Annotated in this window: 53 protein-coding genes, 7 tRNA genes and 2 pseudogenes (2 of these 62 only partly in view); 19 read left to right on the top strand and 43 right to left on the bottom strand. The window is 40.3% G+C overall.

Features of this window, described 5'->3' with window-relative positions; translation table 11 throughout:
- The 3 genes from uvrC to ND6B_RS05035 all read right to left on the bottom strand — a co-directional run.
- Positions 1-1417 carry the 5' portion of an excinuclease ABC subunit UvrC gene (uvrC, locus tag ND6B_RS05025; protein WP_033103908.1) on the bottom strand. The gene continues 407 nt to the left of window position 1, outside the view, so only the first 1417 of its 1824 coding nucleotides appear in the window; the start codon lies at positions 1415-1417; its stop codon lies beyond the left edge, outside the window.
- A 9-nt stretch (positions 1418-1426) separates the two neighbouring features.
- Positions 1427-2077, bottom strand: coding sequence for a UvrY/SirA/GacA family response regulator transcription factor (uvrY, locus tag ND6B_RS05030; RefSeq protein ID WP_016899482.1), 651 nt, complete (start codon positions 2075-2077; stop codon positions 1427-1429).
- Positions 2078-2244: 167 nt separating this feature from the next.
- Positions 2245-3396: a dicarboxylate/amino acid:cation symporter gene (locus tag ND6B_RS05035; protein WP_016899481.1), complete on the bottom strand. Its 1152-nt coding sequence runs from the start codon at positions 3394-3396 to the stop codon at positions 2245-2247.
- Between the two features lie 377 nt (positions 3397-3773).
- Here ND6B_RS05035 and cysK point away from each other — a divergent pair, with 377 nt between their 5' ends.
- Entirely contained in the window at positions 3774-4742 is a 969-nt protein-coding gene (gene cysK, locus ND6B_RS05040) for a cysteine synthase A (protein ID WP_033103907.1), read from the top strand.
- Between the two features lie 145 nt (positions 4743-4887).
- The gene (locus tag ND6B_RS05045; RefSeq protein WP_013464590.1) at positions 4888-5337 is read left to right on the top strand and encodes a hypothetical protein; all 450 of its coding nucleotides are present in this window, start codon (positions 4888-4890) and stop codon (positions 5335-5337) included.
- A gap of 126 nt (positions 5338-5463) precedes the next feature.
- Here ND6B_RS05045 and ND6B_RS05050 read toward each other — a convergent pair whose 3' ends face one another.
- The 8 genes from ND6B_RS05050 to ND6B_RS05085 form a co-directional block, all read right to left on the bottom strand.
- A complete protein-coding gene (locus ND6B_RS05050) occupies positions 5464-7740 on the bottom strand; it encodes an acyl-CoA dehydrogenase (protein WP_033103906.1) in 2277 nt (758 codons plus the stop codon).
- Between the two features lie 213 nt (positions 7741-7953).
- A complete protein-coding gene (locus ND6B_RS05055) occupies positions 7954-8742 on the bottom strand; it encodes a putative porin (protein ID WP_013464588.1) in 789 nt (262 codons plus the stop codon).
- Between the two features lie 208 nt (positions 8743-8950).
- Positions 8951-9325 carry a PH domain-containing protein gene (locus ND6B_RS05060; protein ID WP_013464587.1) on the bottom strand — a complete coding sequence of 125 codons (375 nt, stop codon included), beginning with the start codon at positions 9323-9325 and terminating at the stop codon, positions 8951-8953.
- On the bottom strand, positions 9325-10233 hold the full coding sequence (locus tag ND6B_RS05065) for an ABC transporter ATP-binding protein (protein WP_033103905.1): 909 nt from the start codon (positions 10231-10233) through the stop codon (positions 9325-9327). The genes ND6B_RS05060 and ND6B_RS05065 overlap by 1 nt, the downstream gene beginning before the upstream one ends.
- Positions 10230-11057 carry an ABC transporter permease gene (locus tag ND6B_RS05070; protein WP_033103904.1) on the bottom strand — a complete coding sequence of 276 codons (828 nt, stop codon included), beginning with the start codon at positions 11055-11057 and terminating at the stop codon, positions 10230-10232. The genes ND6B_RS05065 and ND6B_RS05070 overlap by 4 nt, the downstream gene beginning before the upstream one ends.
- 142 nt (positions 11058-11199) lie before the next feature.
- Positions 11200-12378, bottom strand: a complete 1179-nt coding sequence (locus ND6B_RS05075) for a cystathionine beta-lyase (protein ID WP_033103903.1) — start codon at positions 12376-12378, stop codon at positions 11200-11202.
- Positions 12379-12381: 3 nt separating this feature from the next.
- Positions 12382-13308: an NAD(+) diphosphatase gene (nudC, locus tag ND6B_RS05080; RefSeq protein ID WP_013464583.1), complete on the bottom strand. Its 927-nt coding sequence runs from the start codon at positions 13306-13308 to the stop codon at positions 12382-12384.
- A gap of 187 nt (positions 13309-13495) precedes the next feature.
- The gene (locus ND6B_RS05085; protein WP_033103902.1) at positions 13496-13990 is read right to left on the bottom strand and encodes a LabA-like NYN domain-containing protein; all 495 of its coding nucleotides are present in this window, start codon (positions 13988-13990) and stop codon (positions 13496-13498) included.
- Positions 13991-14129: 139 nt separating this feature from the next.
- Here ND6B_RS05085 and ND6B_RS05090 point away from each other — a divergent pair, with 139 nt between their 5' ends.
- Positions 14130-14753, top strand: coding sequence for a hypothetical protein (locus ND6B_RS05090; RefSeq protein WP_033103901.1), 624 nt, complete (start codon positions 14130-14132; stop codon positions 14751-14753).
- Positions 14753-15499, top strand: coding sequence for a DUF3307 domain-containing protein (locus ND6B_RS05095; protein WP_028835330.1), 747 nt, complete (start codon positions 14753-14755; stop codon positions 15497-15499). Before ND6B_RS05090 ends, ND6B_RS05095 begins: the two co-directional genes overlap by 1 nt.
- Positions 15500-15568: 69 nt before the next feature.
- On the opposite strand, the gene ND6B_RS05100 is transcribed toward ND6B_RS05095, so the two are convergent.
- Both ND6B_RS05100 and ND6B_RS05105 read right to left on the bottom strand, forming a co-directional pair.
- Positions 15569-16966: a DEAD/DEAH box helicase gene (locus ND6B_RS05100; RefSeq protein ID WP_033103900.1), complete on the bottom strand. Its 1398-nt coding sequence runs from the start codon at positions 16964-16966 to the stop codon at positions 15569-15571.
- Positions 16967-17137: 171 nt separating this feature from the next.
- Positions 17138-17977 carry an isopenicillin N synthase family dioxygenase gene (locus ND6B_RS05105; protein ID WP_013464577.1) on the bottom strand — a complete coding sequence of 280 codons (840 nt, stop codon included), beginning with the start codon at positions 17975-17977 and terminating at the stop codon, positions 17138-17140.
- Positions 17978-18402: 425 nt separating this feature from the next.
- Here ND6B_RS05105 and ND6B_RS05110 point away from each other — a divergent pair, with 425 nt between their 5' ends.
- Entirely contained in the window at positions 18403-19605 is a 1203-nt protein-coding gene (locus ND6B_RS05110; RefSeq protein WP_033103899.1) for a bifunctional alpha/beta hydrolase/OsmC family protein, read from the top strand.
- A 70-nt stretch (positions 19606-19675) separates the two neighbouring features.
- On the opposite strand, the gene ND6B_RS05115 is transcribed toward ND6B_RS05110, so the two are convergent.
- Positions 19676-20422, bottom strand: coding sequence for a hypothetical protein (locus ND6B_RS05115; RefSeq protein ID WP_033103924.1), 747 nt, complete (start codon positions 20420-20422; stop codon positions 19676-19678).
- A 129-nt stretch (positions 20423-20551) separates the two neighbouring features.
- Here ND6B_RS05115 and ND6B_RS05120 point away from each other — a divergent pair, with 129 nt between their 5' ends.
- Positions 20552-20875 (top strand): hypothetical protein, encoded by a 324-nt coding sequence (locus ND6B_RS05120; protein ID WP_008111621.1) that lies wholly within the window; start codon positions 20552-20554, stop codon positions 20873-20875.
- A 221-nt stretch (positions 20876-21096) separates the two neighbouring features.
- Here the strand turns inward: ND6B_RS05120 and ND6B_RS05125 are convergent, their stop codons facing one another.
- The 4 genes from ND6B_RS05125 to aspS all read right to left on the bottom strand — a co-directional run bounded on the left by ND6B_RS05125 (position 21097) and on the right by aspS (position 25194).
- Positions 21097-22257 carry a lipase family protein gene (locus ND6B_RS05125; protein WP_235420529.1) on the bottom strand — a complete coding sequence of 387 codons (1161 nt, stop codon included), beginning with the start codon at positions 22255-22257 and terminating at the stop codon, positions 21097-21099.
- A gap of 13 nt (positions 22258-22270) precedes the next feature.
- Positions 22271-22792 (bottom strand): DUF6795 domain-containing protein, encoded by a 522-nt coding sequence (locus ND6B_RS05130; protein ID WP_024601630.1) that lies wholly within the window; start codon positions 22790-22792, stop codon positions 22271-22273.
- 403 nt (positions 22793-23195) lie between these two features.
- A complete protein-coding gene (locus ND6B_RS20510) occupies positions 23196-23324 on the bottom strand; it encodes a hypothetical protein (RefSeq protein ID WP_268746949.1) in 129 nt (42 codons plus the stop codon).
- Positions 23325-23415: 91 nt separating this feature from the next.
- Positions 23416-25194 carry an aspartate--tRNA ligase gene (gene aspS, locus ND6B_RS05135; protein WP_016899478.1) on the bottom strand — a complete coding sequence of 593 codons (1779 nt, stop codon included), beginning with the start codon at positions 25192-25194 and terminating at the stop codon, positions 23416-23418.
- 237 nt (positions 25195-25431) lie between these two features.
- Here aspS and ND6B_RS05140 point away from each other — a divergent pair, with 237 nt between their 5' ends.
- Together ND6B_RS05140 and ND6B_RS05145 are read left to right on the top strand one after the other, a co-directional pair.
- Complete coding sequence (locus tag ND6B_RS05140) at positions 25432-26280, top strand: DUF72 domain-containing protein (RefSeq protein ID WP_029609926.1); 849 nt, start codon at positions 25432-25434, stop codon at positions 26278-26280.
- Positions 26281-26307: 27 nt separating this feature from the next.
- Positions 26308-26805, top strand: coding sequence for a M48 metallopeptidase family protein (locus ND6B_RS05145; RefSeq protein ID WP_016899476.1), 498 nt, complete (start codon positions 26308-26310; stop codon positions 26803-26805).
- 212 nt (positions 26806-27017) lie between these two features.
- Here the strand turns inward: ND6B_RS05145 and ND6B_RS05150 are convergent, their stop codons facing one another.
- Positions 27018-27701, bottom strand: coding sequence for a DUF3334 family protein (locus ND6B_RS05150; protein WP_008111638.1), 684 nt, complete (start codon positions 27699-27701; stop codon positions 27018-27020).
- A 116-nt stretch (positions 27702-27817) separates the two neighbouring features.
- Between ND6B_RS05150 and cmoA the strand changes: the two genes are divergently transcribed.
- The 5 genes from cmoA to ND6B_RS05175 all read left to right on the top strand — a co-directional run bounded on the left by cmoA (position 27818) and on the right by ND6B_RS05175 (position 32170).
- Positions 27818-28543 (top strand): carboxy-S-adenosyl-L-methionine synthase CmoA, encoded by a 726-nt coding sequence (gene cmoA, locus ND6B_RS05155; RefSeq protein ID WP_016899475.1) that lies wholly within the window; start codon positions 27818-27820, stop codon positions 28541-28543.
- Between the two features lie 15 nt (positions 28544-28558).
- Positions 28559-29527, top strand: a complete 969-nt coding sequence (gene cmoB, locus ND6B_RS05160) for a tRNA 5-methoxyuridine(34)/uridine 5-oxyacetic acid(34) synthase CmoB (RefSeq protein WP_016899474.1) — start codon at positions 28559-28561, stop codon at positions 29525-29527.
- 195 nt (positions 29528-29722) lie between these two features.
- Positions 29723-30775, top strand: a complete 1053-nt coding sequence (gene purM / locus ND6B_RS05165) for a phosphoribosylformylglycinamidine cyclo-ligase (protein ID WP_016899473.1) — start codon at positions 29723-29725, stop codon at positions 30773-30775.
- The gene (purN, locus tag ND6B_RS05170) at positions 30775-31422 is read left to right on the top strand and encodes a phosphoribosylglycinamide formyltransferase (RefSeq protein WP_016899472.1); all 648 of its coding nucleotides are present in this window, start codon (positions 30775-30777) and stop codon (positions 31420-31422) included. The genes purM and purN overlap by 1 nt, the downstream gene beginning before the upstream one ends.
- Positions 31376-32170, top strand: a complete 795-nt coding sequence (locus ND6B_RS05175) for a DUF3108 domain-containing protein (protein ID WP_020476935.1) — start codon at positions 31376-31378, stop codon at positions 32168-32170. Before purN ends, ND6B_RS05175 begins: the two co-directional genes overlap by 47 nt.
- A 116-nt stretch (positions 32171-32286) precedes the next feature.
- Here the strand turns inward: ND6B_RS05175 and ND6B_RS05180 are convergent, their stop codons facing one another.
- Positions 32287-33051 carry a class II glutamine amidotransferase gene (locus ND6B_RS05180; RefSeq protein ID WP_013464565.1) on the bottom strand — a complete coding sequence of 255 codons (765 nt, stop codon included), beginning with the start codon at positions 33049-33051 and terminating at the stop codon, positions 32287-32289.
- Between the two features lie 219 nt (positions 33052-33270).
- Entirely contained in the window at positions 33271-34248 is a 978-nt protein-coding gene (locus tag ND6B_RS05185) for a S66 family peptidase (protein ID WP_200882091.1), read from the bottom strand.
- Between the two features lie 435 nt (positions 34249-34683).
- On the opposite strand from ND6B_RS05185, the gene fadE reads away from it, so the two are divergent.
- Complete coding sequence (gene fadE / locus ND6B_RS05190; protein WP_033103898.1) at positions 34684-37146, top strand: acyl-CoA dehydrogenase FadE; 2463 nt, start codon at positions 34684-34686, stop codon at positions 37144-37146.
- Here the strand turns inward: fadE and ND6B_RS05195 are convergent, their stop codons facing one another.
- Positions 37147-38259, bottom strand: a complete 1113-nt coding sequence (locus ND6B_RS05195) for a DUF6136 family protein (RefSeq protein ID WP_033103897.1) — start codon at positions 38257-38259, stop codon at positions 37147-37149.
- Positions 38256-38846: pseudogene (locus tag ND6B_RS20540) on the bottom strand (ABC transporter ATP-binding protein). Before ND6B_RS20540 ends, ND6B_RS05195 begins: the two are co-directional and overlap by 4 nt.
- A gap of 162 nt (positions 38847-39008) precedes the next feature.
- Between ND6B_RS20540 and ND6B_RS05200 the strand changes: the two are divergent.
- Positions 39009-40952: a S9 family peptidase gene (locus tag ND6B_RS05200; protein WP_013464561.1), complete on the top strand. Its 1944-nt coding sequence runs from the start codon at positions 39009-39011 to the stop codon at positions 40950-40952.
- A gap of 63 nt (positions 40953-41015) precedes the next feature.
- On the opposite strand, the gene ND6B_RS19995 is transcribed toward ND6B_RS05200, so the two are convergent.
- From ND6B_RS19995 to dnaQ, 10 genes are all read right to left on the bottom strand, one after another.
- Positions 41016-41732: a helix-turn-helix domain-containing protein gene (locus ND6B_RS19995; RefSeq protein ID WP_081844672.1), complete on the bottom strand. Its 717-nt coding sequence runs from the start codon at positions 41730-41732 to the stop codon at positions 41016-41018.
- Between the two features lie 247 nt (positions 41733-41979).
- Positions 41980-42056: transfer RNA gene (locus ND6B_RS05205), tRNA-Asp, on the bottom strand.
- Between the two features lie 53 nt (positions 42057-42109).
- Positions 42110-42186: transfer RNA gene (locus ND6B_RS05210), tRNA-Asp, on the bottom strand.
- A gap of 37 nt (positions 42187-42223) precedes the next feature.
- Positions 42224-42300, bottom strand: a tRNA-Asp gene (locus tag ND6B_RS05215).
- A 38-nt stretch (positions 42301-42338) separates the two neighbouring features.
- Positions 42339-42415: transfer RNA gene (locus ND6B_RS05220), tRNA-Asp, on the bottom strand.
- Positions 42416-42446: 31 nt separating this feature from the next.
- Positions 42447-42523: transfer RNA gene (locus ND6B_RS05225), tRNA-Asp, on the bottom strand.
- Positions 42524-42564: 41 nt separating this feature from the next.
- Positions 42565-42641 (bottom strand) — tRNA-Asp (locus tag ND6B_RS05230).
- A gap of 27 nt (positions 42642-42668) precedes the next feature.
- Positions 42669-42745: transfer RNA gene (locus ND6B_RS05235), tRNA-Asp, on the bottom strand.
- 98 nt (positions 42746-42843) lie between these two features.
- The gene (locus ND6B_RS05240; RefSeq protein WP_033103896.1) at positions 42844-44214 is read right to left on the bottom strand and encodes a TIGR03503 family protein; all 1371 of its coding nucleotides are present in this window, start codon (positions 44212-44214) and stop codon (positions 42844-42846) included.
- Between the two features lie 9 nt (positions 44215-44223).
- Positions 44224-44937 (bottom strand): DNA polymerase III subunit epsilon, encoded by a 714-nt coding sequence (dnaQ, locus tag ND6B_RS05245; protein WP_013464558.1) that lies wholly within the window; start codon positions 44935-44937, stop codon positions 44224-44226.
- Between the two features lie 68 nt (positions 44938-45005).
- Between dnaQ and rnhA the strand changes: the two genes are divergently transcribed.
- A complete protein-coding gene (gene rnhA, locus ND6B_RS05250) occupies positions 45006-45470 on the top strand; it encodes a ribonuclease HI (protein ID WP_013464557.1) in 465 nt (154 codons plus the stop codon).
- Positions 45471-45484: 14 nt separating this feature from the next.
- On the opposite strand, the gene ND6B_RS05255 is transcribed toward rnhA, so the two are convergent.
- Complete coding sequence (locus ND6B_RS05255; protein WP_033103895.1) at positions 45485-46246, bottom strand: class I SAM-dependent methyltransferase; 762 nt, start codon at positions 46244-46246, stop codon at positions 45485-45487.
- 53 nt (positions 46247-46299) lie between these two features.
- Here ND6B_RS05255 and gloB point away from each other — a divergent pair, with 53 nt between their 5' ends.
- Entirely contained in the window at positions 46300-47076 is a 777-nt protein-coding gene (gloB, locus tag ND6B_RS05260; protein WP_033103894.1) for a hydroxyacylglutathione hydrolase, read from the top strand.
- 184 nt (positions 47077-47260) lie between these two features.
- Complete coding sequence (locus ND6B_RS05265; RefSeq protein WP_033103893.1) at positions 47261-48838, top strand: lytic transglycosylase; 1578 nt, start codon at positions 47261-47263, stop codon at positions 48836-48838.
- 53 nt (positions 48839-48891) lie between these two features.
- Here ND6B_RS05265 and ND6B_RS19675 read toward each other — a convergent pair.
- Positions 48892-50262, bottom strand: a pseudogene (locus tag ND6B_RS19675) (Gfo/Idh/MocA family protein).
- A gap of 162 nt (positions 50263-50424) precedes the next feature.
- On the opposite strand from ND6B_RS19675, the gene ND6B_RS05270 reads away from it, so the two are divergent.
- Positions 50425-52038: a M28 family metallopeptidase gene (locus tag ND6B_RS05270; RefSeq protein WP_033103892.1), complete on the top strand. Its 1614-nt coding sequence runs from the start codon at positions 50425-50427 to the stop codon at positions 52036-52038.
- A 31-nt stretch (positions 52039-52069) separates the two neighbouring features.
- On the opposite strand, the gene ND6B_RS05275 is transcribed toward ND6B_RS05270, so the two are convergent.
- The 8 genes from ND6B_RS05275 to ND6B_RS05310 form a co-directional block, all read right to left on the bottom strand.
- Positions 52070-53017, bottom strand: a complete 948-nt coding sequence (locus tag ND6B_RS05275) for an EAL-associated domain-containing protein (protein ID WP_033103891.1) — start codon at positions 53015-53017, stop codon at positions 52070-52072.
- A 231-nt stretch (positions 53018-53248) separates the two neighbouring features.
- Complete coding sequence (locus tag ND6B_RS05280; protein WP_013464551.1) at positions 53249-53464, bottom strand: calmodulin; 216 nt, start codon at positions 53462-53464, stop codon at positions 53249-53251.
- Positions 53465-53533: 69 nt separating this feature from the next.
- Positions 53534-53746, bottom strand: a complete 213-nt coding sequence (locus tag ND6B_RS05285; RefSeq protein WP_008467121.1) for a calmodulin — start codon at positions 53744-53746, stop codon at positions 53534-53536.
- Positions 53747-53906: 160 nt separating this feature from the next.
- Positions 53907-54119 carry a calmodulin gene (locus tag ND6B_RS05290; protein WP_008467122.1) on the bottom strand — a complete coding sequence of 71 codons (213 nt, stop codon included), beginning with the start codon at positions 54117-54119 and terminating at the stop codon, positions 53907-53909.
- Positions 54120-54698: 579 nt separating this feature from the next.
- Positions 54699-54914 carry a TIGR02450 family Trp-rich protein gene (locus ND6B_RS05295; protein ID WP_033103890.1) on the bottom strand — a complete coding sequence of 72 codons (216 nt, stop codon included), beginning with the start codon at positions 54912-54914 and terminating at the stop codon, positions 54699-54701.
- Between the two features lie 69 nt (positions 54915-54983).
- Positions 54984-55337, bottom strand: coding sequence for a cupredoxin domain-containing protein (locus tag ND6B_RS05300; RefSeq protein WP_033103889.1), 354 nt, complete (start codon positions 55335-55337; stop codon positions 54984-54986).
- A 22-nt stretch (positions 55338-55359) separates the two neighbouring features.
- Positions 55360-57603, bottom strand: a complete 2244-nt coding sequence (locus ND6B_RS05305; protein WP_033103888.1) for a heavy metal translocating P-type ATPase — start codon at positions 57601-57603, stop codon at positions 55360-55362.
- Positions 57600-57671, bottom strand: the 3' portion of a protein-coding gene (locus ND6B_RS05310) for a MerR family transcriptional regulator (protein WP_033103887.1). Its footprint extends 366 nt past the window's final position; only the last 72 of its 438 coding nucleotides appear in the window; the start codon falls outside the window, past its right edge; its stop codon occupies positions 57600-57602. The genes ND6B_RS05305 and ND6B_RS05310 overlap by 4 nt, the downstream gene beginning before the upstream one ends.

The raw sequence follows: 57671 nt of genomic DNA, 5'->3' as shown, positions 1-57671 counted from the left end.
CTCTACCTAATTGCCCTTTACCACCATCGATAAAAATAACATCGGGAATTTTATCTTCATCAACCAGCTTGTTATAACGTTTGTTTAGTGCAAATTCCATAGCGGCGTAATCATCACCGCCAGTGATGCCCGTCACGTTATAACGACGATATTCTTTATTATTTGGCCCTTGGGAGTCAAATACAACACAGCTGGCCACTGTGTTTTCACCCATGGTGTGACTGATATCAAAACACTCCATGCGATTGATATCATCAAGGCGTAAAGTGGCCTTTAATTGCGCATAACGCTTGTTTATAGAGTCTTGAGTGCTTTGCTTCACCGTAATGCTATTTAATGCATTTTTATTCGCTAACTGTAAGTACTGTGCTCGCTCACCGCGGGCAACCACTTTTAGTGATACTTTACGCTCACTAATTTGAGTTAGTGCTTCGCTGAGCGCATCACTTTCTTCAATTTCAAACGGTAAAATAATTTCTTTGGCAATACGCCCTGTAGCACCTGGCGCTAAATAATACTGGCCTAAAAAAGAGGTTAAAATTTCTTGCTTTTGTGAGTCTTTAGGCACCTTTGGAAAATAAGTTTTACTACCCAGCACTTTATGATCGCGGATCATCAATAAATGAATCCCATTTAAACCGTTTAAATGGGCAAAGCCGACCACATCCATTTCCGCAAAATTGCCAGAGATAGATTGTTGCTCCTGCATTTTACGCAGTAACATAATTTGGTCACGTACTTTAGCTGCGAGTTCAAAATTAAGCTGCTCACTGGCTCTTTCCATTTTAGCGATTAGATCGGCTATTACTTCATGAGATTTACCAGTTAAAAACTTACGGACATAATTAACTTGCTGTGCGTATTCATCTTCAGAAACTTTATTTACACACGGCGCAGAACAACGTTTTAATTGATACTGTAAACAGGGACGACTTCGCGCACGATAATAAGCATCTTCGCATTGACGCACAGGAAAGATCTTTTGCATTAACCGCAAACTTTCTGAAACAGCTCCAGCGCTTGGAAAAGGACCAAAATATTCGCCCTTTACTTTTCTGCTGCCACGATGAAAGGCTAAGCGCGGATGCTTATGATTCGTTAGCAATATATAGGGATACGACTTATCATCACGTAACAAAATATTATAACGTGGCTGATATTTTTTAATCAGATTATTTTCAAGCAGAAGCGCTTCTGTTTCTGTATTAGTAAGCGTGACTTCAATATTAAAAATGTTACTTACTAAAACACGGGTTTTGCTGTCGGTAATATTGCTGCGAAAGTAACTACTTACCCGCTTTTTTAAACTTTTAGCTTTACCGACATAGATAACTTGGTTGTCATTATCGAGCATGCGATAAACGCCAGGTTCACTCGATAATGTTTTTAAAAACTGGGCATGATCAAATTCAGACATATATATCGACTAGTAAGAGATATCTATATCAATCATTTTGTAACGTATGGCTAAATGAGTAAGCTCTACATCGCCCCCTACGTTAAGCTTTTCAAACATACGATAGCGATAACTGTTTACTGTTTTAGAGCTTAAATTTAAGCGCTCAGCAATATCCTGTGCTTTTTCACCTTTGGTGATCATCAGCATAATTTGCAGTTCACGCTCAGACAAACTTTGAAATGGGTTTTCATCAGTTCGCCCAGTAACCTGAGCAAGCGCAATTTGCTGTGCTATTTCTGGCGCAATATAACGTTGCCCTGCATGCACGCAACGTATAGCACGCACCATTTCATCAGATCCTGCCCCCTTGGTTAAAAAACCATGAGCACCAATTTGCATAACCTTGCTCGGAAATGGGTCTTCACAATTAACTGTAAGCACAATAATTTTTACATCGGGACAATAACGGCAAATCTTTTTAGTTGCCTCAAGCCCGCCCATACCAGGCATGTTCATATCCATTAATACTATATTTGGCGCATGTTGACGGCAAAACTGTACAGCCTCTTCGCCTGTTTTAGCTTCACCTATTACTTTAAAACCACGTATGTCATCAAGAATACGTCTGATCCCTGTGCGCACAAGTTCATGGTCATCAACTAAAAGTACGTTAATCAATGGAACACCCTCACTAGCCTAATAAGATGCAAGTTAACAAAATTAATTTTCAACATTAGCATAGATACGACGAAACCATAACTAATATTATGCTTTCGCCGTCGGTCGCTATGACCCAATATTGTCAAAGCGTATTTACCTATCGTAGGTAAATACACCATAGTGATTTAAGCTGAGGCTTTTTCACTAAAACGGTCTACCCACAAAGCAATGATACCGTCGCCAGTTACATTACACGCAGTGCCGAAGCTATCTTGTGCAAGGTACAGCGCAATCATTAGTGCCACTGCACCTTCGTTGAAACCAAGCATACTAGTTAATAAACCTAACGCCGACATTACCGCGCCACCTGGGGCACCTGGTGCAGCAATCATAACCACACCTAGCATCATAATGAATGGCAGCATAGCCATTAGTGAAGGTACTTCCATGCTAGGCGATAAAAACATCACAGCCATAGCACAGGTAACTATTGTAATTGTTGAACCTGATAGATGAATAGTGGCACATAATGGGACTGTAAAGTTAGCTACATCTTCTTTAACATTATTTGCTTTACTTGATTGCAAAGAGACTGGAATGGTTGCCGCGCTCGACATGGTTCCTAATGCAGTAAAGTACGCAGGTAGCATGTTTTTAATTAGCTCAATAGGATTACGCTTAAGTAATAGGCCCGATACAATATAAAGCACACTCAACCATAACCAATGCATCACTAATGCGGCAATGAGTACTACACCAAAGGCCTGTAATGTATCAACAACGGTACCTGCCACGGTCATTTCAGCAAACACACCCGCAATGTAAAAAGGTAATGCTGGGATAATTACTTTAGCAAGTAAACCATCTATAATATCGCGCCCTTGATCAGACACCGTTTTTAATGTGTCTAAACCTAGCTGGCTCATACCAATACCAAATACAAAGGCTGTGACTAAAGCAGTCATTACACCCATTAATGGTGGAATTTCTAAGTCAATAAAGCTACCTACCTCGGTGACGGCTTCAGCTTCAAATGAAATTCCACCGCTTAGGAACGGAATAATCGCTGTGACTAATAAAAACGCTAAGGTACCAGCAATAATTGTTGAGCCGTAAGCAAAACCAACCGTTTTTCCCAGTAAATGCCCTGACCCTTTAGGCAGCCCGGCAATCCCAGAGGCAATAAAAAACAAAATAATCAGTGGAATTGTAAAACTAATAAGCTGGCCAATAAGCTCTTTTACTGTATATAAAAGCTCAACGCCAGTTAAGGGAATATAGAGTCCGACTAAAATACCGGCCACAATACCGGCAATTAATTTTAAGATTAACTTCATGGTGATTACTTTATTGAATTTAGATAATGTGTTTTTATCATGTTTTGAATAGTTTGTGTCAATAAACTGTTCAACCGCAGTTCATTTGCACAATTAACCAACAAAATATAAGTACGTAGTGTTGATTTGTTTAAATAACGACTACATAAACAAAAAATACAGTACAAAGTTAAAAACGAACAAATGGCTTCAAGTTCACCTTTTTAATAACTAAAAAAATAACAGGTTGAGTTTTTAGTTCAATCCGTTATAAGCGGAATTAATATATGTTATAGCCAAAGCTTACTTTAACTTTTTTTATCTCACAGTAAAGTAGGCTTATAAAGTTAACAGGCTAACTGTTAATGTGTTGATCAGATTGTACCTAAAGGAACATTATGTCTACTATTTTTGAAGATAACTCACTAAGCATCGGTAACACACCGTTGGTAAAACTTAACCGTGTTACAGGTGGGAATGTATACGCTAAAGTTGAGTCGCGTAACCCAAGCTTTAGTATTAAATGCCGTATTGGTGCATCGATGATTTGGGAAGCTGAAAAATCAGGTCAACTTACCAAAGATAAAGAGCTTATAGAGCCAACATCAGGTAACACGGGCATTGCACTGGCATTTGTAGCAGCCTCACGCGGCTACAAATTAACGCTTACAATGCCAAACACCATGAGCTTAGAACGTCGTAAGCTATTAAAAGCACTCGGTGCTAATCTTGTACTAACAGACGGTGCTAAAGGTATGAACGGTGCTATTGCTAAGGCCAAAGAAATTCAAGCATCAGCCCCTGAAAAGTTTATTTTATTACAACAATTTGAAAACCCTGCAAACCCTAAAATTCACTTTGAAACAACAGGCCCAGAAATCTTTGATGCACTTGATGGCAAAATCGATTTCTTTGTTGCAGGCGTTGGTACTGGTGGAACTATCACAGGTGTAAGCCGTTATCTTAAAAAAGAAAAAGGCTTAAATGTAAAATCAATCGCTGTAGAGCCAAGCCACTCTCCGGTAATTAGCCAAACACTTGCTGGTGAAGAAGTAAAACCTGGGCCACATAAGATTCAAGGTATTGGTGCAGGCTTTATTCCTGGGAATTTAGACCTATCAATAATTGATGGTGTAGAGAAAGTCTCTAATGAAGAATGTATAGCAATGTGTCACGAGCTAATGAAAAAAGAAGGGATTTTAGTTGGTATTTCATCAGGTGCGGCTGTGGTTGCAGCGAAACGTATTGCTGAACGTCCTGAAAATGCAGATAAAAATATTGTGGTTATTTTGCCAAGTGCAACAGAGCGCTACTTATCAAGCCCGATGTTTGACGAAGAGTTTAGCGAACAAGAGCTTGTGCAATAATCAAGCGATTTGATTAAAAAAGGATGTTTTTTAACATCCTTTTTTATTGCTTTTTTAATAAGTTACTATCTATTTAGTTCACTCCTCTTTACATCTTCTCCATTCCATCACACACTTTATGTATAAGTAATCAACCTGACCAAATATGAAAACAATTTTAACCATTTTTGTGCTCATTTTTAGTATTTTGATCGTTGGCTGTAATGAAAATACTAAACCTAAAGAGCAGTACATTGACAATGATCGTCCAGGCGACACTGCTACTGTGTATTTTGATGCGCTTTATAACCAGCATAACTTGCAAAAAGCCAGCGATTTCGCAACACCTAAATTAGCCCGCATAATGAAATCGTATGGGACGGCAAAACAGTTTGCGCGTAGTCTTATTAATTTACAGTACGATGAAGTTGTGATTGAAATTGATATGTCAAATTCAAGCCTGCGAGAACAGTATGGCAATCAGGCTAAAATAAACATTGTGTTTACCGGTTATTTTAATGGTAAAAAAATCGATGATTTCCGCAGCATCGAAATGCTTAAAATAAAAGGTAAGTGGTACGTAGATAAAATCATCGCCGATCCTTACGGGCGCTGATCAGTCATTCAGAGCCTTAGTAACGATAACCGTATATTCGAGCTTAAAAAATACACAACATAAAAAAAGCCTTAAATCATAAATTTAAGGCTTTTTTATTATCTTCTTTATTATTATAACTCAGCGTTAGATGTCTTCTGGTTTAAAGTTATCAACCGCAATAGCCTGCATTCTTAGCTTATTAGCATGATGCATTGCCTCACCATCAACTTTAGTTACTAACTCATGTTCAAGTGCGTAATCAATCGCTTGTTCAATATCATAGGTGGCAGGCACCTTGCCTTTTCGTTGCCACTGTTTTAACAGCTTAAACTGATTGTGCATATCGTGCATTGCTAAGAAAGCATTTTCCATGACGCCTGTTCCGGCATTTTCATCCACATAACATAAATGGGTAAGTCTATTTCTAAATACCCCTGGTTGAGTCATGTGTTCGCAAATACGCTGGGCAATCGCATCACTTGGTTTGTGATAATGATTACCTAATGGAAAAACAATACGCTTAAGTGTAAAGTTAACCACAGGATTAGAAAAGTTTTTAAAGAAGCCATCAAATGCTTGGCCTATTGCATATAACGATGTCTCTAAAGCATATTTTACAAAAGGCAAATCCGCTTGCTGACGCCCTTCATCTTCAAAACGCTTTAATACCGTGGATGCAATATATAAATGACTTAACACATCGCCTAAACGTGCCGATATCATTTCTTTACGTTTAAGTTCACCACCTAACATCAACATTGCAACATCCGTTGTGAACGCCAATCCTCGGCTCATTCTACCTAATTGTTTATAATAGACGGCCGTCTCTCCACACACAGGCGCTTTAGCAAAGTAGCTGCGAGTTAAACCATGCACCAAGGCCATACTTGCATTACTCAGTGCAAATACAATGTGCTTCATTAACAAGCCATCAAATTGCTCAAGTGCAGCATCATCGTCATCCATTGCTGCAACTTCCATTTCTTTTAACACAAAAGGATGACAACGGGTTGCACCTTGGCCAAATATCATAAGGTTACGGGTAAGAATATTGGCGCCCTCTACGGTAATAGAGACGGGAATACCCATATAACCGTGTGCTAAATAGTTATTAGGCCCAACCTGAATCCCTTTACCTGCATGAATGTCCATTGCATCATTCATTATCGTTCGACCCATTTCTGTCATGTGGTACTTTGCAATAGCAGTTACTACTGACGGGCTTAGCTTTAAATCAATAGCACCAGCTGTCATTAATCGGCATGATTCCAATGCATAAGTTAGTCCACCAATACGTGCCAACCCTTCTTGTACGCCTTCAAATTGCCCAATTGACACGCCAAACTGTTGGCGTACAACTGTATAAGCCGAGGTCATCTTAGCTGCCAAGTGCCCTGTTGCAGTGCTTAATGCCGGTAATGAAATACCACGCCCTGCGCTTAAACACTCTACTAGCATGCGCCAACCGCGCCCTGCCCCTTGCTGGCCACCTATAATCCAATCAAGCGGAATAAATACATCCTTACCGTACGTTGTGCCATTCATAAACGCCATGTTAAGTGGGTAATGACGCTCTCCTGTTTTAACACCTGGGTGATCAGTTGGAATAAGTGCACACGTTATTCCGAGCTCTTTTTCATCGCCTAACAATCCATCTGGATCGTACATTTTAAATGCAAGACCTAACACAGTCGCAACTGGCGCAAGGGTAATGTAACGTTTTGACCAATTTAAACGCAGTCCCAACACTTCCTTACCATCATGCTCGCCTTTGCACACCACGCCTGAATCTGGAATACTGCCAGCATCAGAGCCAGCCTCTGGGCCCGTTAATGCAAAACAAGGTACATCGTCCCCTTTTGCAAGGCTAGGTAACCAACGATTTTGTTGCTCAGTTGTTCCGTAATGCAGTAATAACTCACCAGGACCTAAGCTATTTGGTACCATGACCGTTACGGCGGCCGTTAAACTTTTAGTCGCAATTTTTGACACTATCGTAGAGTTAGCAATAGCAGAGAATTCAAGACCCCCAAATTTTTCAGGGATGATCATTGCAAAAAACCCTTCGGTTTTTAAAAAGTCCCAAACCTCTAAAGGTAAATCTTTGTCTTTTTGTACAATTTTATAGTCATCAAGCATGGCTAATAAAGTTTCAACTTGATTATCTATAAATGCAGTTTCTTTTTCACTTAACTTAGGTCGCGGATAATTATGTAATTTTTGCCAGTCAGGCTCACCACTAAATAACTCGCCATCCCACCAAACATCGCCTGCTTCCATGGCTTCTCGCTCTGTTTGCGATAATGGCGGCAACACCTTTTTAAACATCTTAAAAGTAGGTCGAGTAATTAAATTAAGGCGGATATCTTTAATCGCAAACACCACGACCACCACAACCAGTAATATAATAAATACTGACATGAGCACATTCCTTTTACAGTTATAAAAACATTGATTTAATTATGACCGATCTTAATTTAAATACAATGGGCTGTCAGACGAGTGCCACTAAATGATGAAGTTATTCTATTGCGATTAAAATATAACGATGAGTAAAGTCACTAATTTATTACACACAGCAAAAAGCCCACAAAATGTGGGCTTTTTACTACTTAACTGGTTTTAATTATTTAATTAAAACTGAAAACGCATGTTAGCAAAGTAAGCATCGTTATCTGAGTCATCTGCGTTGTTGCCGTAACCCACTTTTAAACCAATGTTTTTATTGATGAAGTGTTGAGCACCAAAGCTGTAGTTGTCTTCTTTATCGTAAGCTGCAAATACAGAAGTCGCTTTAGAGAAATAGTAGTTTGTTTCTACGTTCCATTGATCATCTGCTTCGTCAAGGCTTACAAATGTACCTTCTACTGTTAAGTAGTTACCTTGTTGTAAATCAACAAAGTATTTAGCAGCTACTGAACGAGAATCAAAATCATCATCTGATTCTACAGTAATACCTACGTAATCTGTATCGTTTAGCATGTGGTTGTATGCTAAAGAAAAGAATGTAACGTTATCACCATCTTTTTGATCAACAAATCTTACTTTTGCAAGTAAGTCAGGGTTGAAGAAGTAACCAGCAGAAAGTGTGTATGACTCGTTGTTAGAGTTGTAATCAGCATTTTGGTAAGACGCACCAACAACAAAATCTTCAACGAAGTATTCACCACCAATAGCAGTCACATCGCCAAAATCGTCATCAGCGTAGCCACCAAATACGTTGCTTTGCTTGTTAATGTATTCGAATTGGTCGTATGGACCTAGTGTGCTCTTTGGAGAGAAGTAGTAAGTAGAGTCCACGCTGATAGTATCGTTGTTATCAGTATCTGTGTAGCCTAAGTTACTGATTGATTGATAGCTATCTGCAGCGTGTGCAGCACTTGATAATAAAAGACCTGAAATAATAATTGCTAACTTTTTCATAATGAAACATCCCTATGTACATTGTTTTTGTACTTTAACTACATTGCTAAAGTGGGGGTATGCTAACGCCGCGAAACTGAACGAAAACTGAATCAAGCAATTGTATTTGTTAGGGAATTTGTAAGAAAGTGTTAGAGTAATTTATGTTAAAGTAATCGCAACAAGCTGTAAACAATTACTTTAATTTTACACCGATTTTTGTTTGTTTCTATAATGAATACTGGCTGATTATCCTATAAACATCATTTATGTTATCACCTGCTTTAAAGTCCTTGCTAATAGGCGTTGGATCTGAACCTACCCATATTTTTAACTCGGCGTCTAAATCAAAGTGCCCCGCACTCTCTTTACTGAATTTAGTAATTTTAGAATAGGCAATACTGATCATTTCCATTTTAGACCCTGTCACGCCTTGCTTATCGATTAAAATAAGTCGCTTATTAGTAAAGATAAACATATCACGGACAACTTTATACGCTTTTTCAACTTGCTCACCTTCAATAAGGGTATTTGCCAACACTTTCTCTAAATCAGCGTCATCCACTTCACTGGCATTACCCATTAAACCACTAAATAGTCCCATTATAGTTTCTCCTGTTTAAATATTTGATTTTCTAATGTATGGCCATTTACTAACTGCCGATACTGCCAATTATGTTGGCGACAAAATTGCAATAGTGCTATATCGAGCGGATCACTGGTTGGTTGATACTCAATCACGTACTCTTTGTGCTGGCTCATATAAACACGACTCACCCCCTCAAGTGCTTGGAGTTGTTGCTCCACATTTTGATACACGTCGCTAAGCATTAAGGTGTAAAAGTGCTTATCGGTGTTCACTGCTTTAGTTTGGTGCTCGCTTAATACGCCTTTATCCAAATGGAGTACTTGGGAACACAGTCGTTCTAATTCAGTTAAATCATGTGAACTTAAAATAAACGTCGCTTGGTCACTTAACTGAGATACCAACTCGCGCACTTCTCTGGCATGAATAGGATCAAGCCCTGCCGTGGCTTCATCTAACATTACAATTTGTGGTGAGCCAATTAATGCTTGCGCTATGGTTACACGCTTGCGCATACCGTGGGATAAATCCCCAGCGCGGTTTTTTGCAATTTCGCTAAGGCCCACTAAATCAAGCACACGAAGTGCCTCTACGTGGCTTTGCTTAGTACTCATGCCTTGTAGCTTGGCATAAAAACTAAGTTGTTTATCTATATTAAAACGCAGATCAAGCTGGGCATCTTGCGGTAATGCACTCACTTTATTAAATAAAGCAGCGCTGCCTGGTTTATGGCCGAGTATTTCAAGCTCTCCCATGCTAGGGGCTATATAGCCGCACAGCAAACTAAATAAAGTAGTTTTTCCTGCGCCATTAGGGCCAACAAGCGCAACGGGAGCACCTTTTTGAATCTCAAAATTCACATTATTAAGAGCCAGTTTTGAGCCGTACGATTTACTTAAATTACGCCCTGTGATTAATGATTTCATAGTGAGCTCCTTGCAAAAACACGTTGCGCAACCACAAGTAGCACCGCTGTTTGCACAAGCGGAATAGCCAATGCACTCAATAGCGGTAAGTTCTGTCCCGCTAATAACTCTATTTGCACACCAGGGAATAAATAATCAAGCACACTTAATGCGGGTATTTGCCACTCCAGCAATCCAACAATAATGCCACCGGCTGTAAAATATAAAATGGCTAACACAATAGATAAGCGAGATGAGCTCGCAAAAGTATTAATCAAACTCATTAACGCAACAAACGGCGCAAAAGTAACAATGAGAATTAAAAATATTGAAACTGCACGGCCAACGCCACCAACAAGTAAGCTCGGATCGCGAAACCCGAGCACCGCCAATGTCGCTACCAATGTAATGCCAACTAAACAGGTTAGTACCGCTAACTGCCCTAAAAATCGACCAAAGAGTATTTCAAAGCGGGTTGAGCGCAGTGATAAAAACCTTAAAGTCCCCCTCTCTCTGTCACCCACAGTTTGATCACTACAAATAAATAAGCTAAAAACAGGAAAACTATACAAAGCAATTAGCCAATACATAGCAAATTCGGCTTCAGGCCAATCAAGTAACTTATTTAATCCAATAGAGCCGGAAATATCACGGGCTATTTGTTCAAAATCGGGGGAGCTGATAATGCCCACTGCCTGCCCTATGGGGTAACGTAAAATAACAAGCCACACTACCGCAAAAGCCGCCAGTGCAATAAGTCCTCGTTTAGTTAAAAACATACGTACAAGCTCAAAACCCGCAATTTGAGTTAAGCGCCCTACGTTTATTGGTAATGGTGTTGCCATTGACTATCCTTAATGACGTTGTTCATGCTTTAAAATAAGCGTTATTTAACAACACTAAGTGTAAACACGTTGAATTGCTAGCAAAAAAAGCCTACTCAGAGGTAGGCTTTGTAACAAATAATGTAATTTAAACAATTAGTAATTATAAATGTTGCTCATAAATAGCTAATGCTTGCTGTAAGTCGGCAATTAAATCTTCAGCATCTTCTAAGCCAATGTGCAAACGAATAACAGGTCCATGCCCCCATCCTGTTTGCGAGCGCAGCCCTTTCATTGATAGGTTTGCCGTTACTAAGCTCTCAAAGCCTCCCCAAGAAAAGCCCATTTTAAAATGCTGCAAGCTATCTAAAAAAGCATCAATGGCCTTTTGGTTACCGGTTTTCATTACAAACGAAAACAAACCATTACTACCGTCAAAATCGCGTTTGAAAAATTCATGCCCAGGACACGTTTCAAATGCTGGGTGGCGAATATGATCAACTAACTCGTGCTGCTCTAACCATTTAGCAACCTCAATAGCCGCTTTTTCATGCTGATTTAATCGCACCGCCATGGTACGCAAACCTCGTAGTGCTAAATACGCATCATCTGCACTGGTGCATTGCCCGAGTAAATAAGAGTGTTCACGAAGTGTTGGCCAATATTTTTTATTCGCTACAGCTACGCCCATCATCACATCTGAATGACCTACAATATATTTGGTTGCCGCTTGAATACTAATATCAACACCATGTTCAAGTGGGCGATAGTGCAAACCATTACCATAAGTGTTATCAAGCACCGTCATCACATTATGATCATTTGCCACTTGCACCATAGCGGGAACATCTTGAATTTCCATGGTAATTGAACCCGGAGATTCTAAAAACAACACTTTGGTATTGTCTTGAATGTACTCTTTTATATCTGCGCCAATCATGGGCGGATAATAGGTCGTAGTAATGCCCAGCCCCGCTAAAATCTTGTCGCAAAAATCACGGGTTGGCTCGTAAACAGTATCCACTATTAAAATATGATCACCGGACTTTAAAAACGATAACAATGTTTGGCTTATCGCTGCCGCGCCACATGGGTATAAGGCACAGCCTTCACCCCCTTCGAGTTCAGTAATTGCCTCTTGCAGGGCAAAATGCGTAGTGGTGCCACGACGGCCATAAAATAACGTTTTATCACCGCGTGTTTTAGCCGCTTCTTTAAGCTCACTCACAGAATCAAACACAATCGTTGAAGCGCGCTGAACTACCGGGTTCACTACCCCATGGGTGTACGCTTTTTTGCGCCCTGATGAGACTAACTGAGTATTTTTATTTTTGCTCGACATGATTCATCCTTCTATCTGAGTACGCCAATATTCAATTAAATAACGCGAAATTGAATCAGCTCTAGGTAGCTTTAAATGCTCCCCTTGATGGTGCCAATCTTTAAATTGCGCAAGTTCTTCGCGAGAAAACCACTTTGCATCTTCAAGTTCATCTTGCTCTGTGCTTATTTCATCACTGCTTGCTGTGGCAATAAAACCTAGCATAATTGACGAAGGAAACGGCCAAGGTTGCGAAGCAATATATTCAGCTTTTTCCACAGTAATACCCGCCTCTTCTTTTACTTCTCGGATCACGGTTTGTTCAAGGGTTTCACCAGGGTCAACAAAGCCTGCAAGCGATGAATACAATCCTTTTGGCCAAGTTGCTTGGCGACCCAATAAGCAGCGTTCAATCCCATCAGAAAATGTTTTAGTTACTACCATAATAACCGCAGGATCGGTACGCGGAAAAGTCTGGTGCAAACACGCAGGATTGTCGCATAATCGAGAGTGACCCGCTTCAACTAAGTGATTTTTGGTACCACAACGGCCACAAAAACTATGAGTGGCATGCCAGTAACATAACCCTCGGGCAAGCGCTGCATTTGAGCCATCTTCAAGTGCCACCTGTGTACCAAACTGGCGAATATCTGCAAACTGGGCGCCATCAATAATCGTTGCTAATAACGACTCGTCGAGTGCGGTTACATCTAGCGCAAATACGGCATTATCCTGCTCATTTGAACCTAAAAAAATAGCCTGCGTTAAATCTAAATGTGCCACCTGTAGGTAAGCCAAATACACCACCTCAGGGCTACTGTTAGCAAATAAGGTGTGATTGCCTTTAACTAAAAGCCATAAGCTGTCTGCTGTTTTTTTTGCGTCTACCCAAGTAGGGTCTTTGCGCGCATTTGAGCCTCTGTCTAATGGCATATTACTGTAGTTAAGCATGTAATTCCTTGATACTAATTGATTCTTAAAATTACCATAATCATCCACTAAACCCAATTTATTACCGCCATAAAAAAAGCCTAAATTAGGCTTAATTAATCTATGCACCCGCTGTATTAAAAATACTCATGTTGAAGGTGGGCATTCTGCTCAAAATTACACCGAACCAACGCAGCGCTTATACTTTTTAAAGTAGTAACTGATTGTCAATTAAATGAAATTGCTCAGCACTTTGCTTAAGTACCTCTGCGGTTAATTTATCAGCACCGTATACATCACACGGAACATTGTATTGATTTTTTAAGTGCCCAAGTAATAACGCAAAGTCACCGTCACCCGAGAGTAAAATAACCTTATCAAGCTGCTTTCCCTGCTCTAGCATATCTATGGTTATACCTACATCCCAATCGCCTTTGGCACTGCCGTCACGGCGTTGAATAAAGGGTTTTAGTTTTACTTCAAAGCCAATAGCGCGCAAAATATTTTGAAACTGATTTTGCTTTTCATCACCTCGGTATATTGCATAAGCAAACGCACATTCAATATCGTATTGTTGCTCTATCATTCGCCAAAAGGCATTGTAATCAAAGTTTTTACCGTAGCTTTCGCGACAGGTGTAATAAATATTTTGTACATCGACAAAAATACCTACACGAGGTTTACTGCTTTGTTGTGAGGTCATTATTATGTCCTAATGAGTAATACTTGCAATTGCGTGTTAAGTAACCTAAATTAGTTACCAAACCCAATGTAACCAAATACGGTTACACTTTAAGATGTAACCAAAATTAGTTACATATAAATAATCTATCTGGATTTATATGATTGGTGTGATCAGCGGCGATATAATTAAATCGCAAAAAATACCTAAACAACAATACGATGCCATGCTTTATCAGCTAGAGCAAAGTTTACGTGCAAATTGCAATAAAACAACATCTTGGGATATTTACCGTGGGGATGCATTTCAGCTGCAAGTAGAAAAAAGTGAACGGTTAGTTACCACCGCTATTCTTATCTATCTACAGCTCAAATCTGCCGGCTATGAATTGCGCCAAAGCATGGCATTGGGACACATAGATAACCCTGGTACGAGTATAAAAACTGCTACAGGCTCTGCATTTACTCTCTCTGGTCATGAGCTAGATAAAATGACAAACCAACGTTTTACATTTGCTATTGCAAAACAACCAGTTGATGAGAGCTTTAAGCTAAACCTAGCGTTTGTCGATGTATTACTGTGTAAAATAACCCAAAAACAAGCAAATGCTTTGTATGTATATTTAACCCATACTAATAACAACCATGCAGCCTTAGCTAATGAGCTCAACACCAGCCGCGAAAACGTTACTAAGCTGCTTAATCTTGCTAACTATCAACTGATAGAGCGATTTATTTTACACACACAACAATGGCTTAAAAGCATACAGCAAGGGCATGACTAATGGAATTTTCACTATTACTCGTTGCACTGATTATTGGCCACTTACTCGCTGATTTTTATTGGCAACCGATGAGCTGGGTAAACGACAGAAACACCCGGCATTTTAAAGCAAAAAAACTTTACTACCATGTATTGGTTCACGGAGTTACCAGCGCTGTCGTTGTTGCACTTTGGGAATATAGCTTTGGCTGGCAACAACTAAGCAGCGTATTACTGGCCACCAGTATTATTATGATCAGCCACTACTTTATTGATATTGCAAAATCGTATTCAAATAAAGGCGTGGTGCCTTTTTTATTAGACCAAATTGCCCATATCACCGTCCTTGTTGTGATAAGCATTTGGCTCACTGATAATCAGCAATTTACTAACAACTTTATGGCGTTATTGTTCAACGAAAAAGTGCTGTGGGTTATAACTGGTTACCTTATTATTTTAAGTCCCAGTGCGGTATTTATAAGAATGATGTTAGAGCGTTTAACTAATCACTTTTCTAGTGATGGTAGCCTCCCTTTAGCAGGACAAAGTATTGGTATGCTCGAACGAGTACTTATGCTGACATTTATTTTATTAGATCAGTTTGCTGGGCTTGGGTTTTTAATTGCCGCCAAATCCGTGTTTAGATTTGGCGACTTAAGTGCCAGCAAAGATAAACAACTCACGGAATATGTGATGCTAGGCACGTTACTGAGTGTTAGCGTTACGCTGTTTGTTGGCCTAGGCATTAATTACTTACTGATAAATTAAAAACAAAAAAGCGCTAACCTTAAAGCTAGCGCTTTTTTTGCAGCTGCGTTTAACTAAACGCAGTGACAATTAGTCGTTATTTGCTGGACGACGACGGCGCTGACCAGTGCCCCCTACCGATTGGCGTTTTGCCCAAGGGTTTTGTGCATTCTCGTCTGTTTTTGCTGCTGGCTTTTTAGAGCCACCACGACGGGGGCCTGTACCATTGCCACCATTGTTAGGCTTTTTGCTATTAGGTTTGCTGCTATCAGATTTAGGCTTATTAAATGGTTGTTTTTTCTTTGGCTTTTTAGCAGGCAGTGGGCGAGCATCGAGGGCGCGCTCAGCAACAGGGTTAGCCGGTTCAAAGCCTTCTTCTTCAGCACGAGGAATTAACTCGCCAATAAAGCGTTCAATACCGTATAAATCCACTGCATCGTCAACCGTTACAAACGAAATGGCATGCCCTAATGCACCCGCACGACCAGTTCGGCCAATACGGTGAACATAATCTTCATATACATTAGGTAAGTCGTAGTTAACTACGTGTGGAAGCTCAACAATATCTAAACCACGGGCAACAATATCGGTTGCCACTAATACGCGCACTTCACCACTTTTAAAGCCTTCCAATGCTTTAACACGTGCGCCCTGAGATTTATTACCATGGATTGCTGCGCCAACAATATCATCGCGTTCCAGTTGCTTAACTAAACGGTTAGCACCGTGTTTAGTACGGCTAAATACCAGTACTTGTTGCCAATTGTTGCTACGTATTAAATGGCTTAATAAGGCCGTTTTACGCGCTTTATCTACTGCGTACACGCATTGAGTCACGCTTTTAGCAGTCGTGTTTTTGGCAGTGACTGAAATTTCAACCGGATCGTTAATTAACCCTTTGGCCAATGCACGAATGTCGTCAGAAAAGGTTGCTGAGAACATTAAGTTTTGACGTTTTTCAGGCATTTTTGCAATTAAGCGTTTAATGTCGTGGATAAAGCCCATGTCTAACATACGGTCGGCTTCATCTAAAACCAGTACTTCAACGCTATCAAATTTAACCGCGTTTTGATTGTGTAAATCAATTAAGCGCCCAGGTGTGGCCACTAAAATATCAACCCCTTTACGCAGGCGCTGCATTTGTGGGTTAATTTTTACACCACCGTAAACCACAAACGAACTCACATCAGAATGCTTAGCGTATTCTTCAACGTTTTCGCTTACTTGCAACGCAAGCTCTCGGGTTGGCGTTAAAATAAGCGCACGTACATGATTACTTTTTGCTTTAGTGCCCGACGATAAACGCTCAATTAGTGGCAAAGTAAAACCAGCGGTTTTACCGGTACCTGTTTGTGCTGCGGCCATTACATCGCGACGCGCAATAATTGCTGGGATAGCTTGAGCCTGAATAGGCGTTGGCGTTTCATAGCCCTTTTCTAAAACCGCATTAACTAAAGACTGTGATAAACCTAAACCATCAAAACTCATATAAACTCTCTATTTCAAATTAGGCCAAAGTGGCCAGTTGCGCGCATTATACCTTTAGTAGCTCAGAATGCATGCCATTATTTACTTTGTGTCAAATCAATACACACAAATACTAAAAAAGCGGCTAAACAGCCGCTTTTTATTTACCTGAGCATTACATATGCTAAAGGATTATTTTACACCTAGCTCACGTAAACGCTCTTGTAAGTAGCTATCTGCTGTGTAGCGTTCAGATAACACCACATCTGGACGAGGATGCAAAAACAAAGGTAATGAAATACGTGATTTGGTTGTTGCTTTACCTGATGGATTAATTACACGGTGAATCGTTGATGGGAAATAGCCACCTGATGCTTCTTGTAGCATGTCACCAATATTAATAATTAAACTACCAAAATCACATGGCACATCTAACCAACCGCCATCGGTTTTTTGTACTTGTAAACCTGGCTCGTTTGACGCTGGTAATACGGTTAATAAGTTAATATCACCGTGCGCAGCAGCACGAATAGCACCTGGCTCTTCATCACCTGTCATTGGCGGGTAATGTAAAATACGCAACAACGTTTGCTCAGACTGGGCAATCATATCTTTTAAATCGATAGAGAACTTAGCACGGACTTCTTCAGGCGCTTCAGCCTGAACCCAGCTTAATAATGTTGCCGCAAATTCATTAGCTAAACGGTAGTACTCACGCACATCAGCTTCTAATTGAGCAGGAACACGGCCTTTAGGATAAACATGAAAGTACTCTTTAATGTCTTTTACTGTATGGCCTTTAGCAACTTCTGATACCGACGGTGGAAAATAGCCATCTTGCGTTTCTTTTGAAAATAAAAACTCATGCTTCTGCTCTGAGTTAAAAAAGTCTTGCCAATTTTTATAAATAGACTCAACTAAAGATTGCGGAATAGGATGGTTTTTTAATACGCCAAAACCAGTATTTCTCAACGATTCAACAAATTGCGCAGCCGCATCGTCCGCTTTATAATCAACTGTGGGTAATTGCATGGTACATTCCAGTAAGTAGGTTGTTAGAAGCCATTTACCAATTCGCTTGAGTAAAGATCCATTAAATTAACTAAATATTACATGCTAACTACGCAAAAAAATTATATCTACTTGTTCTAGATAAGGTTTTTAAACGACGATAAACAACGACTTAATACATTAAATTAATCACAGGTTTATGCAAACTGGTATTACATTCAAATATAGCTTAACTACTTAATTCAAGTAATAAAGGCTGCATTCTTATGCTGTGCGAGGATAGACAAACCCCTTTGAAATTATAAGGACATATGTCCGCACTCAATTGGCAAGCCCTTTCTAGCTTGATCGAGATCAAAATAATGCCAATATTGAATTTTCATCCCACCGTACCAATCTCTTATTTATCAGCACCACACACTTTATCAATTAGTTAAGGTATTCCCATGCGACAAAAAGTCTCTTTTAAAAGCGGTGAATTAGAACTTGCTGGACAACTTGAACAGCCCTCTGGTGAGGTGAAATTTTATGCCTTATTTGCCCACTGTTTTACCTGCTCTAAAGATGTAGCGGCTGCAACACGAATAAGCCGCGCACTCACTCAGCAAGGCATTGCTGTATTACGCTTTGATTTTACAGGGCTTGGTAATAGCGACGGTGACTTTGCCAACAGTAACTTTTCATCAAACATTCAAGACTTAGCGGCTGCTGCCAATCACTTAAGAACACACTTTAAAGCACCTCAGTTATTAATAGGTCACAGCTTAGGTGGTGCTGCGGTGCTTGCAGCAGCAGAGCATATACCCGAAGTGTCAGCTATTACGACTATAGGCGCGCCATCAGATGCCCAGCATGTTACTCATAACTTTGCTGCTCATTTAGATGAAATAAACCAATCGGGTGAAGCAAAAGTGTGTTTAGCTGGGCGTGAGTTTACGATTAAAAAGCAATTTATAGATGACATCGCCAAATACGATAACAGCCATATAGGCAAGCTTAAGCGTGCTTTGTTGGTTATGCACTCTCCTATTGATGCCACCGTGAATATTAGTGAAGCCGAAAAAATTTACGCCGCTGCCAAGCATCCAAAAAGCTTTATAAGTTTAGATAATGCCGATCACTTACTCAGCAATAAAGAAGACGCTAACTACGCAGCAGATGTCATTGCTACGTGGGCTAATCGCTATGTTAAATACGAGAAAACACCCTATAGTGCAAAATTAACTAACGGCAGTGTATTAGTTGAAGAAAAAGATCATCAATTCACTCAGCACGTGAGTACTAAAAACCATACATGGCTTGCTGATGAGCCTACTGATGTTGGTGGTAAAAACTTAGGCCCAGACCCTTATGATCATTTACTCGCTGGGCTTGGAGCGTGTACTGCAATGACACTTCGCATGTATGCAAGTCGCAAAGAGTTACCGCTAGAGCATATAAAAGTAGAGCTTAACCATACCCGCAATTACAACCAAGATTGTGATGATTGCGAAAAAACCGGCAATCTAGAGGCCATTACCCGCAAAATAACCTTACAAGGAGATTTAACTGACGCTCAGCGAAATCGATTACTCGAAATAGCCGATAAATGCCCTGTGCATAAAACGCTACATAATAGCCCTTTGGTGGTGAGTGAATTAGTGGAGTGACTAAAACAAAGATAGCGCAGCTGTGGCTGCGCTATTTTTAGGATTTTAATTTAAAAGCTGACTGTATCGTTTAATTTTCTAAAAACGCCGCTACCTCTTTACTCATTCTATCCACCAGCCATTTAGGCCCGTCATCGTACATATCGTTATGACGTGATTCTGATATCAACGTTTGTGTAACAGGATAAACCGTTAACTCTTGGTCGGTTAAAAGCACGTTCGCATCGGCTGGGTAATCACTACCTCGAAGTGTGAGCACATGTATGTTTTTATTGCGTGGCAATAACATGCGGCGGTGATCGAGCGTAATTAATTGGCTTACTTCACTTGGGTAAATAGCTGTATACAAGGCTGAGATATCTCCACCATTTGAGTGACCAAATAAAGTGAGTTTTGTAAAATCATACTCAGGGTATTTAACACTTAGCTCATTAACTAAAAATTTGAGGGTTACAACACCCCGGTGCCAATTTTCCATACGGGTAGTCAAATAAGGCTGTGCACCATTAAGCGCAGGGTCGCTTTTAAGCTCATGTGCTACCGCAATGCTTAAATAGCCTAGCGCATTAAATAGCTTACTCGCAAAAGTGTATTTATTGTGGCTAATGCCATACCCCGCATTTACAAATACCACTGGGCATTTTACTTGCGCGCTGCACTTAAGGTGGTTAGTTGGTAGGGTAATATTTACAGGTATAGAGCGATTACGACTATCATCAATGATTGCATCGTCTTGGGCATAACTTGATGATGCAAATAGCGTAGTACTTAAAGTAAGCGCACTTAATATTAAACGCTTTTTTATAATTTTTAACATGCATTTCATTGTATTATCTATATATTTTTAACTAGTATTAATTTTTATTATAAAGGTTAGCGCGCGCCTTTGCTAATTTGTGCGATAATAGCGATTATTGTTTTACTATTATCGCAAAAGAATCCATTCATGAAATCATACAGCAGCATTGAACAGCGCATCGATATTTTACAAAGCAGAATTGAAGCCTACCAAGAAGAAATTAAAGTGTTACAAGCCGAGCCGAAAAGTAACAACGAACGCATTATTTTTAAGTTTATTGAAACCGGCAGTACAGGTAAAACCAAAGACTTTGTGAGAGAGCTTGGGATTAAATCACCGCGTGATAGCTTATATTCATCTGGTGATGTAACTAAACTGATTAAAGATGGCGCGGATGATATTTCGCCTGAGCTACTGAGCATAGCCCGTGCACTTGCTAGCGCGCGCAACAAAAATGGCCCTGCTTGCTAATAGTAAATATAATAACGTATTAGCCGTAAGCTCTTGCGGCTAAACTGCAATTGTATTTCATCGATAATAATTGCAGTTAAATTTGCAGTTACTACAGCTTATTGTGCTGATTGGTCTTCGTAACCGAAGCAACAGTAATACATGCAGATGTGTGTGAACTGCTTGCAATTAAAGCTGCCAATCAATACCTGCCTTACTTAACTTCCACACCAAGCACCGTGCTATAAACCTTTGAGTGCTAGTTTTGCCATACTGGTCAAGGTGTTTATCATTAGAGTTAAAGTACTCCTTATAAACTTGTAAGTTAATTCAATGGCCTTAAAGGGTAATCCACAAAATGAGAGAATGTGCCCCAAAATACCTCTTACATCTTCGGCGTTACCTTTTGATATATCAATACTGTCTGCTAACACTTTTGCAATTTTATCGTAAACCGTAAGGGTATTTGAAATATCAGCTTGTATCGCATGTAATCTGCCTGACGCATGTAAATGAGTTATAATTGCTTCGCCAATTGTTCTTGCCCAACGAGTTGTGGGCCTAGCCTGCAAGCGCTTATCATAATCAAGTTTTACTTGTCGTCTTAATCTAGATTCCTTCCCTTTATTGATTGCAGCATAGCTCTTAAAGCAACTAGCAGTATGTAAATACCCTGGTGTTTCTTCCGTCATACTGTGAGCTTTTGGTGTTATCGTCGGTGCACCATGCAATATGTATTCATCCTCGGTATGCACAAAAGGCCATACAGGCACTAGCGGAACTGGGTCACCTGCATGGACACAACGATAGATACCATTATCGGTCGCATAAACGGTTTTTAGTGCAAAGCTTGGATACCCCACTCTAGGTGCACCAAAGGTATATAGTTTTACATTAGCGTTAAAGTGTTTCTTTAACCAGTTCGTAGCTAGATTAGCTAACGCACCTCCTAAGCTATGACCAACAACATGAATATTTAGACCTGTTTTTGATTGCGAAGCGGCTAATTTGAAGTAATCTTCAAGCTGCTGCTTTAATGAATTAAAAGTGTTATTAAATCCAGCATGAACAGGTTGCCCATTAGCGCATGTATTCACACCACAGTGTAAATCAGTAATAACATCACGCTTCTTTTCCGTCCCTCTTAAGGCTATTACAAAGTCACCTTCAAATGGCCCTCGTTTGCCTTTTGCTATACAGCCGAAAGGAGTTGTATGTTTAAATATTCTTTCTAAAACACTGCCACTAATTGCTTGCAAATTATCACTTTCAAAAGAAAACCCTACTGCCAACCTACTATGGTAGAGACTTTTTTGAGTTCCGCCGTTACGGTTTACATCATAAGCTACCGAAGCAAACAATGCTGCTAACTCCGGTGTTAATACATTCATATTTGTACTCATTCCAATATCCTTATTATAAAATTCCGCTTATCATCCGTTCAAAATCGGCTTCAAGATCTATTAAAACAAAATCGTCGTCCCATCGACAGATACTTTTTGCACAGTACGAATTCTGACACGATGTACCTTTAAAAGAAAAAAAAACTTCCTCATTAATAATGTCGCCATTCAACGAGTTCAACTTATCGACATACTCTTGAATAACAGAAATTCCACTAGGGTTACTTGACCATAATATAAAGTTGTCGCCACCGTATTGAGCTGTGATTTCCTGCCATCTTATTTTCTCTGCTATTAGCAAAGCAGGCTGACTGGATCTCAAGCTCATTTCTGGCATTTCAAATTCGCCATTGCTATCTGTAAAACACTCATCTTTTGTGTATTTACCATCAGAATAACTAAGTGTTCTTAATATTCTTACATTGGCAAGAGGCGCACCATTATTAACTAAACGGCCTTTCACTTCGGGACATAAATGTACTTTGTGAGTACCAATATGATTATTGATCTTTCTTAATATTTCAGAAAATGACATCAGCAAACCTTAAAGTTACCGTTAGCTGACAAAGTAGGAAATATTCCATATTTATATTGCCAACATCCATGTAAAAAAAGCAATATAACAAAAAAATGTAAAATTGCAAATTAGCTAAAATAACAGCTACTCTTGCATCTTTCTTTTGATCACATATCCTGTTAGATCTTGCATAAATTAAGCAATTACTATTGCTCCACTCTCCTATCTAGCACCTTTATAATAAGCCTAATATTATAAAGGTGCTTTAATAGTTATTTTTTAGTTTCGCCTTTGATCAAAGCAGCTCCCCGATTCAAGTTAATATATTTTTTTGTTCTTGGTTTAGTAACATGAGTAATAAACTTGAACTGATAACTTCCTGAAAATTTTCTTTTTAACAGCATGTGCTAACACCATTATGTTAATAAAAGATGATTGTCTTAAAAGAGAATATTTCTTCATCAGAAATATCGCTAAAGCGCTTTGCATTTGCTGTAAAGTTTAAAAATGGCTGATCGAAATAATGACTACCTTTAAATAGCTCACTCATAAATATAAAGCACCTAAATTGGGTTATGCCAAACAAAAAACCCCTTAGGTATTCAGCCTAAGGGGTTTTAATCTAACTAAACACTATGGTTTCATTCTGCGCTTGGTAATTCTTTCTCAACTACACTAATAGCAAGCTCTGTCAGCGAATCGCTGTTTGCTTTGCTAGGCGCATCGGTTAATAAACACGATGCTTGTGTGGTTTTAGGGAAAGCAATAACGTCACGAATGTTATCAGTACCACATAACAACATAACTAAACGGTCTAAACCGAACGCTAAACCTGCATGCGGCGGTGTGCCGTATTTAAGTGCATCAAGTAAGAAACCAAATTTATCTTGTTGCTCTTGCGCTTCAATACCTAAAATTCTAAATGCCGCTTCTTGCATATCTGCATTGTGAATACGTACCGAGCCACCGCCCACTTCGTAGCCGTTTAATACCATATCGTAAGCATCTGAAATAGCCGCTGCTGGGTTTGCTTCAAGCTCACTGGCACTAATATCTTTTGGTGCAGTAAATGGATGGTGTACAGCGTGTAATGTGCCTTCGTCATCTTCTTCAAACATTGGGAAGTCAACAACCCAAAGTGGTGCCCAGCTATCTAAATTAGTGATTTCTAAATCAATACCAATTTTTAAACGAAGTGCGCCCATGGCTTCATTTACGGTGTTGCGTTTATCCGCACCAAATAAAATGATATCGCCTGTTTGTGCATTAGTACGTTCAAGTAACTGCGTGATCACATCTTCATTTAAGAATTTAGCGATTGGCGATTGAACGCCCTCAACGCCTGCATCGCGGTCATTTACTTTCATCCATGCTAAACCTTTAGCACCGTAAATACCGATAAACTTAGTGTAGTCATCTAGTTGCTTACGAGAAAGTGATGCACCACCTGGTACCGTTAGTACTGCAACACGGCCTTTTTCATCATTTGCTGGACCCGAGAATACTTTAAACTCTACGTCTTTTACTAAATCGGCTACATCAATAAGCTTCATTGGGTTACGTAAGTCTGGCTTATCAGAACCATATAGGCTCATTGCCTCAGAGTAAGGCATAATTGGGAAATCACCTAAATCAACATTTAGTAATGACTGCCACATTTCGCTGATCATTTTCTCTGTCATACCACGTACTTGATCAGAGCTCATGAACGAGGTTTCTAAATCTATTTGAGTAAATTCAGGTTGACGGTCAGCACGTAAGTCTTCGTCACGGAAACATTTAACAATTTGGTAGTAACGGTCAAAACCCGACATCATCAACAATTGCTTAAATAACTGTGGCGACTGCGGTAATGCGTAAAAGCTACCTTTGTGTACACGACTTGGTACTAGGTAATCACGCGCACCTTCTGGCGTTGCTTTAGTTAGTACTGGCGTTTCGATATCTAAAAAGCCATTTTCATCTAAAAAGCGACGTACAAAGCTGCTTGCCTTAGCACGTAATTTAATACGGTCGCTCATTTCTAAACGACGTAAATCTAAGTAACGATATTTTAAACGACGCTCTTCTGAGTTCACTTGGTTAAAATCAAGTGGCATAGGCTCAGAGCGGTTAATAATCGTTAAACCCGTGCCTAAAATTTCTACTTCACCGGTAGCCATGTCTTTATTTACTTGGCTGTCTGGGCGAGCGCGTACAATCCCTTTTAACTGAACACAAAATTCTTGACGAAGTTTGTTAGCTGTTTCCATTAATCCTTCAACTTCCGGATCGAATACAACTTGTACTAAACCTTCTCTATCGCGTAAATCGACAAAGATAAGTCCACCAAGGTCACGTCGTTTGTTGATCCAGCCACATAGTTCAACTTCCTGATCTACGTGAGTTTTATTTAGCTGTCCGCAGTATATAGAGCGCATAGTTTTCCTGTCAGATAAAAGGCATATAGCGGTTAAACACTGTTGTTTTAAAAGTTTTTATAAACACCAAAATGAAAATAAAGCCGCTATCAATTCAAAATAATCAAATTAAGCCCTGCATTATACCCAAGTAGGTTGAAGATGCTAGGGCGTGTTTACCTTTCGGGGTGGAATTTACAGCGCACTGTTTTGTTATTTGTTACACTACCGGCACTTTATATCAAGGCTTTTGTTTGTATGCTATATATTGGATGCCCGCAGTGGTCGAGCAGCGCATGGAAAGGAAATTTATTTTCACGCCAGTGTAAAAATGCCGATATGCTTAGCGAATATGCGCAGCATTTTAATTCGGTAGAAGGTAATACTAGCTTTTACGCCGATCCCTCGCCTGACACTGTATTACGATGGGCTGCCAGTGTACCTGATGAGTTTAAATTTACCTTTAAATTTCATCGGCGCTTTAGTCACGAACTCCAACTTACTAACGTGCAACATGAGCTAACTAATTGGCTTAATTTATTCGGCCCTCTATTTGAAAAAACAGGGCAAATAATGCTGCAATTACCTAAAGCGTTTGCGCCACAACATTTAGCTAAGCTTGCCGCTTTTATAGATTTACTTCCTAAAGAGCTAAACTATGGGGTTGAGATACGCCACCCTGATTTTTTTAAAAAAGGTGAGGCCGAAATCGCACTTAATCAGCTTTTAATGGCAAATAATATAAACCGTATTGCTATGGATACTCGGGCGCTCTTTGCAGTAAAGCCAACCACCGAAGCGCTAATAGACGCACAACAGAAAAAGCCCCACTTACCAGTGCACGCTATTGCTACGGGCTCGCAGCCTATGGCACGTTTTGTTATTGCTGATTTAGAAAACGATTATAAGACCTTTTATCAGCCTTGGCTTAGCAAAGTAACCCAGTGGCTTAATGAGGGCAAAAGCCCCTATGTGTTTTTTCATACCGCTGATAACCGCGAAGCGCCGCTGCTGGCTCGCCAGTTTTGCCAAGATTTAGGGTATAATCACAACGTACTCAATCCATTTAGTGGCGAAAAAGAAGCCCAGCAGCAAGCACTTTTTTAAAAATAAATTCAAAATACAGAGACAATAATGAGTGAATACGCACGTTACTTTACCGGCTACCCTGCCAATATCGTTGAGCAAGTATTAAGCCTAATAAAAGCAGGAAAGGTAAGTGAGTATTTACTTAAAAAGTACCCGCAGGCGCATCGTATTACCAGTGATAAGTTACTGTATAGCTACGCCACTGAGCTTAAAAAGCAGTATTTAAAAAACGCCCCGCCATTTGGACGCGCTGCGTTTAAAAAACAAGGTGATATGGTTACCAATGCGCTCGGTACCCATACGTACCGTATGCAAGGTAAAACCCGCAAGCACGATTTAGCAATAAACAGCGATTTACTGCGCGCGCCAGAGCCATTGTTAAAAGCATTAGTGGTGCACGAACTCGCACATTTTAAAGAAAAAGACCACAATAAAGGCTTTTATAAACTGTGCTGCCATATGGAGCCACAGTACCATCAGCTAGAGTTGGATTTACGCATTTTTTGTGTGGCCATTGCGATGGGTGAGAATCCGTATAATTGAGCGGTCAGCGGTCAGCGGTCAGCGGTCAGCGGTCAGCGGTCAGCGGTCAGCGGTCAGCCAAAATAATGACACACGAGTTCACAATGAAAGCCCTCGTTAACAAAAAACGCGATATAAATCGCGTTTTTATTATTGTCACTTTCTAATCTGACAGCTAAGAGCTTAAAAGCGTGTTAGGTTTCGTTTCACTTAACCCAGCCTACGTAAAAACGTTAAAGCCCTAATTCGGCCATAAAGTCGTCATCGCTATCATCTTGTTTTGGCTGTTTCGCTTTTTCTTTATCCGCTTTTTGCTTGGCTTCATTTTCGATAATATCGTCTGGGTCTATCGCTTCTACAATGTCAAAGTCGTGAAGTTTAATAAACTCTGTTTTATCCATCGCTAATTCTAAATAGAAGATATTTTGATTGCGAGTCGTAAACGTTACGCGACGTGCTTGCGGACGATCCATAGTGGTATCAACCGATATTTGCACTTGTTTATTAATAGCCATCATTTTTGGCTGATTTTGGGTAATAGAGGTATGAAGTTGTTCACGCACTTTCGACGTGAAGTCGCCCACTATTTGGTTCATCAACTCACCCATCACGTTTGAAACGTCATCAGATAAGTGGCTGTGTGCGATTTCGTCTTCTGGCATACCCATGTTACGCATATAATCGCCGTAAATTTCCATGGCCGCTTGCGCTGTAAAGTTGGTGACAACTAAGCCGGTAAAGCCCCCGTCAAATAAAACAAAACAGCCTATGTCTGGCCGCATACAAGTACGCGTTATTTTTTGTACCATGGCTGAATAGCTGATCTCGTTGCCGCTGGCTGATGAAAGTACACCCGTTACTGAGTGGCATAATGTTGCTAATATATCGTCGGTACTAATAACCTTACTTTTGCTCATTTAATAATCTCTTTTATACTTATTCTTCATAATTCTAGTCAAGCTACTGAATTTATCACTGACTATCCAGCATAAAATGTTAAAATAGCACTATTATTTTCAAAGAGACTGCCTTCGTGAGTATAAAAGACAGTATTTATGCCTCTGAGCAACAAGTAAAAGACTTTAGTTTTGATCAAAACGTGGTTGAAGTATTTCCCGACATGATCCAACGCTCGGTACCCGGTTATGCCACTATTGTAAGTACTATGGGAAAATTAGCGGGTGAGTATGCTCAGCCTAATTCTAACCTGTACGACTTGGGCTGCTCATTAGGGGCAGTAACCTTAAGTATGCGTCGTAATATTAAAACCGATAGCTGCCAAATTATCGCCGTAGATAACTCACAAGCCATGGTGGAGCGTTGTAAGGTTCATTTACAAGGATTTAGATCGGACGTTCCTGTAACGGTTACCTTAGGTGATATTAACGAGCTTGATATACAAAACGCGTCGGTAGTGGCAATGAACTTTACCCTGCAATTTATACCACCTGCGCAGCGCAAAGCGGTACTTGAAAAAATATACGCTAATTTAAAGCCCGGTGGCGTTTTGTTATTAAGTGAAAAAATTAAAGCCGAAAACGAGCAGTGCGATAACTTACTGATTGACTTGCACCACGACTTTAAACGCCATAATGGCTACTCTGAGCTTGAAATAAGCCAAAAGCGTACTGCCATTGAAAACGTAATGCGCCCCGATACACTTAGTACACATACACAACGTTTAAGCGACATTGGTTTTAGCCAAACGCAAGTGTGGTATCAATGTTTTAATTTTTGCTCAATGGTAGCAATTAAATAATTTAGAGAGTGACACATGTCTGCATGGTTTAACCAATTTTACGCTGCGATTGCACAAAGCCCACTTAGTCACTGGCTAGAAACCTTGCCTGCGCAATTAAAGCATTGGCAACAAGAGGCAAGTCATGGCGATTTGCCACAATGGCAAAAAGTGCTGAAAAACTTACCTGAGATATCGACAAACCAAGTTGATATTGTCAGCAAAGTAGCAATAGGTGCGCCTGGCGAAATGTCTGAAGGCGAGCAAAAACAAACCACGCATTTATTAAAACGGATGATGCCTTGGCGTAAAGGCCCGTTTAACGTTCACGGTATTGAAATAAATACCGAATGGCGCAGCGACTGGAAATGGGATCGACTCCTGCCGCATATTGAGCCATTAAAAGGCCGTACTGTATTAGATATTGGTTGTGGCTCGGGGTATCACCTATGGCGTATGCGCGGTGAAGGTGCTCAATTTGTGGTGGGTATTGATCCATCTGACTTATTTTTGTGCCAGTTTCAGGCAATTAAACACTTTAACCCAGATGAAAACGTGCATTTGTTACCATTAGGTGTAGAAGCCCTGCCAGAGCTCAAAGCGTTTGATACGGTATTTTCAATGGGGGTGCTTTATCATCGTCGTTCCCCTATCGACTTTTTAGCGCAATTAAAAGCACAGCTTCGCCCAAGCGGAGAACTCGTGCTTGAAACATTAGTTATTGAAGGCGATGAAAACACCGTATTAGTACCGACCGACCGCTACGCGAAAATGCGTAATGTATGGTTTATTCCAAGCACTGCGGCATTAAAACTGTGGATGGAACGAGTTGGCTTTAAAGACGTGCAAATTAAAGATTGTGCTATTACAACGCTCGACGAGCAACGTAAAACTGACTGGATGGAAAACGAATCTTTAGTTGACTTTTTAGACCCCGCTGACACCAGTAAAACCATTGAAGGCTACCCTGCTCCACTTAGAGCAATACTCACAGCTAAAGCCTAATTGCGATATTAAGGTTTATTTTATTATTAAAAAAGCGCCGCTGGGCGCTTTTTTGTTTACTAATACAGCAACTAGCGGACAAGTGTCCTTGTCTTTAAAATCAAATCCAGATTTCAACTAGCCGCGCCCTTGCAATTGTTGTAAAATACGCGCGTTTCTAAGTAAGCATCAAAACAACTATTTTGAGGAAAACCTGTGAGCGAACAAAAACAGTCTCTAAGCTATAAAGACGCGGGCGTAGATATCGACGCTGGTAATGCACTTGTTGAGCGTATTAAAGGCGTAGTTAAAAAAACTCGTCGTCCTGAAGTGATGGGCGGAATTGGTGGTTTTGGCGCACTTTGCGAAATTCCTGAAGGTTATAAGCAACCCGTACTTGTAGCAGGCACTGACGGTGTTGGCACTAAGTTACGCTTAGCAATTGACCTTAAAAAGCACGATACTGTAGGTATCGACTTAGTTGCGATGTGTGTAAATGATTTAATAGTACAAGGCGCTGAACCCCTGTTTTTTCTAGATTACTATGCAACGGGTAAACTAGATGTAGACACAGCAGCCGACGTAGTAACCGGTATTGGTAAAGGTTGTGAAATTTCAGGTTGTGCCCTAATTGGTGGGGAAACAGCTGAAATGCCAGGTATGTATGATGGTGAAGACTACGACATGGCAGGCTTTTGTACCGGTGTGGTAGAAAAATCAAAAATTATTGATGGCACTAAAGTAGCTGCAGGCGATCAACTTATTGCCCTTGCTTCTAGCGGTCCTCACTCAAATGGTTTCTCTTTAATTCGTAAAGTTTTAGAAGTCTCTAACGCTGATACTAATCAAGTGATTGATGGCAAAACCTTAGGTGAGCACCTTTTAGAACCAACACGTATTTACGTTAAACCATTACTTGAGTTGTTCAAGCAAGTAGACGTGCATGCCCTTTCGCATATTACTGGTGGCGGTTTTTGGGAAAATATCCCACGCGTATTACCTGAATCTGCTAAAGCGGTTGTTAAAGGTGATAGCTGGCAGTGGCCAAGTGTGTTTAGCTGGTTGCAAGAAAACGGCAACATTACAACACACGAAATGTACCGCACATTTAACTGTGGTGTAGGCATGGTGTTAGTTGTACCTGCGGATGAGCTTGAAAATAGCTTAAATATCTTAAAAGATCTTGGCGAGAACGCATGGCACCTTGGTGAAATCCAAGATGCCGTTGCTGGCGAAGAGCAAGTTGAAATTGTAGGTGGTGCTGCGTAATGGCACCCACTCGTCTAGTAGTTTTGATCTCAGGCAGTGGCTCAAATTTACAAGCCATTATAGACGCCTGTGAAAGCGGCGAGATAAACGCCCATATAGCGGCTGTTATTAGTAACAAAGCTGACGCTTATGGGTTAGAGCGTGCAAAAAATGCAGGTATTGCCACACACGTGCTGAGTCATAAAGAGTTTGACTCACGCGAAGCGTACGATGCCCAGTTAATGCATATAATTGACTCTTTTGAACCAAATCTAGTTGTATTAGCTGGGTTTATGCGTATTCTAACTCCTAACTTAGTGCAAAAATATGTTGGAAAAATGTTGAACATTCATCCATCTTTGTTGCCTAAGTACCAGGGGCTGAATACCCACCAAAGAGCAATTGATGCAAAAGACGACGTTCACGGCGTTAGTGTTCACTTTGTAACTGAAGAATTAGACGGCGGACCGGTTATTCTTCAAGCCAAAGTGCCTGTATTAGCAGACGATACAGCAGACACGCTCGCTAAGCGTGTGCATGCGCAAGAGCACATAATTTATCCTTTGGTGGTCAAGTGGTTCAGTGAACAACGACTTACGATGGAAGCAGATTATGCAGTTCTTGACGAAAAACAACTTCCTGCACACGGCGCGCACTACCCAAAATAAAAAATTAAGTGCCTGGCTATTATGTGCGGGCACTTTATTACTTCCTACCAGCCTGATTGCAGGTGAGTTAACCCAGTATCAAGCCAGCTACGATATTTTGCGCAAAGGCGCAAATCATGGTACAGCCGAGCGGACGCTTAAAAAACTCGATAATAATAACTACCAAGTCACTTACCATAGCGATATTGAATGGATGATTTTCTCTGACTCACGTCAAGAGTCATCAACTTTTAGCTTTGCTAACGATAAAGTAGAGCCTATTCAGTACTCTATGATCCGCACGGGGACTGGGCCTGACAAAAAGTATGAAATTAACTTTGATCGTCAAACACAAACTGTCACCAGTAACACCAGCGACTACCCGTTAAAATGCCAATGGCATGATAACTTCCAAGATGGTATTTCTTATCAAGTGCAAGTTCGAGAAGGACTTAAAAAAGGAAAAACTAGTTTCTCGTTTCCACTGGTTGATAAAAAAGGTAATTGCCGTGACTACGACTTTGAAGTGGTAGAAACCGAAATGATTTCCTTACCGATTGGTAACGTAGAAGCCATTAAAGTAAAACGTTTATACGACAATGACAAACGCCAAGCCTTAGCATGGTTTGCCCCAGAAATGGATTATATGCTAGTGCGCATGTGGAAAGGTGAAAAAGGTGTGGAACAGTTTGAAGTGCAGATGAAATCGTTTACCGTGATCAATCCACCGGCTTTACCTGCACAAGTTAAGAACGAAATAACCCCCTAATAAATTACTTACAAGATGCAATACGAAAAGCCCAAGTGTGATAACCATAACTTGGGCTTTTCATTTTAATACTTAGATTTGAAACTTTAAGTTGGGTTTCGTTTTACTCTACCAACCTACATTAATTCACCCATTTTAAATAACGCAAACTCTCCTGGCTGCATTTTTTGCCAGCGTTCATCGTTGGTTAGCGGCCTTGTTGCTATAACCGTTACCACATCGTTTGGTGTGGTTTCTTGTTGAAAGTCGACCACCATATCGGCATCAATAAGTGTTGCTTTACCAAACGGTGCACGGCGCGTTATGTAATGTAAATTATTAGTACAATACGCTAAAACAAATACACCATCGGTCAATAACATATTAAACACGCCTTTTTCACGTAGCGTATGCGAAAGCTTAGCCGCATATCTAAAAACCGACGCCATATTACTTGGTCGCTGCGGGTACTTTTCACGAATTTTGTCAAGCAACCAGCAAAATGCCAACTCGCTATCGGTATTACCCACAGGTCGATAATATTCAGGTTTTAAATCATGATAATTTGAAAGCTGCCCGTTATGAGCATAAGTTATTTCACGCCCCCACAACTCACGAGTAAACGGATGGGTGTTTTCAAGACACACTCGCCCGCGGTTGCCTTGACGAATATGACTTATCACCGATACGCTTTTAATCGGATAAGCTTTAACTAATTTAGCTATTTCTGACTGGTAACTTGGCTCGGGATCTTTAAAGGTTCTACAACCTTTGCCTTCATAAAAAGTAATGCCCCAGCCATCTTTATGCGGCCCTGTATTGCCACCGCGCTCCAACAACCCTGAAAAACTAAAACAAATATCCGTTGGCACATTGGCTGACATGCCAAGTAATTCACACATAAAATAAATAAACCTTTAAATTCAATAAATTAAACCAAAATAAACAATTAAATTTGGCACTCGGTCACAGTTTTGGTTTCACTTTGGATTTTGTGTGTGCATATCATTTATTTTTATTTCTTTAATGGGTTATTGTCAAACACCTGAAGAGCGTTAGCAAGTGGATACAAATTTATATTACTAATTATATCTAAGACTATTGACTCGAATATTTCTTAGCTAATGTTTTTCTATTATTATTTGTTTCTGGCTTTCCGTATCTATTTTCACAAATCCACCAATAGGGAAGCATATATGGGGTGTTGTATGTCCAAAGTTTAGATTATAAAGCACGGGGATTGACGCTAACTCTTGCTTAGATTGTATAATTTTTCTGAGTAAGACCTCAGATACTTCTGACTTTAATTGAAATTTTCCAATGACTATTCCTTTGACTCTATCGAAATGTTTTTGATGAATTAACGATTGAAGATCTCTGTCAAAGTTTGAAGGGGATGTTAACTCATCATCTTCAATAAATAATACAGAATCTGTTAAATCAGGCATAAATTCAGTTCCTTGAAGCAAATTTAAAGTACAAAGGTTCCCCCCAACTATTTTTCCTTCTGCTTTGCCATGGTTTAAAACTTTTATACCATTGTCTTTATAAAAGTTTCTTTTTTCCTGATCTATAAACCATAAGTCATCACTCCACTGTGCTGGGTTTATAACTTCATAAGGAGCACTTGAGAATAAACACTTTTTAATATAATTTATCGAAAAGTCAATCCCCTTAAGCATTCCCAAAGTTGAGTATGCAGGCCCTGAGTAAGTTACTAGTCCGGTTTTATGAAATAATGCATTTGATAAAGCTGTAGTATCAGAGTAACCACAAATAATTTTTGGATTTTTTTTAACAATCGTATAATCAATATACTTTAGTAATTGGTTTACATTATCGCCCCCGATAACAGTAAAGATAGCTTTTACTTTTTTATCTAAGAATGCTTCATGTAAATCTTCAATTCTTTCTTCTATGGATGAAGACGAAAAATCATCTATTAATTCACAGTTTTTTGAAAATGATAATTTGAGGCCAAGCTCTTCAAACCTTTTATTTGCTATTTCTCGCGTCTCTTTATCAATAATTGATAAACTTCTTGAAGGCGCAATTATTCTAACCTCATCATTCATTTTTAACTTATTAGGTATTATCAATTTGCCTCCTACCCAATACCTCTAATTAACTATTCAATATTATCTAGTATGCTATGTATCATTTCTCGATTCCTAGTTGCTTAACAGCTTATTGAACTCCACTTTGGTTGTTTATAACACATCAAAACGGCGGTAAATGGTTTCGTGAACGATATCAATTAATATCGTTCTATTTTTAATAAGCGTACACTGATCACCATAAGTATATTTACTTAATTAAACTTATATTACTACTAGATTAATTGATTTTTTTAATGCTTATATTTTTTATGATAAGCCAAAATAAACCATTACAGCCAAACTGTTCGTATAACATACAACGCATTGTAATAATCGTACCGATAACTACACTTTAATCTAAGTAATGTACTTGAAACTTAGCGTTACTAGCGCTACTCTAAACGAGGTGGTCTGACCTCTATTAAGGAATTAGCAATGACACTCATATTTACACTCGGTTTAATCGCACTGCTCAGCATTGCGCTTTACCACAGAGCGAGTTGGAACACAGCACTTGGTGTTTCTGCCGCAACATTATTAATTGGTACCTTTGCTGGTGCTTTTGGTTTAATTAGCTGGGTGATCTTTTTAATCATCGCAGTGCCTCTTTCTGTTACTGGCATTCGTCAGCAATATATTATCAAGCCTATTTTCAAGGTCTTCAAAAAAGTTACACCGAGCATGTCTGACACCGAAAAGTCAGCTATTGATGCCGGTACAACTTGGTGGGAAGCTGATTTATTTTGTGGTAACCCAGATTGGAAAAAGCTTCACCAGTATCCAGTTCCAAAACTTACTATTGAAGAGCAGGCATTTATCGACGGCCCTGTTGAAGTTGTATGTAGTATGCTGGACGATTGGGAAGCTACGCATGAGCTAACTGATTTACCTCAGGATGTATGGCAATATCTGAAAGATAACAAATTCTTTGCCATGATCATTAAAAAGGAATACGGCGGCTTAGAATTCTCTGCATTTGCACAATCGTGTGTACTGCAAAAACTAACCAGTAAATCAACATTGCTTTCGTCAATTGTTGGTGTACCTAACTCGTTAGGCCCGGGTGAGTTATTACAGCACTACGGTACTGAAGATCAAAAAAATTATTACTTACCGCGTTTAGCAAGCGGTCAAGAAATTCCATGTTTTGCTCTTACTTCGCCAGAGGCAGGTTCTGATGCAAGCTCAATTCCAGACTATGGTGTAGTATGTAAAGGGCAATGGAATGGCGAAGAAGTAGTCGGTGTAAGCCTTACATGGAACAAGCGTTATATTACACTTGCACCTGTAGCTACGGTTCTTGGTCTAGCATTTAAATTACAAGATCCAGATGGATTATTAAGTGACGTTAAAGAGCCTGGTATTACCTGTGCACTTATCCCAACAGATACCCCAGGGGTAGAAATTGGTCGTCGTCACTTCCCGCTTAATGTGCCGTTCCAAAATGGCCCTACTCGCGGTAAAGATATTTTTGTACCACTTGATTACATTATTGGTGGCCCAGAAATGGCTGGTCAAGGCTGGCGTATGCTGGTTGAGTGTTTATCGGTTGGTCGTGCAATTACATTGCCGTCAAATTCAGCCGGTGGCATTAAAATGATTGCTGTAGCAACCGGTGCTTATAGCCGTATTCGTCGTCAATTCCGCTTGCCAATTGGTAAAATGGAAGGGGTTGAAGAGTCAATGGCGAAACTTGCCGGTTATGCTTACAGCTCAGACGCTGCAGTAAGTATGTCTACCGGTGCTGTTGATTTAGGCGAAAAACCATCTGTGATTTCGGCTATTATTAAATACCACCTTACCGAGCAAATGCGCGATGCCACCATTCATGCAATGGACGTGCTAGGCGGTAAAGGGATCATGCTTGGGCCAAATAACTATTTAGGTCGTGGCTATCAAGGTGCACCTATTGCCATTACCGTTGAAGGTGCAAACATCTTGACCCGTAATATGATTATTTATGGTCAAGGTGCTATTCGTTGTCATCCATTTGTACTTACCGAGCTAGGTGCGTGTGAAATTGAAGACCGCGAAGAAGCGCTTAACGTATTTGATAAAGCGCTAATGGGCCACATTGGCTTTACCATGTCTAACCTAGTGCGCACTAAGTGGCTTGCACTTACTGGCGCTCGCTTTACTAGCGTACCGTACAAAGACGAAACGGCAGAGTTTTATCGTATAGCTTCACGCTTTAGTGCATCACTTGCACTTATGTCTGATATTAGTATGGCAGTATTTGGTGGTTCACTTAAACGTAAAGAACGTATTTCAGCACGCTTAGGTGACTTATTAAGCTACCTTTATTTAGTGTCTGCAACGCTTAAACGTTATAACGACGAAGGCCGTAAAAAAGAAGATTTTGCACTGGTTCAGTGGAGCTGTCAGGATCACCTTTACCACTGTCAACGTGCGCTTGCTGATTTAATCAACAATATGCCATCTGCACCACTTCGTGGCGTATTAAAAGTATTGTTATTCCCGTTTGGTCGCCCGGTTCGTAAACCTACTGACAAACTTGAGCATAAACTAGCGCAATTACTGCAAGTCCCTAGCGAAACGCGTAATCGTTTAGCAAGTTATGTATACCTTACAAACGAGCCGCTTAACCTTGTAGGTCGTCAAGAGCAAACGCTTAAAGATGTGCTAGAGGTAGAGCCTTTATTTGAACGCGTATGTAAAGAGAAAGGCGTTAAATTGCCATTCTTCCAACTTGATAAAGTGGCGCAAATGGGCTTAGAAGCCGGCATTTTAAGCCAAGCTGAAGCTGATAAGTTAGCAGCTGTTGAACAAGCTCGCTTAGACGTTATTAACGTTGACGACTTTGACCCTGCAGATTTACTTGCCGGCAAAGCAGCGCGTAATAGCAAAGCTAAATCTAAAAAGGCAGATGCCGCTTAACTAGTTTAGTAAAGCTAGCAGCAACCCTGCTAAAATTAGCCAAACCAGCGCATAATGCGCTGGTTTTTTTTGTGCAAGGTAAACCTGTAATACACACCACATATTTCCAATGACAAATAATACAATATGAGTGTAACCAAAAATAACGCTATAACTTATTGTGGCTAATAAAAACAGCAATATGCTAGGTAAAAACTGGCTAATATAAAAGGCGCGTTCTTGCTCGCATGTTTTAAAAAATAATCGATACTGCTCATACACCCTACCGCAATCAAATTGCAATGAACTACTAAAGAGTACAATAAAAGCCATGGCTAATATCACAAGTATAGGTACTAAATCAGCACGTTCGTTTATTAGCGCAGCTGATGCCATGAATACACATAAAAGTAACGACACGCGCCAAACAAGTGTCCAACAATGGTTTAATAAATAACAAAACCAAAAGCCCAATAATGAACTTACTGCAATACGCCCGTTAACATTAACCACGGGGACAAAAAGGCTCAGCGCAAACAATAAAGCAAAGCCCATATGATAAGTGAGCGGCTGCATATGAATAGGAACCAGCACTAATATCGTGCTAAACAAAAAGCCATATACCAGTGCGCTGGTTTTGTATAAACACAAAACGCCCAAGCTAAACTGCAGCAACATAAATACAATAAAATGCGGTACTTTAACCCATTGTGATAGCGTTAAATCTAGCGCAATTAATACACTGGCTATAAGCCATGCATTACTGAGCGTTAATAGTTTAATATCGACTAAATATAACCAAACTGATCGTGCAATAGTTTGCTGAAATAACCGCTGCTTACTATTTTTAATTGCTGACTTCATTGCGCTGAGCATCACACTTTGTAGTAACAAATAAAATAAAGCCATTTGTGCACCGTATTGGGGTGCTGCGCTGCTGTCTATAATTTTTCCAAGGCCTAAAAAAAGTAGCAATATCAAACCCAACACTGACGAGCCTAACACCACTAAAAATAACAACCCAAAGCTTTTTAGTTGTAACAATAATTGCGTGAGTTCAGTTTTGTAAGCCTGATAACGATAATCCATAAAAGAGCGATATTGCCCGATTGATTGTTTTAAATTTGCAATCATAACGGTATACACTCAAAGCCACGCTCAATAAATGGCGCTGGTTCATGGCAGGTGATGACTATTTGCCCATTTGGCTTATCTATTAGATATTCATCAAGCAGTACTAATAAATACTGAATACTGGCTTGATCAAGTGCTGCGCTGGGTTCGTCTAGAAGTAAATAAGGTGCATCACGCATAAGCGCTAAAATTAACTGGCATTTCTTTTGATTACCTGACGACAGCGCATCAAAACGAGTATTTAAAAATTCATTGAAATTAAACCCATCTATTATTGTCGTTGGTCAATCACAACCCAGCGTATTCACGGACAAGTTAATAATTTGCTTTGCCGTAAGAAAGTCAGGTAAAGCAATACAGTCTGAGGCTATAGCAACTTGTTTATGCGGTTCGGTTAATGCTTTTTTAGAAAATAAAATCTGCCCACTTTGGCGCGTTTCGAGCTCTGCCAACATCATCAACAACGTTGTTTTACCTTGGCCATTAGGCGCTTCAATGCATATTTTAGGTGCACAAAACTGCACACTATAACCACTGTACAATACGTTTTCAGCAAACTGTTTATGTAACCCAATGACTTCTATCATAAATACTCCCTGATTTTGAAAGTGAATTATAACTGGTTTTCTATTTTCGTGGGCTACATGGTTTGTAACACTTTATTGCAGTTCGAATAGGCTAATTACTTGCGTTTAAAAAACCTTCGGTTAACACTAAAAGTCCATAATTATAATCCAAGGAATGTATCTATGAAAAAAGCCCTCAAATTTGCCTGTATTACCTGTGCAGTATCAATTGCATTAACAGGTTGCAGTCAATCTAATAATTCAGCCTCTACCCCTGTGGCAACTGAGCAAACACGACAAGTAAAAACCTATAACGCTAAAACCTTTTTTGATACAACATCTATCATGGGCAGTAGCTTTTCCCCGACTGGCGATAAAGTTCTAGTTAGTAGCGATGAAAGCGGTATTTACAGCTTGTATGAAGTCGACGTAAAAACAGGTAGCAAAACGCGCCTAACCAATTTTGAAGACAGCACCTACCCTATTCGCTATTTCCCAAATGATGAGCGTGTACTATTTACCAAGGACTCAGGCGGTAATGAGCGCTACCATGTTTATGTGCGTGAAGTTGATGGTTCAATCAAAGATTTAACCCCAGGGGAAGAAACCCGCGCGAGTTTTGCAGGCTTTACTAAAGATGGCAGTCAGTTTTTTATTACCAGTAATCAACGCGATGCCAAGTTTATGGACTTGTATCGCGTAGATAGCAAAACCTATAAAGTCACGCCCGTTTATCAAAACACACAAGGACTAGATGTGGGCGCAATTAGCCCTGATGGACGCTACATTGCGCTGTCTAAAAATAATACCAATAAAGACAGCGATACGTTTATTCTTGATACCTATAAGAAAACCCTCAAGCCGCAATTAATTTCAAAACACGATACACCAGCACAATATACGCCTGAGACCTTCTCTGTAGACAGCAAATATTTATACTACTCAACAGACGCTAAAGGAGAGTTTTCAGAGGTGTGGCAATATGAGCTCGCCACAGGCAAGCACAGTCCAGCATTAAAAGATGATTGGGACGTTAGCTTTATTGATTTTTCTAAATCTGGGCGATACCAAGTAAGCGGTGTAAATGCTGATGCCAGCACAAAGGTCACAGTAAAAGACACGCAAACAGGGGATGAAATTGCCATGCCTAAATTACCTGCGGGAAATCTACGTGGTGTGAATTTCTCAAGCGATGAGAAAACCATGGCGTTTTATTTAAATTCAGATACCTCACCAAGCAACTTATTTGTTTGGCAAGTTGGCAGTAATGAAGCCAAGCAACTTACCAACACATTAAGTGAAGATATAGATCAAAACGACTTAGTAGAGAGCACCATTGTGCGCTTTAAAAGTTTTGATGGTTTAGAAATACCGGGCGTATTATACAAACCAAAACAAGCCAGCAGCACCAATAAAGTACCTGCACTTATTTGGGTACATGGCGGCCCAGGTGGGCAAAGCCGAACTGGTTATAGCGCAATGCAGCAACATTTAGTTAATCATGGCTATGCTATTTTTGCCGTCAATAACCGCGGTAGCTCAGGCTATGGTAAAACATTTTTCCATTTAGACGATAAAAAACATGGCACCGATGATCTACAAGATATTATCTACGGTAAAAAACACTTACAAAGCCTAGATTGGGTCGATGCAGATAAAATCGGCATCATGGGTGGTAGCTACGGCGGTTTTATGACCGCAGCCGCGCTTGCCTTTAAACCGGAAGAGTTCAAAGTAGGTATCAATATTTTTGGTGTGACTAACTGGGTACGCACACTGAACTCAATTCCACCATGGTGGGAAAGCTTTAAAAAGGCGCTTTACGATGAAATGGGCGATCCTGCCACCGATGGTGAACGTCACCGTGCTATTTCACCGCTGTTTCATGCCGATAACATCACTAAGCCTTTAATGGTAATACAAGGTGCTAATGATCCACGCGTATTACAAGTTGAAAGCGATGAGTTGGTTGCTGCGGTTAAAGCTAATGGTGTGCCAGTAGAATATGTATTATTTGATGATGAAGGACACGGTTTTAGCAAAAAAGAAAACCGTATCAGCGCCTCAAACGCCTACCTCAACTTTTTAGATACTTACTTAAAAGAGTTATTTGGCCCACAAGGATAATTGCAAGCCAATTTATATTAAAGCCTGCTGCGTTTTCATGTACGCAGGCTTTTTATTACTTTTTTATTGCTTGGTTAATCTGGGTTCCAGTAAAGCGAACGCCAAACCAAATACAGCAGCCAAAATACCTAAAAACTCAAACCAACTATTGCCTGCATGTGGTATTGTTCGCGAGAGTTCATCTACGTTATAAAGTCGTTTACCTCCCTCGACTTCTTCAACAAATGATTCACCGATGTATTCATCCATTAACTTAAAACTGGGTACCCTTCTGGCCAGCATTTCACGAGTTTTTTCCTCTCTTTTCTCGCGGTTTGAATCAATAATATAATTGCTCCAATGAGTATATATATTTAGAGGTTCATCATTTTTGATCACACCCAGTGATTTATATTCGTAAAAGCGTTCATTGAACAGATAATTTTTATGTCCTGCATAAAATAATGCACAGCCAAAAGAAATCAGAAACATAGCGAGGTATATAATTTTACGCTGTGCGACTGAGCTCTTTACTGCTTTACTTTTAAACCACAGCTCTAAATCGGGTATTTGCATGAGTCTTGTTTTGTCATGGCTGTAGGTAAGGGGCTTCATAAACTCATCAATTGAAAGGTCTAATGCTATCAATAAAGCTCTAAATATTTCATTCGAGGGAATTGATTTATCGTTTTCAAGTTTTGATAAATAACTTTGCTCTATACCTACTTGCTGGGCAAATTCAGGTTGGCTCAATTTTTTATTATTTCTTAGCTGCTTTAATTGCTGACCTAATGTACTCATCTTAATGCTTCCTTTTTAAAGTGAGATTAGATTCTTGGTAATTCATGCAGAGATAAGAAGCTGAATATTGAAGAATAGACAAGAATATTAGCAGGTTAGTATATAAGAGTCGAGCTGATAGCTGATAGCTGATAGCTGATAGCTGATAGCTGATAGCTGATAGCTGATAGCTGATAGCTGATAAAAATGATGTTTGTATTTATTAATAAGTAAATTATTTATTGCTTGTTATTGAGGAAATAACAAGTGGCGGAGTGGACGGGACTCGAACCCGCGACCCCCGGCGTGACAGGCCGGTATTCTAACCAACTGAACTACCACTCCGCAGTGGTATGTGCATGGGGTAATGCACTTACTAATTTTGTTACGATATCAAATGGCGGAGTGGACGGGACTCGAACCCGCGACCCCCGGCGTGACAGGCCGGTATTCTAACCAACTGAACTACCACTCCGCAGAGATATCTTTTTACTTGTCATTACTTAATTTGTTGGCGGAGTGGACGGGACTCGAACCCGCGACCCCCGGCGTGACAGGCCGGTATTCTAACCAACTGAACTACCACTCCAGCATACAAATTTTGTAATATAACAGTGTTTAAATAGTTGGCGGAGTGGACGGGACTCGAACCCGCGACCCCCGGCGTGACAGGCCGGTATTCTAACCAACTGAACTACCACTCCAGCGCGTATTTAAACTGTTATTTTTTCTTATTGGCGGAGTGGACGGGACTCGAACCCGCGACCCCCGGCGTGACAGGCCGGTATTCTAACCAACTGAACTACCACTCCATAATAAGAATATGTTTTACAACCATATGTTGTGTAAGTGTTGGCGGAGTGGACGGGACTCGAACCCGCGACCCCCGGCGTGACAGGCCGGTATTCTAACCAACTGAACTACCACTCCAGCTTTTACTTACAAATTGTCGAAAATTGGCGGAGTGGACGGGACTCGAACCCGCGACCCCCGGCGTGACAGGCCGGTATTCTAACCAACTGAACTACCACTCCGCATTTTCGTTGCTGTCTGAGTCTCCCCTGACAGCGGCGTGAATAATACGAACCAGCCCCTACTTCGTCAAGGGCTTTTTTGTTTTTTTACAGGTTTTTTAGTCATCTGACATCGAAAGGTTTAAAATTTCACCTGTTTTGTCATTTTTTGAGCCATTTTCTGCATCAGTTGTTTTTTGCTGTTCTGATTTTTTTGCCTCGGTTGCTTTCTTTTTCTTTAAAAAAGCAAAATTCAATTTAAGTTTTATTGGTTTATTCTGCACAAAAACACGAATACATAACCAACCAATAAATAATATGGCCAAATTCCCACCAATAATTAAACTTACCATTACACCGGTTGCCATTACTTTTGGTTTTATAACAGGCTCTGGAATATTTTCTTCCTTAATGAGGCTCGCTTTTGGAATTTCAGGAATAACTTCTATCGGTCTTTCTATTTCAAATAAATAGGTTGGCAACGTAGCCATAAACTCTCTGTCATTTACTGTTGAGCCAAACACAGAAATTTCAATGTTGTAACGTCCCCATCCGTAATCTTGTAAAGCCAGTTCTCTTACTGCGGTGTTATTAGTGTCTAAGTAAAATACTTGCTCTTCATTATTGGGATAATAAATTTTCCCTTGCATGATCACGGTTTCAGGCTTTAATAACTTTTCATCAATATTTATAGTAATACGGTGATCGTCCCCCTCATCGGTTGCTTCAACTGAGGTAAAACTAAAAGGCGGCTCATGCACAACTATCGTGTCTTGAACAACTCGTCGCTCAAGGACATCGGTGGTAATATAAAGTTCTGGCCGCCACTCGCCTGGAGTAAAATTTAAAGTAAACTCACCCGTAAACACACCGTCTTTTGCACTTTCATCAAATCCGTAGCCATCGTCTTTAAATTCAGTAACTTGCTGTATGCCCGCTCCAAAATTTTCAAAATTTTCATTATTAGTACTCACAAAACTCACATTGAGCGATACCGCATCTTTGAAAAGATTAGCGCGAATGGGCTCGCCATCATTTAAAATCTCACCGGTTACCTTTACAGTTTCACCCTGAAAAAGAATCTTAGGGAGTGGATCAACCTTAAGCGATAGCTCACCAATTACAACAATACGGCTCTGTGGCATTATTTGGCCAATAACTTGCCATGGCCCAGGCATAGGGTTGCGAATAACCACTAGATCGTAATTTAATTCGTCGTACCAATCTAGGCTGGTGTTTCTTACCGCATTGGTTGCAAAGTACTTAGTGCCATCGGGTCTAACTAAAATAACGGCAGGCGAGCCAGGACGTCTAAAAAATATTAATTTTATTTCATCAATTTTGTCATCTATACGAAAACGGTTATCCAGTAACGGTATTTCATTTTGTTTTCCGCTGCCTTTTAACTCTTCAACTTGTTTAACGCTGTGTGCATCGGGAATGAAGCACGCAGCGATTAAAAACAGTGAAACTACTAATAGCGTTTTCATAATAGTGCCTTATTCAGCGCGCCATAAACAATGGCCGCCCTCCTTTTGTACAATGTCTAAACGTGATTGATGTGCGCTTTGCTCTGCTTCGCTTGCTGCTACAACAACCAATGGGGCTCTATCGCTGTTTAAGCGCCTAATACCGCCCTTTTGATCTTCACTTGAGTCATCTTTATTTTGATTAAGATTTAGCTTTACTTGTCCCCCGGTCATTGCCAGGTAAACATCGGCTAAAATCTCAGAATCCAGTAAGGCGCCGTGTAACGTACGCTTAGTGTTATCAACATCGTAGCGACGGCAAAGCGCATCTAGGTTGTTCTTTTGTCCTGGATGCAAGTCACGCGCCATTTTAAGGGTATCAAGCACGCCACAAAAATCATGGGTGTTTTGATAACCTTGATTTAATAACGCAAATTCATTATCCATATGGCCAATATCGAACGGCGCGTTATGAATAACGAGTTCTGCGTCTTTAATATAGTCAAAAAACTCTTGGGCAATGTCTCTAAAAAGCGGTTTGTCACGTAAAAATTCGTTGGTAATACCGTGAACGTCGATTGCTTCTTCTTCAATGCTGCGTTGTGGATTTATGTAAACGTGAAAATTATTGCCGGTTAACCGACGATTCATTAGCTCCACACAGCCAATCTCAATAATACGATGCCCTTGTTTAGGGTCGATGCCGGTGGTTTCTGTATCTAAAACTATTTGTCTGCGTGCCATATCGAATTAAGCCTGACTCTGGTATCTTTCTATAATCACTTTATTGTACATAATATCAAGGTAAAACAGTGCAAAAAACCGTAGAGATTTACACCGATGGTTCGTGTTTAGGTAATCCAGGCCCCGGTGGTTATGGTATTTTTATGATTTATGAAGCCCATGAAAAAAAATTAAGCCAAGGTTACAAACTCACAACAAACAACCGCATGGAAATGCTAGCTGCCATTGTTGCGCTAGAATCACTTAATCGTTCATGTCCTGTTACCCTGACTACCGATAGCCAATACGTAAAACAAGGCATTGAGTCGTGGATCACCAATTGGAAAAAACGCGGTTGGCAAACCTCTGCTAAAAAGCCGGTTAAAAATGTCGACTTATGGAAACGTCTCGATAAAGCCTGCGCCGAGCACGACGTTACCTGGAAATGGGTAAAAGGTCACAGTGGCCATAAATATAATGAAATTGTTGACGACCTTGCCCGTGATGCGGCCAGCGGCAACAACTTAATTGATGATGAAGGTTACCAACCGTAACCCTCAACATCGCACTATTTTTTATTTTGCTGATAATGTTGTTTTGAGGTTTGCCTAAGCCCTACCCCTTTTATTGGCGCAAATTGTGGCCGTGCATGCCACTTAGGTTTTATTGGCGTAAGTGGCGCAACGCGCTTTCGTGCCACCAGCAAATATACACTGCCCATAGGTTTTAAATATTGCTTGGTAAAGCTGCGCCAAAACGCAAACCGCGACAACCGGTTACCGCGTGCCAACGATGAATAAATAAAGCGTTCATCAGCAACAATTTCAAACCCAAGCAAATTAAGCCAGTCTTTAACGCGTGCAGGAGTAAAAAAGCGCCCTGTCCACGGTAGTTTTTGACCACTAAATGGCAGTAACTGCGCCAAGCCACAAAAGCTAAACGGATTAAACCCCGTAATGGCAATATAACCGCCGGGAATAAGCGTACGATGAGCCTCACGTAATATATGATGCGGATCTGAGTGATACTCTAAACAATGGCTCATAATGCACGCATCTATAGAGTGCTCATAGAAAGGAAGCTCGTCTATGTCAGCCACCACACCCGTGCAAGGCCCCGGCTCTGCAACGCATACTTGATGCTTAATGGAACTTTTGCTGGTATCTAACTCGCCACTTAAATTGCCCAGTTTCAGCATATGATAGCCAAACATACGCGGTAGCCACGGCGACAATTTGCGTTCTATATCACAACGTAAATAATCACCATGCGGAAACTGCTGCCATGACAACGGTTTGGGTCCTTCTTGAAAACTAAGGGCTGGTTTCATTATATAAGCTCGTTATAATATTAATTAAATACCACTTTATAGAGCAACGATACATGGTGCAAGTCAAAGCAATTAAAGCCTTTTCTGATAACTACATTTGGTGCTTAACCACCGAGCAGAATAATAACCAAGCGTGGGTGGTTGATCCTGGGCAATCAGCGCCAGTTTTAGAGCATTTAGCACAGCATAACTTAACCCTTGGCGGTATTTTAATTACCCATCATCATTATGATCATACCGATGGCGTAGCTCAATTAGTAAAGCAGTACCCAAACATTGCAGTTTATGGCCCTAGTAATAGCCCATTTGAGGGAATAACAATGCCTTTAAATGAAGGTGACACAATTAGCGTTTTAAACATTCCATTTGAAATTATAGCCACCCCTGGCCACACACTCGATCATATTTGTTATGTTAATGATGCACTTGCCTTTACTGGCGACACATTATTTAGCGGTGGTTGTGGGCGCTTATTTGAAGGCACTCCAGAACAAATGTGGCATTCATTTAATAAACTTAGTGCGCTACCGAGTGATTGCAAAGTGTATTGCACTCATGAATACACCCAGGCGAATTTGGCGTTTGCAAAAGCGGTTGAGCCACGAAACCCCGAGTTACTCGCTTACAGCCAGCAAGTGGATGAATTGCGTAATAAAGATGAAATAACGTTGCCAAGTACCATAGGCCATGAGCTGAAAATTAACCCTTTTATGCGTAGTAATTTGCCAAACATTACAGAATTAATACCAAAAGAATATTGTTTAGTTACAAAAAACAATGAACCTTGGGAAAACTTTGCTAGTCTGAGAAAGTTCAAAGATCATTTTTAATTTGGGCCTATTGACCTTTCAAGGTTAAACATGCGCTAACAACAATAATAAAACGATTAGTTAATAAACAATAAGTTAACATTTTCTAATCATATTTGTTTGGAACTTTTAACGGTCATAAGTGGCAATGTTGACTCATTATGGGTAGTATTCGCCGAGTTTTTTACCCTATGTATTGGTATTTATGAATAAATCTCCTCTTTTATTGGTCTTAGCGATGACGCTAAGCGGTTGTCAAACACTGACAACGTTAAACACAGATTCACAAAATCAGGCACTAGACCAGCTTGAAGGCGCAAGCCCAAACGATATTAGCACGGCGCTGATGATGAACGCGCAATATCAACAAGTGAACGATATCGAAGAGGAAGCCCCTGTGTTTGACGATGTTTGGGAGCGTATTCGTTACCAATTATCTATCGATATTCCACAAAATCGCCCAGTAGTCGCTGAGCGTAACTATTATGCGCGCCATCAAGCATACTTAGATCGTATCTCTAAACGTGCTGAGCCGTATTTGCACTTTATTGTTGAAGAAATTGAAAAGCGTGAAATGCCAATCGAAATTGCACTTTTACCTATAGTAGAAAGTGCTTTTGACCCTTATGGCTACTCGCATCGCACCGCATCGGGTATTTGGCAATTTATGCCAGCAACCGGCGAGCGTTTTGATTTAAAACAAAACTGGTGGTATGACGGCCGTCGCGACATTGTGCAATCAACTCGCGCAGCGCTTGATTATCTCTCATACTTACACAAAACCCTTGAGGGTGACTGGCTGAACGCAATTGCAGCTTATAACTCAGGTGAAGGCCGCTTACTGCGTGCGATTAAAAAGAATCGTAAAAAGCATTTACCTACCGATTTTTGGTCACTTGATTTACCTCGTGAAACCACTGCCTACGTGCCTAAATTATTAGCATTAGCCGATTTATTAAAGCGCGCTGATGATTTTAATGTGTCATGGAAGCCTATCATTAACGCGCAAGTGGTTGAAGTGGTCAATATTGAGTCACAGATTGATTTAGCGCTGGCAGCCGATATGGCTGACATGACCCTTACCGAGCTATACAGACTAAACCCTGGATTTAACCGCTGGGCAACAGACCCTGATGGCCCACACTTTTTATTAATACCCACCGATAAAGTAGAGCAATTTACAGAAAAATTGGCTGCAACTGACATTAAAAATCGTCTTCGCTGGCAACAATACAAAGTTAAAAAAGGTGATAGCCTGTCGGTAATTGCCAGTAAATTTACCACTAGCACCAATGCAATAAAGTCATTAAATAAGCTTAATTCAAACGTCATTCGTGTTGGCCAACAAATTTTAGTGCCGCTAACAGATGGTAAAATTAACAGTGAACATTTACCTCAGCAAGTACGTGCGGCCGCTAATAAAAGTTTGCGTACTAAGCTCTCACACACGGTAAAAAGTGGCGACACATTGTGGGACATAAGCCGCGAATACGATGTCACTATGGGTGAATTAGCTAAGTGGAATAAGCTGAAGAAAAATGCAGTACTGCGTTTAAATCAAAAATTGGTTGTTTATAAATCAGCAAATCAGCCTAAAGAGTCAGCGAATAACACCAATCGCACTATTACTTATAAAGTGCGTCGGGGTGATTCATTAGCGCGTATAGCCTCTAAGTTTAATTTAACCGTGAGCGATATAATTAAATGGAATGACTTGGCTGGGCAAAAATACTTACAGCCAGGCCAAAAGCTTAAACTCAAGGTTGATGTGAGAAGTAGCTAATAAACATAACCAATAAATAAAAAAAGAGCGCATGCGCTTTTTTTTTATTTGGCTTAGCTTACAATGCCCAAAGGCTGTGCGGTTTGCCATGCCCCGCGAGTAAAATCGGGAATATCTATTGAGCGGCTACGCTCACTCACAGACTGGGCTGATAACGGCGAAATAACCGACCATGCCGCCCCGTCATAAACGTCTTGATCTAGCGGTTCACCATTTCTTAAGCAGTAAATCATCCGCCAAAACATTAAAAAGTCCATGCCACCGTGACCACCATTGCGCTGCGCCTCTTCACCCATTTTTGTCCATAAGGGATGGTCGTACTGCTCATACCATGCGCTCATATCATAATCCCACTCATGAAAACTTTTTGAGCCACCAGTTTCAAGGGCAATACGATTAGGGAAACCGGCAAACACGCCATTCGTGCCTTGTATTAAGTTATGTCGTGAGTACGGCCGAGGGGTTGTCGTATCGTGCTGCACCATAATACTGCGCCCTTTGAGAGTTTTAATCAGCGTCGTGTTCATGTCACCAGCAATATAATTGAGCTGGTTACGGGGATGATCGGCATCAAACTCACGTTGCGCATAGGCGCTTCGGCCAAGTGAAGGTGAGCTCATTGAGGTTAAAAAATCGAACCGATCGCCACGATTTATATTCATGTATTGCGATACCGGCCCTAATCCATGCGTAGGATATAAATTACCGTCACGTCTTGCATGCCACTGCGTTCGCCATGAGCCTGTTTTGTGCTCAAGCTCTTTCATTTGCCAGCGCAGTTCATGAATATACGCCGCTTCGCCATGTAACAGCTCCCCAAATACACCTTGGCGTACCATGTTTAATACCATTAACTCGTCGCGGCCGTAGTTAACATTTTCCATCATCATGCAGTTTTTTTGCGTACGCTCTGCGGTATCGACAATTTGTCACATTTCATCAACAGTCAGTGCCAGAGGCACTTCAACAAAAGCATGTTTTGCGCTGTTCATGGTATCGATAGCCATTGGCGCATGCCATGCCCATGGTGTTGAAATAATAACAATATCAATATCTTGTCGTTCGAGCATTTGTTGATAAGCGCGATCACTGCCACTATACAATGCAGGCTTTGCCACTCCCGTATCAACTAAATAATTAGCGGCACGTTCTAAAACCTCTGTATGAGTATCGCAAATAGCCACTATTTGAGTGCCTTCAATGTGGCTCATACGCTTTACATGGCCATACCCGCGCTGACCCACACCAATAAACCCTACTCTCACCAGATCCATTTTAGGTGCGACCAAACCGATAACGGAGCGCCCTTGTTGCATAGGCGCGCTAGTATGAACACTGCCACTAGATGCACAGCCACTAACCACACCAGCAGCGGCAGCTACACTGGCTGCCTTTAAAAAATCCCGACGATTAAATTGCTTCATTACTTATCCCTTTTGTTATTATTTTTAACTTACCTAATGGCTGTTAATGGGTAAAGGGCCAAAGAGGTAAGCTGCATAAAAATAGGTTTAAAAGGGATAAAAATTCGCATTGTGTTATTGTTTGGGGTTATAGTCGAAAAAAATATTATTTCCTAACTTATTATGTCTTATATAAAAACCATCACATTTTTTTTAGTTATTGTACTAACGGGTTGCTCAGAGTCTGCAACCCCCACTTCCTCGCTCGAAAACAGTCCGGGCGTTAGTTTAAATAATATAAAACAGCATATTAAAACCCTTGCCTCTGATGACTTTGAAGGCCGCGGTCCATTAACATTGGGTGAAGTAAAAACCGTTGGCTATTTGAGTGAACAATACAAAGCCATAGGGTTAACTGGTGCCTATAACGGTGATTTTTTACATCCGGTTAAAATGGCCATGATCACCGCAGATCAAAACATGCAATTGACCATGGGTGATTTAAGCTTTAAAGCGGGTAAAGACTTTACTGCTCGTACTAAACAATTACAGCCTGTTATTGATGTTCGCAATTCTGATGTGGTCTTTGTCGGTTATGGTATAAATGCCCCTGAATATAACTGGAACGACTACGCCAATATTGATGTAACCGGTAAAACCGTTATTGTGCTGGTAAACGATCCGGGCTTTGCCACTCAAGACGATACGTTATTTACTGGTAATGCCATGACTTATTATGGTCGTTGGACTTATAAATATGAAGAAGCCGCGCGCCAAGGCGCTAAAGCGGTCTTTATTGTTCACGAAACAGCTCCTGCCGCATACCCTTGGGGGGTAGTTGAAAGCTCAAATACCGGCACTAAATACAGTCTAATGGATAACAACCTCAATGCATCTGAATTGCCCGTTATGGGCTGGCTAACACTCGATGCCACCGAGCAAATATTTGCATCAGCACACTTAAATTACCAACAATTAAAACAACAAGCACTTAGTGAGCAATTTCAAGCTAAAGCGTTGAATTTAAAAGCGACCCTTGCATTTAAAAACGAAGTGTCACATGCAAAATCACATAATGTGGTCGCAAAAATCACAGGCAGTGAAAGCCCAGATGAATACATCGTTATTAGTGCCCATTGGGATCACTTTGGCACTAAACAAACTGACAGCGGTCCTAAAATTTATAATGGCGCCGTTGATAACGCATCAGGCACCGCGGCCACCCTTGAGATTGCTCGTATAATGCAAAAAATGCATCAGCAAACACCGTTTAAACGCTCGATTATTTTTGCCAACTTCACCGCCGAAGAAACCGGTTTAATTGGTTCAGCGCAGTTTGCCTCTGGTGACGTGATCCCAACAAAGAATATGGTTGCCCTACTAAATATTGATGGGATGAACGTACTCGATAGCACCGACTATATTTTACAGTACGGTAAAGACCTCTCGACTATGGAACACTATTTAGCTAAAGCCGCAAACGCGCAAGGACGTCAAGTTAAACTGGATCCTCGTGCGCAAAATGGCTTATTTTTTAGATCGGATCATTTTTCACTCGCCAAACAAGGTGTGCCAAGCTTACTGTTTATGAGCCTAGGTGATACCGATCCTGACTACATCACTTATAAATACCATAAAGAAGCTGACGATTACTCAGCAGATTGGTCATTAGGTGGGGTAAAACAAGATGTAGAACTGATTGTTGATATAGCCTCACAACTGGCGAATAACGGTGATTGGCCAAAATGGACAAGCGAGTCTGACTTTAAAGCCAAACGCACCGCTGACAAACAATAAATACGATTAAACATTACTACTTAAAATCCTCCTACTCGGAGGATTTTAGTTTTACCCGTGCCTGTGTAAGCAATGTTTCAGCTTTTGCCCCTAAATACACATATATCGCTAAAGCAATTAAAAGTCCCACCACTGCAAGCATCATCGCTATAGCTGGCATTAAATACTCTGATTGCCCTAATGCAGCTTTAAACATAGTGAGTAGTGCTTCAATTGATATAGCAATTAACACGGTAGAGATAAACCGGGTAATGGTTCGTCGTGTTGATGAGTGTCTAAAAATATCTTTATGCATGAGGATTTCTTCCTCAAGAATTGTTTTGCCAAGATCAAAAACAGCCAATGCTAACGTGATATAAATAATGATGCTAAAGGGTTCTAGGGGATCGGACGAACTATTTACGTGAGTTATTAATTCATAGATGTCGGTAAATACGATGTTGAGTAAAAAAAGCACCAAACTAAATAAGCACGCCACAATAATGCCATAACCTGCTTTAAAATAAGGTGACATAGTCGCACGAGCGGTATCACCCATCACAAACTCAATAAGCTGCGTTAAACTTACATCAACAACTAAATAATGTTGATTATTGATAGGTTTGTTTAATTCTTTAATCGCAGATATACATAAATGGTTGGTCGCAATAGAAATATAAGGCGCAGTAAAACAAATAGCATTACAGGCTTTTACATTTAAAAAATAAGGCCGCTCACTTAAATCCTGATTATTGCCTCTCTGTGCTAATTTTTTATTGTAGGCACGTTTAAAACAAACGTTATTGCCCTGTTGTGAGCCCTTCTCGTCCAAACAGTATTGTAATTCTAAAAAAGGATAATGCTTTGTTAAATAACGCATATCACGATTATTAGCGATGCCGTCATCTATACTCATTAAAATTGATTCTAATAAGCTATGTATTATCTGCTCATATTCGTTATAGCGCTCAACACTACTTATATAACTCATTCTCGCCATAGTTAGGCTCCTTAAATACCCTAATCAACAGCTAAGCAAGTTTAAAACCAAAAATTAAAGAACTTAAAAATCAATAACTTAATTTAAATCCATTGATGCCATTGCACTATTTTAGTGACAACTGCACACACTATTTCTCGCCACGCACAAAAAAGCAGCTGAGTATTTACTACTTAGCTGCTTTTTATGTCTCGTTTATAAATTACATAAACGCTTTCATCCGTAATGTAATTACTGAATTTTTGCGAACTCTTCTTTTGAAAGCTCACCGTTGCTATCAACATCTAAATCATCAAATAATTGAGCTAGTTGTGAGTTAGCTTGTGCTTCAGACTGGCTAATAACGCCGTCGCCATCAGTATCGAAAGAATCAAAGTCAACCGCAGCAAAAGCCGCTGAAGATGAAGCAAGTGCAATTAAAGCGAGTGTTTTAGTAAATGTTTTCATAATTAATCCTTAGGCTAAATGCCTTAATTAAAATGGTAAGAAGTCCTTTTCAAAGATCCTTAAGGGAAACTAGTACGCTGAAAATTCGTCTTTAGAAAGTTCACCATTACCATCTACATCTAGCTCTGCAAACTGCTCCATAAGCTCAGCAGCAACCGATGCCTCTGCTTGGCTGATGGTGCCACTGCCATCTACATCAAGCGTTTCAAAGTCTGTGCTTGCAAATACCGCAGATGAAGAAGCAAGCGCCATTAATACCAGTGTTGATTGTAACTTTTTCATAAAATAATCCTTCAAGGTGTGCAATGTTCGTCAAATAAAAAATAATTGGCTCAAAACTATCAACCTCATATCCTTGCGATTCTTTGTCATAGGCTCCCTTGCCTATTTAGGTTGTCTTGGGCAACTCAGAATCAGTAGTAGTATTGAGCACTAAAGCTGGTTACGCCTTAGAAAACTCTGCTTTAGATAACTCACCGTTTTGGTCAGTATCAAGCTCAGTAAACTGGCTCATAAGTGAGGCGTCAACTGATGCTTCAGCTTGGCTAATAGCGCCGTTGCCATCCACATCGAGTGTGTCAAAATCGGTTGCTGCAAAAGCCGCTGATGAAGAAGCTAAAGCCATTAATACCAGTGTTGATTTAAGTGTTTTCATAATGTAATTCCTTCATTAGGTTGTGCGATAAAAGCGATATGCTTTATCACGTTTTTTGCTAAATACAGCTTAGGTATTACAACTTCGATGCCATGTTTTTAAAGTTATTTAAAAACATGAAGTTAGAATGATTTTGAAGCATTTTAATAAAAATAAACCATGATTTTGTTGCTTTTTAGCAACAACCACTGAGGCTGAAATAAATAAACATTTAAAATCAATAAGTTAAATTATAATAAAAAGAGACATGGGAATGAAAAAACCGGAAAAATCATGTTTAGAGCAGTTATGAGAATAAACCGACTCTGAACACATCCGACATACTTACTTTAACGGTATAAAATAATACGCATAACGCATTGAAATATAATAACTAAAATAATTTTTCTATTATTTTTTATAAAAACTTTTGAAGAACGATTTAAAAACTATCGTTTTGTTGCCAAATGGCGAATTGGGATGAAAACAAGCTGTAATAGAGGAGAGTCGCTAGCAATGTGTTGTTCTAAAAAACAATAAACTAGTCGCTCATACTCATAAGGGCTATGAGCATGAGCAATGTGTTTTACAAAGTCTGCTTTATTTCCAACCTTGCAGCCATTTTTGTTGATCTTTTAAATCGCGCCACTGAATTGGGTATTGGTTTTTTGACATTACCGCCTCAGTGATACATTCAACGACGTTGCCGTCTTCATCAAACTCAACCTCAACAATAATAAAATGTTTTTCCTTATTAATTGCTGGGATCGCTGTCCATTTACTATTAAGCAGTTTTTTAGGATTTAATTTATTCATACTACGCCTTATAAGTTTTCTGCTTGAACATACGCATCAGAGCCACTTTTAGTTTTATTAATCTAATATTCAAGACACTACTAATGTGCCTTTATACATTTGCATTTGGCAATGAAAAGCATATTCACCCACTTTAAGTGCCGGCAGCTCAACAGTGTTATTCTCACCCATAGCGAGCGTTTTACTGATATCGAGTGAAGGAAATACCACCGTTTCGGCGCATGGGGCGCTGTCTTGTCGATTAAACGTCAGCGTTACTTTTTTATCAGCAGCCACTTTAATATAGGCAGGATAATAAACGCCGTTATTAACCACTATCGTTATTTTGTTATTATTACTCTGCACTTGCTTAGGTTTGTATAGCCAAAACCAGTAAATAATAACCGCAATTAACAATGCGCCGAGTATATTGATCATCAACATAATGCTACTCCTATTTATAAAATTACGATTTACTGGGTTTAAAAAAGCGCAGGCGATTGGCGTTTGTGACCACAGTTAGTGATGACAGCGCCATAGCAGCACCTGCAACAACCGGGTTGAGTAATATGCCAAAAAATGGATATAACAGCCCGGCAGCAATTGGAATACCTGCCACATTGTAAATAAATGCACCAAATAAATTTTGCTTAATATTGACTATAGTGGCGCTACTAACCGCAATGGCATCACCAAGACTCTGTAATGAACCACGCATTAAGGTGATATCAGCGCTCTCAATCGCCACATCGGTGCCAGTGCCAATAGCAAACCCAACATCGGCCTGTGCCAGTGCCGGCGCATCGTTTATACCATCACCCGTCATACCGACTATTTCACCTTCAGCTTGGCGTTTAGTTACTTCACTGGCTTTGTCATCAGGCATTACTTGGGCAATAAAGTCCTTAATACCGACTTTGTTAGCGACGGCTTTGGCGGTAGCTTGGTTATCGCCGGTCAGCATAACAACATGGATACCTTTATTTTGTAGACGTTTAATGGCCTCTGCTGAATCGTCCTTTATCGGATCGGCTACCGCTATAATGGCTTGTAGTTGGGTATCAATGGCAAAATACATTGGCGTTTTAGCGGCGCTGGCTAATTGCTCAGCTTGCTCTTTTGCCTCTGCAATACTGATATTGTATTGGCTCATAAGCGCTTCATTGCCAAACAATAAAGTTTGTCCATCAAATGTGCCTGTAACACCTTGCCCCGTGACGGCGTTAAAATCACTGACTTTTTCAATCGTGATATCTTCATTTTCAGCATAACTTACAATAGCTTGTGCTAAAGGATGCTCAGAGCCGCTTTCAAGACTAGCAGCAAGCTTAAGGACGTGTACTTTATCGCTATCATTAAAATTAATGATATCGGTAACGGTGGGTTTTCCTTCTGTGATCGTGCCGGTTTTATCTAAAATCATGGTGGTTATTTTAGAGGTAGTTTGCAGCGCTTCTCCATTACGAATAAGTATTCCCGATTCAGCGGCTTTACCTATCCCAACCATAATTGACATAGGGGTTGCTAAACCCAGCGCACACGGACAGGCAATGATAAGCACCGTAGTCACGGCCACTACCGCATAGGCAATACTCGGCTCGGGGCCAAAATTAAGCCAAGCAAGGCCCGCGAGCACCGCAATAATCATTACGGTAGGAACAAATACGCCGGATATTACATCGGCTAAACGCCCTATGGAGGGTTTAGAATTTTGTGCACGTTTAACCATATTAATAATAGTGGCAAGTGTGGTTTCACTGCCAATATGGGTGGCTTTAAATAGTAACGTGCCACTTTTATTAATGCTGCCTGCAACAATGGTATCACCCTCAATTTTGTTCACTGGCATAGGCTCACCCGTGAGCATTGACTCATCCACTGAGCTGCTACCTTCAATGACTTCACCATCTACAGGGATTTTTTCACCGGGGCGTACACGCACAGTCTCGTTTTTTAGTACCTCACTAATAGCTATATCTTGCTCTTTGTTATCACGCACTACCCGAGCGGTTTTTGGCTGCAAACCGATTAAGCGTTTTATCGCCTCAGATGTGCGACCGCGGGCTTTTACTTCAAAGGCAAGGCCTAGGCTAATTAAACCGATGATCATCGCTGAGGCTTCAAAATAAACATGCCTGGCCACCTCGGGTAGCACGCTTGGCGCAATGACTACCACCATAGAATACAACCACGCGGTACCTGTGCCCAACGCAATCAGTGTATCCATATTGGCGGTGTGGTTTTTAAATGACTGCCATGCGCCGTTGTAAAACTGTTTACCCGCAATGGCCATAACCACTAAAGTGACTATACCAACAATAAACCAGCCAATGCGCTGCGCGTTGGTGGTGACACTCATATCAAAAATAAGCCCATACAACATAAGCGGAGCGCCAACGCCTAGCGCCAATACCATATTACGCATTAGCTTTTTATAGTGTGCGCTATCGGCTTTGGCTTTTTCATCTAGCGCGTCTTGCTCCGACTCGCTATTCATTGGCTTAGCCTTGTAACCAATATTTTCGACTGCTTCAATCAGCTCAGCTGATGGCGCATTGCCTTCAACTTGCACACTGCGATCAGCAAAGTTCATTTCAACACGCTGCGCACCTGATACGCTTTTTAGCGCTTTTTCTATTTTTGCGACGCAGCTGCCGCAATTGGCACCTTCAATTATAAAATTTTGCACTGTGTCTTTATTGTTGCTCATTTTGCTTCCTCGGAACTCACTTGTTCGTTAAGGGGATCTACAAAGGTCTCAATTAAACTACATATATC

This window comes from Pseudoalteromonas sp. ND6B (assembly GCF_000764215.1).
GTDB classification, from domain to species: Bacteria; Pseudomonadota; Gammaproteobacteria; order Enterobacterales; family Alteromonadaceae; genus Pseudoalteromonas; species Pseudoalteromonas tetraodonis.
The sequence above is the reverse complement of the archived record's forward strand: the minus strand, read 5'-3'. Positions and strand labels throughout refer to the sequence as shown.

Coding starts and splice junctions, on each gene's coding strand:
- nudC (WP_013464583.1), bottom strand. CDS start 13,308: ATGCTTAACTACAGTAATATGCCATTAGACAGAGGCTCAAATGCGCGC.
- ND6B_RS05290 (WP_008467122.1), bottom strand. CDS start 54,119: ATGAAAACACTTAAATCAACACTGGTATTAATGGCTTTAGCTTCTTCA.
- aspS (WP_016899478.1), bottom strand. CDS start 25,194: ATGCGCTCTATATACTGCGGACAGCTAAATAAAACTCACGTAGATCAG.
- ND6B_RS05045 (WP_013464590.1), top strand. CDS start 4,888: ATGAAAACAATTTTAACCATTTTTGTGCTCATTTTTAGTATTTTGATC.
- ND6B_RS05095 (WP_028835330.1), top strand. CDS start 14,753: ATGGAATTTTCACTATTACTCGTTGCACTGATTATTGGCCACTTACTC.
- ND6B_RS05075 (WP_033103903.1), bottom strand. CDS start 12,378: ATGTCGAGCAAAAATAAAAATACTCAGTTAGTCTCATCAGGGCGCAAA.
- ND6B_RS05055 (WP_013464588.1), bottom strand. CDS start 8,742: ATGAAAAAGTTAGCAATTATTATTTCAGGTCTTTTATTATCAAGTGCT.
- ND6B_RS05280 (WP_013464551.1), bottom strand. CDS start 53,464: ATGAAAACATTTACTAAAACACTCGCTTTAATTGCACTTGCTTCATCT.
- ND6B_RS05305 (WP_033103888.1), bottom strand. CDS start 57,603: ATGAGCAACAATAAAGACACAGTGCAAAATTTTATAATTGAAGGTGCC.
- ND6B_RS05070 (WP_033103904.1), bottom strand. CDS start 11,057: ATGGCAACACCATTACCAATAAACGTAGGGCGCTTAACTCAAATTGCG.
- ND6B_RS05125 (WP_235420529.1), bottom strand. CDS start 22,257: ATGAGTACAAATATGAATGTATTAACACCGGAGTTAGCAGCATTGTTT.
- ND6B_RS05140 (WP_029609926.1), top strand. CDS start 25,432: ATGCTATATATTGGATGCCCGCAGTGGTCGAGCAGCGCATGGAAAGGA.
- ND6B_RS05050 (WP_033103906.1), bottom strand. CDS start 7,740: ATGTCAGTATTTATTATATTACTGGTTGTGGTGGTCGTGGTGTTTGCG.
- ND6B_RS05285 (WP_008467121.1), bottom strand. CDS start 53,746: ATGAAAAAGTTACAATCAACACTGGTATTAATGGCGCTTGCTTCTTCA.
- ND6B_RS05265 (WP_033103893.1), top strand. CDS start 47,261: ATGAATAAATCTCCTCTTTTATTGGTCTTAGCGATGACGCTAAGCGGT.
- ND6B_RS05065 (WP_033103905.1), bottom strand. CDS start 10,233: ATGAAATCATTAATCACAGGGCGTAATTTAAGTAAATCGTACGGCTCA.
- ND6B_RS05090 (WP_033103901.1), top strand. CDS start 14,130: ATGATTGGTGTGATCAGCGGCGATATAATTAAATCGCAAAAAATACCT.
- purN (WP_016899472.1), top strand. CDS start 30,775: ATGGCACCCACTCGTCTAGTAGTTTTGATCTCAGGCAGTGGCTCAAAT.
- ND6B_RS05120 (WP_008111621.1), top strand. CDS start 20,552: ATGAAATCATACAGCAGCATTGAACAGCGCATCGATATTTTACAAAGC.
- ND6B_RS05110 (WP_033103899.1), top strand. CDS start 18,403: ATGCGACAAAAAGTCTCTTTTAAAAGCGGTGAATTAGAACTTGCTGGA.
- gloB (WP_033103894.1), top strand. CDS start 46,300: ATGGTGCAAGTCAAAGCAATTAAAGCCTTTTCTGATAACTACATTTGG.
- ND6B_RS05275 (WP_033103891.1), bottom strand. CDS start 53,017: ATGGCGAGAATGAGTTATATAAGTAGTGTTGAGCGCTATAACGAATAT.
- ND6B_RS05130 (WP_024601630.1), bottom strand. CDS start 22,792: ATGTCATTTTCTGAAATATTAAGAAAGATCAATAATCATATTGGTACT.
- ND6B_RS20510 (WP_268746949.1), bottom strand. CDS start 23,324: ATGAGTGAGCTATTTAAAGGTAGTCATTATTTCGATCAGCCATTTTTA.
- fadE (WP_033103898.1), top strand. CDS start 34,684: ATGACACTCATATTTACACTCGGTTTAATCGCACTGCTCAGCATTGCG.
- ND6B_RS05145 (WP_016899476.1), top strand. CDS start 26,308: ATGAGTGAATACGCACGTTACTTTACCGGCTACCCTGCCAATATCGTT.
- cysK (WP_033103907.1), top strand. CDS start 3,774: ATGTCTACTATTTTTGAAGATAACTCACTAAGCATCGGTAACACACCG.
- ND6B_RS05035 (WP_016899481.1), bottom strand. CDS start 3,396: ATGAAGTTAATCTTAAAATTAATTGCCGGTATTGTGGCCGGTATTTTA.
- ND6B_RS05195 (WP_033103897.1), bottom strand. CDS start 38,259: ATGATTGCAAATTTAAAACAATCAATCGGGCAATATCGCTCTTTTATG.
- ND6B_RS05150 (WP_008111638.1), bottom strand. CDS start 27,701: ATGAGCAAAAGTAAGGTTATTAGTACCGACGATATATTAGCAACATTA.
- ND6B_RS05270 (WP_033103892.1), top strand. CDS start 50,425: ATGTCTTATATAAAAACCATCACATTTTTTTTAGTTATTGTACTAACG.
- ND6B_RS05255 (WP_033103895.1), bottom strand. CDS start 46,246: ATGAAACCAGCCCTTAGTTTTCAAGAAGGACCCAAACCGTTGTCATGG.
- ND6B_RS05240 (WP_033103896.1), bottom strand. CDS start 44,214: ATGAAAACGCTATTAGTAGTTTCACTGTTTTTAATCGCTGCGTGCTTC.
- ND6B_RS05300 (WP_033103889.1), bottom strand. CDS start 55,337: ATGTTGATGATCAATATACTCGGCGCATTGTTAATTGCGGTTATTATT.
- ND6B_RS05115 (WP_033103924.1), bottom strand. CDS start 20,422: ATGTTAAAAATTATAAAAAAGCGTTTAATATTAAGTGCGCTTACTTTA.
- ND6B_RS05200 (WP_013464561.1), top strand. CDS start 39,009: ATGAAAAAAGCCCTCAAATTTGCCTGTATTACCTGTGCAGTATCAATT.
- dnaQ (WP_013464558.1), bottom strand. CDS start 44,937: ATGGCACGCAGACAAATAGTTTTAGATACAGAAACCACCGGCATCGAC.
- ND6B_RS05085 (WP_033103902.1), bottom strand. CDS start 13,990: ATGACCTCACAACAAAGCAGTAAACCTCGTGTAGGTATTTTTGTCGAT.
- cmoB (WP_016899474.1), top strand. CDS start 28,559: ATGTCTGCATGGTTTAACCAATTTTACGCTGCGATTGCACAAAGCCCA.
- ND6B_RS05295 (WP_033103890.1), bottom strand. CDS start 54,914: ATGAATAAATTAAATCCTAAAAAACTGCTTAATAGTAAATGGACAGCG.
- ND6B_RS05105 (WP_013464577.1), bottom strand. CDS start 17,977: ATGCAATTACCCACAGTTGATTATAAAGCGGACGATGCGGCTGCGCAA.
- ND6B_RS05060 (WP_013464587.1), bottom strand. CDS start 9,325: ATGGGACTATTTAGTGGTTTAATGGGTAATGCCAGTGAAGTGGATGAC.
- ND6B_RS05180 (WP_013464565.1), bottom strand. CDS start 33,051: ATGTGTGAATTACTTGGCATGTCAGCCAATGTGCCAACGGATATTTGT.
- ND6B_RS05100 (WP_033103900.1), bottom strand. CDS start 16,966: ATGAGTTTTGATGGTTTAGGTTTATCACAGTCTTTAGTTAATGCGGTT.
- ND6B_RS19995 (WP_081844672.1), bottom strand. CDS start 41,732: ATGAGTACATTAGGTCAGCAATTAAAGCAGCTAAGAAATAATAAAAAA.